General features: G+C 45.3%; 34 protein-coding genes and 2 tRNA genes (1 of these 36 running past the window's edge). 29 read left to right on the forward strand and 7 right to left on the reverse strand.

Features of this window, described 5'->3' with window-relative positions; all coding sequences use genetic code 11:
* From ftsH to rpsO, 13 genes are all read left to right on the forward strand, one after another.
* Positions 1–267, forward strand: partial view of an ATP-dependent zinc metalloprotease FtsH gene (gene ftsH, locus L5L97_RS18935; protein ID WP_173913187.1) — the 3' portion only. It extends 1,704 nt beyond the left edge of the window; only the last 267 of its 1,971 coding nucleotides appear in the window; its start codon lies off the left edge, out of view; it ends in the stop codon at positions 265–267.
* Between the two features lie 211 nt (positions 268–478).
* Positions 479–1,312, forward strand: coding sequence for a dihydropteroate synthase (gene folP, locus L5L97_RS18940; protein ID WP_131523241.1), 834 nt, complete (start codon positions 479–481; stop codon positions 1,310–1,312).
* Between the two features lie 80 nt (positions 1,313–1,392).
* Positions 1,393–2,730, forward strand: a complete 1,338-nt coding sequence (gene glmM / locus L5L97_RS18945) for a phosphoglucosamine mutase (protein ID WP_263183455.1) — start codon at positions 1,393–1,395, stop codon at positions 2,728–2,730.
* 194 nt (positions 2,731–2,924) lie between these two features.
* Positions 2,925–3,707 (forward strand): triose-phosphate isomerase, encoded by a 783-nt coding sequence (tpiA, locus tag L5L97_RS18950; protein WP_006082720.1) that lies wholly within the window; start codon positions 2,925–2,927, stop codon positions 3,705–3,707.
* Position 3,708: 1 nt separating this feature from the next.
* Positions 3,709–4,044: a preprotein translocase subunit SecG gene (gene secG, locus L5L97_RS18955; RefSeq protein WP_028761453.1), complete on the forward strand. Its 336-nt coding sequence runs from the start codon at positions 3,709–3,711 to the stop codon at positions 4,042–4,044.
* An 11-nt stretch (positions 4,045–4,055) separates the two neighbouring features.
* Positions 4,056–4,142, forward strand: a tRNA-Leu gene (locus tag L5L97_RS18960).
* 82 nt (positions 4,143–4,224) lie between these two features.
* A tRNA-Met gene (locus L5L97_RS18965) sits at positions 4,225–4,301 on the forward strand.
* Between the two features lie 173 nt (positions 4,302–4,474).
* Positions 4,475–4,930, forward strand: a complete 456-nt coding sequence (gene rimP / locus L5L97_RS18970) for a ribosome maturation factor RimP (protein WP_006082718.1) — start codon at positions 4,475–4,477, stop codon at positions 4,928–4,930.
* Positions 4,931–4,959: 29 nt separating this feature from the next.
* A complete protein-coding gene (gene nusA / locus L5L97_RS18975; protein ID WP_028761452.1) occupies positions 4,960–6,459 on the forward strand; it encodes a transcription termination factor NusA in 1,500 nt (499 codons plus the stop codon).
* A 25-nt stretch (positions 6,460–6,484) separates the two neighbouring features.
* Positions 6,485–9,127 (forward strand): translation initiation factor IF-2, encoded by a 2,643-nt coding sequence (gene infB / locus L5L97_RS18980; protein WP_105251699.1) that lies wholly within the window; start codon positions 6,485–6,487, stop codon positions 9,125–9,127.
* A 57-nt stretch (positions 9,128–9,184) separates the two neighbouring features.
* Positions 9,185–9,643, forward strand: a complete 459-nt coding sequence (rbfA, locus tag L5L97_RS18985) for a 30S ribosome-binding factor RbfA (RefSeq protein WP_105251700.1) — start codon at positions 9,185–9,187, stop codon at positions 9,641–9,643.
* Positions 9,643–10,608, forward strand: a complete 966-nt coding sequence (gene truB / locus L5L97_RS18990) for a tRNA pseudouridine(55) synthase TruB (RefSeq protein WP_028761448.1) — start codon at positions 9,643–9,645, stop codon at positions 10,606–10,608. The genes rbfA and truB overlap by 1 nt, the downstream gene beginning before the upstream one ends.
* A 148-nt stretch (positions 10,609–10,756) precedes the next feature.
* Positions 10,757–11,026 carry a 30S ribosomal protein S15 gene (gene rpsO, locus L5L97_RS18995; RefSeq protein WP_028761447.1) on the forward strand — a complete coding sequence of 90 codons (270 nt, stop codon included), beginning with the start codon at positions 10,757–10,759 and terminating at the stop codon, positions 11,024–11,026.
* Between the two features lie 191 nt (positions 11,027–11,217).
* Here rpsO and L5L97_RS19000 read toward each other — a convergent pair whose 3' ends face one another.
* Positions 11,218–13,272: a putative bifunctional diguanylate cyclase/phosphodiesterase gene (locus L5L97_RS19000; protein ID WP_105251701.1), complete on the reverse strand. Its 2,055-nt coding sequence runs from the start codon at positions 13,270–13,272 to the stop codon at positions 11,218–11,220.
* Between the two features lie 195 nt (positions 13,273–13,467).
* Here L5L97_RS19000 and pnp point away from each other — a divergent pair, with 195 nt between their 5' ends.
* The 11 genes from pnp (at position 13,468) to deoD (ending at position 26,799) form a co-directional block, all read left to right on the forward strand.
* Positions 13,468–15,567, forward strand: coding sequence for a polyribonucleotide nucleotidyltransferase (pnp, locus tag L5L97_RS19005; RefSeq protein ID WP_105251702.1), 2,100 nt, complete (start codon positions 13,468–13,470; stop codon positions 15,565–15,567).
* 192 nt (positions 15,568–15,759) lie between these two features.
* Positions 15,760–16,662 carry a lipoprotein NlpI gene (nlpI, locus tag L5L97_RS19010; RefSeq protein WP_168822816.1) on the forward strand — a complete coding sequence of 301 codons (903 nt, stop codon included), beginning with the start codon at positions 15,760–15,762 and terminating at the stop codon, positions 16,660–16,662.
* A gap of 99 nt (positions 16,663–16,761) precedes the next feature.
* Positions 16,762–18,342 (forward strand): peptide chain release factor 3, encoded by a 1,581-nt coding sequence (gene prfC, locus L5L97_RS19015; RefSeq protein ID WP_219234625.1) that lies wholly within the window; start codon positions 16,762–16,764, stop codon positions 18,340–18,342.
* A 91-nt stretch (positions 18,343–18,433) separates the two neighbouring features.
* A complete protein-coding gene (locus L5L97_RS19020) occupies positions 18,434–18,637 on the forward strand; it encodes a hypothetical protein (RefSeq protein ID WP_168822819.1) in 204 nt (67 codons plus the stop codon).
* Between the two features lie 10 nt (positions 18,638–18,647).
* Entirely contained in the window at positions 18,648–19,412 is a 765-nt protein-coding gene (locus L5L97_RS19025) for a TatD family hydrolase (RefSeq protein WP_263183459.1), read from the forward strand.
* A gap of 176 nt (positions 19,413–19,588) precedes the next feature.
* Positions 19,589–20,848, forward strand: coding sequence for a NupC/NupG family nucleoside CNT transporter (locus tag L5L97_RS19030; RefSeq protein WP_263176274.1), 1,260 nt, complete (start codon positions 19,589–19,591; stop codon positions 20,846–20,848).
* Between the two features lie 347 nt (positions 20,849–21,195).
* Positions 21,196–22,065, forward strand: coding sequence for an outer membrane protein OmpK (locus L5L97_RS19035; RefSeq protein WP_263140120.1), 870 nt, complete (start codon positions 21,196–21,198; stop codon positions 22,063–22,065).
* Between the two features lie 421 nt (positions 22,066–22,486).
* The gene (gene deoC / locus L5L97_RS19040; RefSeq protein ID WP_006086931.1) at positions 22,487–23,257 is read left to right on the forward strand and encodes a deoxyribose-phosphate aldolase; all 771 of its coding nucleotides are present in this window, start codon (positions 22,487–22,489) and stop codon (positions 23,255–23,257) included.
* A gap of 184 nt (positions 23,258–23,441) precedes the next feature.
* Positions 23,442–24,773, forward strand: a complete 1,332-nt coding sequence (gene deoA / locus L5L97_RS19045; protein ID WP_173243376.1) for a thymidine phosphorylase — start codon at positions 23,442–23,444, stop codon at positions 24,771–24,773.
* Positions 24,774–24,782: 9 nt separating this feature from the next.
* Complete coding sequence (locus L5L97_RS19050; RefSeq protein WP_219234629.1) at positions 24,783–25,997, forward strand: phosphopentomutase; 1,215 nt, start codon at positions 24,783–24,785, stop codon at positions 25,995–25,997.
* A 91-nt stretch (positions 25,998–26,088) separates the two neighbouring features.
* On the forward strand, positions 26,089–26,799 hold the full coding sequence (gene deoD / locus L5L97_RS19055; RefSeq protein WP_113939310.1) for a purine-nucleoside phosphorylase: 711 nt from the start codon (positions 26,089–26,091) through the stop codon (positions 26,797–26,799).
* Positions 26,800–26,990: 191 nt separating this feature from the next.
* Here deoD and L5L97_RS19060 read toward each other — a convergent pair whose 3' ends face one another.
* Positions 26,991–28,025 carry a YtjB family periplasmic protein gene (locus tag L5L97_RS19060; protein WP_263140127.1) on the reverse strand — a complete coding sequence of 345 codons (1,035 nt, stop codon included), beginning with the start codon at positions 28,023–28,025 and terminating at the stop codon, positions 26,991–26,993.
* Between the two features lie 79 nt (positions 28,026–28,104).
* On the opposite strand from L5L97_RS19060, the gene serB reads away from it, so the two are divergent.
* Together serB and L5L97_RS19070 are read left to right on the forward strand one after the other, a co-directional pair.
* Positions 28,105–29,085 (forward strand): phosphoserine phosphatase SerB, encoded by a 981-nt coding sequence (gene serB, locus L5L97_RS19065; protein ID WP_263161906.1) that lies wholly within the window; start codon positions 28,105–28,107, stop codon positions 29,083–29,085.
* Positions 29,086–29,200: 115 nt separating this feature from the next.
* Positions 29,201–30,187 (forward strand): alpha/beta fold hydrolase, encoded by a 987-nt coding sequence (locus L5L97_RS19070; RefSeq protein ID WP_263183462.1) that lies wholly within the window; start codon positions 29,201–29,203, stop codon positions 30,185–30,187.
* On the opposite strand, the gene L5L97_RS19075 is transcribed toward L5L97_RS19070, so the two are convergent.
* Positions 30,184–32,565 carry a PilZ domain-containing protein gene (locus L5L97_RS19075; protein ID WP_263183464.1) on the reverse strand — a complete coding sequence of 794 codons (2,382 nt, stop codon included), beginning with the start codon at positions 32,563–32,565 and terminating at the stop codon, positions 30,184–30,186. The two genes, L5L97_RS19070 and L5L97_RS19075, sit on opposite strands and share 4 nt — an antisense overlap.
* A 100-nt stretch (positions 32,566–32,665) precedes the next feature.
* On the opposite strand from L5L97_RS19075, the gene radA reads away from it, so the two are divergent.
* Complete coding sequence (gene radA / locus L5L97_RS19080; protein ID WP_261272491.1) at positions 32,666–34,030, forward strand: DNA repair protein RadA; 1,365 nt, start codon at positions 32,666–32,668, stop codon at positions 34,028–34,030.
* Between the two features lie 81 nt (positions 34,031–34,111).
* On the opposite strand, the gene L5L97_RS19085 is transcribed toward radA, so the two are convergent.
* Positions 34,112–34,483, reverse strand: coding sequence for a PilZ domain-containing protein (locus L5L97_RS19085; RefSeq protein ID WP_105251715.1), 372 nt, complete (start codon positions 34,481–34,483; stop codon positions 34,112–34,114).
* 691 nt (positions 34,484–35,174) lie between these two features.
* Here L5L97_RS19085 and L5L97_RS19090 point away from each other — a divergent pair.
* Entirely contained in the window at positions 35,175–36,527 is a 1,353-nt protein-coding gene (locus L5L97_RS19090; RefSeq protein WP_131523249.1) for an NCS2 family permease, read from the forward strand.
* A 62-nt stretch (positions 36,528–36,589) separates the two neighbouring features.
* Here L5L97_RS19090 and L5L97_RS19095 read toward each other — a convergent pair whose 3' ends face one another.
* The 3 genes from L5L97_RS19095 to L5L97_RS19105 form a co-directional block, all read right to left on the reverse strand.
* Positions 36,590–37,021 carry a CBS domain-containing protein gene (locus L5L97_RS19095; protein WP_028761428.1) on the reverse strand — a complete coding sequence of 144 codons (432 nt, stop codon included), beginning with the start codon at positions 37,019–37,021 and terminating at the stop codon, positions 36,590–36,592.
* Between the two features lie 115 nt (positions 37,022–37,136).
* Positions 37,137–39,023 carry a lysophospholipid acyltransferase family protein gene (locus L5L97_RS19100; protein WP_263183470.1) on the reverse strand — a complete coding sequence of 629 codons (1,887 nt, stop codon included), beginning with the start codon at positions 39,021–39,023 and terminating at the stop codon, positions 37,137–37,139.
* Positions 39,013–40,110 carry a UDP-2,3-diacylglucosamine diphosphatase gene (locus tag L5L97_RS19105; protein ID WP_263183473.1) on the reverse strand — a complete coding sequence of 366 codons (1,098 nt, stop codon included), beginning with the start codon at positions 40,108–40,110 and terminating at the stop codon, positions 39,013–39,015. The genes L5L97_RS19100 and L5L97_RS19105 overlap by 11 nt, the downstream gene beginning before the upstream one ends.
* A gap of 920 nt (positions 40,111–41,030) precedes the next feature.
* Between L5L97_RS19105 and L5L97_RS19110 the strand changes: the two genes are divergently transcribed.
* On the forward strand, positions 41,031–41,897 hold the full coding sequence (locus L5L97_RS19110) for an HNH endonuclease (RefSeq protein WP_263183475.1): 867 nt from the start codon (positions 41,031–41,033) through the stop codon (positions 41,895–41,897).
* Positions 41,898–42,286 lie beyond the last annotated feature (389 nt).

Genomic DNA, 42,286 nt, shown 5'->3' on the forward strand with positions numbered 1-42,286 from the left:
AGAGCGAGACAGATATTGACGGATAACCTCGATATTCTGCACTCAATGAAAGAAGCTTTAATGAAGTATGAAACCATTGATTCACTTCAAATTGACGATTTAATGAAACGTCGTGAAGTGCGTCAGCCTGCTGATTGGCAAGTGGATGACAGTGGTTCTAACGATAAAGGCAATGGTCATGGTGAACCAGCAGCGAAAGCTGAAGACAGTGTGACTGCCCCTGCTGAGCCAGAACTGAAAGATCCTGATGAATCTCCAGCTAAGTAATGTGTTGTGAAACTAAAGAAAACCCCGTAAAGGGGTTTTCTTGTTTTACCTTGTTAGCAATTTGACTGCGCTGTCATTGATACTCTCTGCCACCATTGATATTTATCTTCTGACATTGGTCTTTTCGGATAGAAAATGAAGGCTTGAAATTAATGACGCAAGTTATGCCAGTGAGTAAAATCGTAAGTGTTCGTATTACAGGAGTAAATGCGTGTTTGAACTGATTGCTGGCACTAAACGCCTCGCGTTATCTTCGCCCATTGTGATGGGTATACTTAATGTCACTCCCGATTCTTTTTCCGACGGTGGTCAATATTCTTCCTATGAGCTTGCTTGTGAGCATGCCGATGACATGGTGGCTCAAGGCGCTGGAATGATAGACATTGGCGGAGAGTCGACAAGACCTGGCGCCGCCGAGGTGAGCTTAGCCGATGAACTTGCGCGGGTGATCCCGTTGGTGAAATATGTTGCGGCGCACCATGATGTGTGGATTTCGGTCGATACCAGTAAACCTGAAGTCATGCGTCAAGCTGTTGCTGCGGGCGCACATTTGATTAACGATGTGCGCGCCCTGATGGAACCCGGTGCGCTTGAAGCTGCTGCAGAGTTGCAAGTCCCCATATGCTTAATGCATATGCAAGGTGAACCCAAAAGCATGCAATTTGCACCGACTTACCATAATGTTATTGAAGAAGTTTCTGCCTTTTTAACTGAGCGGATTGAAGCTTGCTTGCGAGCAGGGATCCCCCGTGAATTATTAATACTCGATCCGGGATTTGGTTTTGGTAAAAGCTTAGAGCATAACTATGAATTACTGGCGAAGCTCGACTGTTTTGCTCAGTTTGATTTACCGATATTGATAGGATTGTCTCGTAAGAGCATGATAGGAAACCTCTTAGCAAAACCGACCTCAGAACGTCTTGCTGGGAGCCTTGCTGGCGCTATGATAGCGGCCCAAAAGGGCGCTCATATCATTCGTGTGCATGATGTTACTGAAACTGTGGATATGCTCAAGGTGTTACAAGCGACACAAGCGTATTTTTAAGCATCGTTATGCTCTCGTTAAGCATTTAATTAATATTCTGATCCCAAATCATTGGGACACATTTGAGTTTGTGGAGCGATATGAAAGAACGTAAATTTTTTGGAACTGACGGTATTCGGGGAAAAGTCGGTTCAGGTCAAATGACGCCTGAGCTTGCGCTTAAGTTAGGTTGGGCGGCGGGGCGCGTGTTATCCCGCAGTGGTACCAAAAAGGTTATTATAGGGAAAGATACCCGTATTTCGGGCTATATGTTTGAGTCAGCATTAGAAGCTGGCCTCTCTGCTGCAGGCCTTAATGTGATGTTAATGGGACCTATGCCAACGCCAGCTGTAGCCTATTTGACGCGTACGTTTCGCGCCGAAGCTGGGGTGGTGATCAGCGCGTCACACAATCCGTATTACGATAACGGTATTAAGTTTTTTTCCACCGACGGCAGTAAGTTAGACGATAACCTAGAGTTAGAAATTGAAGCAGAGCTTGAAAAGCCCCTCGTTTGTGTTGAGTCGCATCTATTGGGGAAGGTATCGCGTATTGAAGATGCCCGTGGCCGTTATATTGAGTATTGCAAAGGTAATTTTCCTGCAGAACACACGTTAACTGGGCTAAAAATTGTGGTTGATTGTGCCCATGGCGCAACTTATCACATAGCGCCAGCTGTGTTTCGTGAGTTAGGCGCCGAGGTGATTGCCATTGGTGATAAACCCAACGGGATGAACATCAATGATAAAGTGGGCGCGACGTCCATGGGCAAAATTTGTGAAACCGTTCTAGTCGAAAGTGCCGATTTAGGTATTGCACTCGACGGTGACGGTGACCGTATTATGATGGTCAACAGCAAAGGCGAAGTGATCGACGGCGATCAAATTTTATATATTCTGGCCTGTGATGCGAAATCCCGTGGCGTATTACGCGGTGGTGTAGTTGGTACGTTAATGTCAAACCTTGGGCTTGATCTCGCCTTGCAAGCATTAGACATCCCCTTTGCGCGTTCGAAAGTGGGCGACCGTTATGTGATGGAACTACTTAAAGAACTCGATTGGCGCATCGGCGGTGAAAATTCAGGGCATATCCTCAATCTTGATCACGGCACAACTGGTGATGGCATAGTTGCGGGGATTTTAGTGTTAGCGGCCATGCGTCGTCAGAATGCTACGCTAGAAGAACTGACTTCTGCGATGGAAATGTTGCCGCAGGTGTTAGTCAATGTGCGCTTTGAAGGCGAGCACGACCCTCTTAAGTCAGATAAAGTTAAAGCGGCGCAGGCACAGGTTGAATCTCAACTGGGCGTGCGTGGCCGAGTATTATTACGTAAGTCAGGTACTGAACCTTTGATCCGTGTCATGGTTGAAGGTGACGATCATAGTGCAGTATTGGCGCACGCAAATTTGATTGCGGATGCGGTAAAATCGGCAAGCTAATATTTGCTAATTTTGTAATGAGTGCGGCTGATACCAATTTAAAATTAAGGTGTTAGCTGCACAAATGAACAGAAAACAGCTTTGGCGTGTAAAAAATAAGCATTCCAACCTGATATCTGAAAAAATTCGAATTTAGCTATTGTAACTTAATAAGTGGTTCGCTATTATTCACGCCGCTTTCAGAGGAGACAGTGATGGCACTCAGACGTCCTATGGTAGCTGGCAATTGGAAGATGAACGGCAGTGCGGCATTAGCCCAAGAGTTGTTCAAAAAATTTGCCTCTAAGCTCCAAAATGATTCAGCTGAAGTGGTTTTATGCCCGCCTTCTATCTATCTAGAGAGCGTTAGGCAACTGCTAGAAGCAAACAAGGAAGCGTTAGACGGTTCACTTGTTAGGATGGGCGCACAAAACCTAAGTCAACATGACTTTGGCGCTTATACCGGAGAAGTTTCAGGTCAGATGCTCAAAGATTCAGGATGTCGATATGTAATTATCGGGCATTCAGAACGTCGCCGTATGTACGGAGAGACGAGTAATATCGTAGCGGAGAAATTCGCCGCTGCACAAAAGCATGGCTTAACTCCAATTTTATGTGTGGGTGAGTCAGGTCCAGCACGTGAAGCAAGACGCACCTTTGAGGTGATTGCTGAAGAGTTGGATATAGTGATCCAGAAAAATGGCACTATGGCTTTTGATAACGCTATTATCGCCTACGAGCCGCTTTGGGCTGTAGGAACAGGTAAAAGTGCTACACCAGAGCAGGCACAAGAAGTTCATGCGTTTATTCGCAAACGCCTCTCTGAAGTGTCTCCGTTTATCGGAGAAAATATCAGGATTCTCTACGGTGGTAGTGTGACACCGAGTAATGCTGCAGATTTATTTGCCCAACCTGATGTTGATGGTGGACTGATTGGCGGTGCTAGCTTAAACTCTAGCGAGTTTTTAAGTCTGTGTACCATAGCGATGAGCGCATAATATGTATGAAGTTCTAGTAGTTATTTACTTGTTGGTTGCATTAGGTCTAATCGGCTTAGTATTAATTCAGCAAGGTAAGGGAGCTGACATGGGGGCCTCTTTTGGCGCCGGTGCATCAGGTACTCTTTTTGGTTCAAGCGGTTCAGGTAATTTCCTGACACGCAGTACGGCGATTCTTGCCATTGCGTTTTTCACTTTAAGTCTGCTTATTGGTAACTTAAGTGCAAACCACGCAAAAAATGAAGATTCATGGAAAGATTTAGGTTCAGACACTGAACAGGTTACCCAACCTGTTGAGCAAGGAACCCAAAAGTCAGAAACGAAAATTCCTGACTAGTAAAAGGTGTCGCCGAGGTGGCGAAATTGGTAGACGCGCAGCCTTGAGGTGGCTGTGACCTAACGGTCGTGCGGGTTCAAGTCCCGCTCTCGGCACCAAATATAACTAAGATAGACGAGATAAGTTCTCTCTTAGTTATTGCAAGAAATGACGATAGTCAATATACTTGCACACAGTTGACGCGGGGTGGAGCAGCATGGTAGCTCGTCGGGCTCATAACCCGAAGGTCGTCGGTTCAAATCCGGCCCCCGCAACCAGCTCCTAGTAACGAATAGTGTTTGAATTCGTTATGGTTTACAGGTTCTTGAAATTAATGACCTCGTGATTACGGGGTTTTTTGTTATCTGGGACTTTTAAATTTGTCGCATGCTTCGTATGTGGCGTTGTACTAGGGCTATTAAGCCCTTTTTTGTTTTTTCGGGGGTCAATCTTGGCAACGTTAGAATTCAGACTGGCAGAAATGCTCAAAGTACCTGTGGAAGCATTAGGCTTTCAGCTGTGGGGCATTGAATATGTTCAAGCGGGTAAGCATTCCACACTGCGAGTGTTCATTGATGGTGAGAATGGTATCAATATTGAAGATTGTGCCAATGCAAGTCGCCAAGTCAGTGCTGTACTCGATGTTGAAGATCCTATTTCTACAGAATATACCCTAGAGGTTTCTTCGCCAGGCGTAGATAGACCCTTATTTACTGCTGAGCAGTACGCGGGCTATGTAGGCGAGGATGTAAAGCTTCAATTGACTATGCCGGTTGACGGCAGTCGTAATTTAAAAGGCGCCATCACTGCGGTCGACGGGCAAATGCTCTCGCTGAAAGTGAATGGTAAAGAGTTAGTTGTCGCATTGGATAATATCCGCAAAGGCAACTTAATCGCTAAGTTTTGATGGTTTCAAGGTGAACGAGGCAAGACGAGATGAATAAAGAGATTCTGCTAGTCGCTGAGGCGGTTTCAAATGAAAAGGCCGTTCCACGCGAGAAAATTTTTGAAGCGCTAGAGATTGCTCTGGCCACAGCAACCAAGAAAAAGTACGAAGGTGATATTGACGTTCGTGTTGCTATCGACCGTAAAACCGGTGGTTATGATACTTTCCGTCGTTGGATGGTAGTTGATGATCACGGTGAAGCGTTAGAAAACCCTTATCGTGAAATCACGTTAGAAGCGGCACGTTACGAAAATCCGGACATCCAGCCTGGCGAGTTTATCGAAGACGATATCGAGTCAGTGGTGTTTGACCGTATTACCACTCAAACCGCTAAGCAAGTGATCGTACAGAAAGTACGTGAAGCTGAACGTGCGCAAGTGGTTGAGCAGTTCCAAGATCAAGAAGGTGAGTTAATCACTGGTGTGGTCAAAAAAGCGACTCGCGAGAGCGTAGTGGTTGACTTAGGTAATAACGCTGACGGCGTATTGTTCCGTGAAGACTTAATTTCACGCGAATCTTTCCGCCCTGGTGACCGTGTGCGTGCATTATTGTACTCAGTACGTCCAGAAGCTCGTGGTGCACAGTTATTCTTAAGCCGTACTAAGCCTGAAATGCTGATCGAGCTTTTCCGTGTTGAAGTGCCTGAAATCGCTGACGAACTGATTGAAATCATGGGCGCTGCTCGTGATCCAGGCGCTCGCGCTAAGATCGCCGTTAAGTCGAATGATCGCCGTATCGATCCTATCGGTGCGTGTGTGGGTATGCGTGGTGCGCGTGTACAAGCCGTTTCGAATGAACTGGGTGGCGAGCGTGTTGATATCGTGTTGTGGGATGATAATCCAGCACAATACGTGATCAATGCCATGGCGCCAGCCGATGTTGCCTCTATCATAGTCGACGAAGATAACCATTCTATGGATATCGCTGTTGAAGCCGATAGTTTGGCACAAGCCATTGGACGTAATGGCCAGAACGTACGTTTAGCAACACAACTGACTGGTTGGGTTCTGAACGTTATGACAGTGGAAGATATGAATAAGAAACATCAGGCAGAAAGTGCCAAGGTGGTTGATTTATTTGTTAACTCACTGGATGTCGATGAAGATTTTGCACAAGTACTGGCAGATGAGGGCTTTACGTCGCTCGAAGAAGTTGCCTATGTGCCTGTGTCTGAACTATTGGCGATTGACGGTTTTGACGAAGATCTCGTCGAAGCTTTACGTGAACGTGCAAAAGCGGCGATCTCAACTCGAGCTCTCGCTACTGAAGAAGCACTGGATGGTGTGGAGCCAAGTGAAGAGTTGCTAGCACTTGAAGGTGTTGAAAGACACTTAGCCTATGTTTTCGCTAGCAAAGGTATTGTGACTCTAGAAGACTTGGCTGAACAAGGCATTGATGATTTGATCGAAATTGAAGAATTGACAGAAGAAAAAGCAGGTGAGCTCATCATGGCAGCCCGCAATATCTGTTGGTTTGGCGAAGAAGCATAAGTCGATCAACAGGGGGATTTAACTGATGGCAGATACTACCGTAGAGAAATTGGCCACGGAAGTGGGTAAAAGTGTTGAACGTCTGATTGAGCAATTCTCTCAGGCTGGAATTAAGAAAGGCCAAGCTGATAAAGTGACTGAAGCTGAAAAGCAGCAGTTACTGGATTATCTGAAAAAGCAGCACGGTGGCGAAAATGCGCCAACGAAAATGACGCTGCAGCGTAAAACCGTATCGACCCTAAGTGTGGCCGGTAATGGTGGTCAATCTAAAGATGTTAAAGTTGAAGTTCGTAAAACACGAACTTTCGTTAAGCGTGATGCTAATGAGGCTACTCTGAAGGCTGAAGAAGAAGCGAAAGCCGAAGCAGAAGCTTTGGCAAAAGCAAAGGCCGAAGCAGAAGCTGCTGCGGCAGCAAAAGTGAAAGCTGAAGCAGATGCTAAGGCAAAAGTGGAAGCAGAAGCTAAGGCGAAAGCTAAAGCAGCAGCCGAAGTGAAAGTGGTTAAAGATATGTCACCAGAAGCAGAAGCGGCTCGTCTAGAAGCTGAACGTTTGAAAGCGGCGCAAGAAGCGGCAACCAAACGTAAGCAAGACGAAGAAGCGGCTAAAGCGGCAGAAACTGCTCGCTTACTCGCTGAAGAACATTCTAAGCGCTGGGCCGAAGAAGAGCGCCAACGTTTAGAAGCCGAGAAAAACGGTGATCATCACATCACGACATCTAAAGTAGCTCGTGCTGCTGAAGATACTTCTGATCTGGATGAAGAAAAACGCGGACGTCGTGCTCGTAACAAGAGCAACGCGAAAAAACGTGGCGGCAAAGATGCCCGTGACGGCCGTGAAAAGCACATGCGTAACCGCAGTACTGCACCTGAGTCTATGGCGCATGGCTTCAATAAGCCAGTGGCAGCAGTGAGCCGTGATGTGCGTATCGGTGAAACTGTTACTGTTTCTGAACTTGCGCATTTAATGGCAGTGAAAGCGACTGAAATCATCAAACAGATGATGAAAATGGGTTCTATGGTCACGATCAACCAAGTGTTAGATCAAGAGACTGCCCAGCTAGTTGCTGAAGAAATGGGTCACAAAGTTGTGCTTATCCGTGAAAACGAACTTGAGCACCAAGTGCTACAAGACCGTGATGATGAAGATGGCATCAAGCTAGAATCTCGTGCACCAGTTGTGACTATCATGGGTCACGTTGACCACGGTAAGACTTCGTTACTCGACTACATTCGCCGCGCTAAAGTGGCTGCTGGCGAAGCCGGTGGTATTACTCAGCATATCGGTGCATACCATGTTGAAACTGAAAATGGCATGATCACTTTCCTTGATACTCCTGGTCACGCCGCGTTTACCGCAATGCGTGCCCGTGGTGCCAAGGCAACGGATATTGTTGTGCTAGTTGTTGCTGCCGATGACGGTGTAATGCCGCAAACAATCGAAGCTATTCAACATGCTAAAGCTGGTAACGTGCCATTAATCGTGGCTGTGAACAAGATGGATAAACCGGAAGCGGATATCGATCGCGTTAAGAGCGAATTGTCACAACACGGTGTTATGTCTGAAGATTGGGGTGGAGACAACATGTTTGCCTTCGTTTCAGCTAAGACAGGTGAAGGTGTTGACGAACTGTTAGAAGGTATCTTACTGCAAGCTGAAGTTCTCGAACTGAAAGCGGTACGTGATGGTATGGCTGCCGGTGTGGTCATTGAATCACAATTGGACAAAGGTCGCGGCCCTGTGGCTACGATTCTGGTTCAAGAAGGTACGCTGCGCCAAGGTGATATCGTTCTGTGTGGTCTTGAGTACGGTAAAATTCGTGCAATGAAAGACGAAAACGGTCGTTCAATCACTGAAGCGGGTCCATCTATTCCTGTTGAAATTCTAGGTCTGTCAGGCGTTCCGTCTGCAGGTGATGAAGCAACAGTCGTTCGTGACGAACGTAAAGCTCGCGAAGTTGCCCTGTATCGTCAAGGTAAGTTCCGTGATGTGAAACTGGCACGTCAGCAAAAATCTAAGCTAGAAAACATGTTTGCGAACATGACAGACGGCGAAGTGAAAGAACTGAACATCGTTCTTAAAGCAGACGTACAAGGTTCACTCGAAGCGATTACTGATTCGTTAACAGGTTTGTCTACCGACGAAGTGAAAGTGAACATCATCGCTCGCGGTGTGGGTGCACTGACTGAAACGGATGCAACCTTAGCGGCAGCCTCTAACGCTATCATGGTTGGCTTTAACGTACGTGCCGATGCACAAGCCCGTAAGACTATCGAAAGTGAAAGTGTTGATTTACGTTACTACAGCGTTATCTATAATTTGATTGATGAAGTGCGTGCAGCGATGACAGGTATGCTGTCTCCTGTGTTCAAACAACAAATTATCGGTCTGGCTGAAGTTCGTGATGTGTTCAAGTCACCTAAGCTGGGTGCAATTGCTGGCTGTATGGTGACCGAAGGTACCATCAAGCGTAGCGCGCCAATTCGCGTACTACGTGATAACGTTGTTATCTACGAAGGTGAACTCGAATCGCTACGTCGCTTTAAAGACGACGTTGCTGAAGTTCGCAATGGTATGGAATGTGGTATTGGCGTTAAGAACTACAACGATGTTCGCGTAGGCGACCAAATCGAAGTATTCGAAACCGTCGAGATTGCTCGTACTCTGTAACGATATTAAGGGCGGCTTTAGCCGCCCTTATCAATTTAAGCTATGGTAAGAAATATTATGGCAAAAGAATTCAGTCGTACTCGTCGAATCGCTCAGCAGCTTCAGCAAGAACTTGCTCAAGTGCTACAGCGCGACATGAAAGATCCTCGTATTGGCTTTGTGACTGTGAATGACGTCGACGTCTCTCGCGATCTCAGCTATGCCAAAGTGTTTGTGACTTTTTTCGAAGAAGACAAAGCTGTCGTTCAAGAAAAGCTAAACGCTTTGATCAGCGCAGCTCCTTATATCCGCACTTTAGTGGCGGGTCGTATGAAGCTGCGTGTCATGCCTGAACTGCGTTTTATCTACGATAGCTCGCTAGTTGAAGGTATGCGCATGTCTAACTTAGTTAGCCAAGTGATCAACCAAGACAAAGCGAAGCAACAGCAATTTGGCAGCGAAGACGCATCGGTTGAAGATGAAGTCTTAGGTGATGATATTGCTGATGACGCAGATGAAACGGAAGGTAAAGATTAATGGCTCGTCGTCCAAAAGGTCGTTTTATCGATGGGATAGTGCTGCTGGATAAATCCACTGGCATGAGTTCTAACTTTGCATTGCAAAGGGTAAAGCGCTTTTTTAATGCGAATAAAGCTGGGCATACGGGCGCACTCGATCCGTTAGCGACAGGTATGTTACCTGTATGCTTAGGCGAAGGGACTAAGTTTTCTCAGCATCTATTGGATGCCGATAAACGCTATTTAGTCACTGCAAAGCTTGGCGAACGGACAGATACCAGTGATTCCGATGGTGAAGTGGTGCAAACCCGCGCCATTGATTTTACCGAGGCGCAGTTATTAACCGCGCTTGATTTCTTCCGTGGTGAAACTCAGCAAGTGCCTTCTATGTATTCCGCGCTGAAATATCAGGGTCAGCCCCTGTATAAATATGCCCGTGAAGGCATAGAAGTGCCGCGTGAATCTCGCCCTATTACGGTATTTGAGCTAAATTTCATCGGTCTTGAAGGCGATGAGCTGACCTTAGACATTCATTGTTCTAAGGGCACTTATATTCGCACTATCATAGACGATCTCGGTGAGATGCTCGGTTGTGGCGCCCATGTGATTATGCTGCGCCGCACCCAAGTTGCGCAGTATCCCTATGCCAGAATGGTCACTTTAGAACAACTTGAAGCGCTAGTTGCTCAAGCACATGAACAACAGATAGATCCGAGCGTATTACTCGACCCTCTGTTATTGCCTATGGACACGGCCGTGGCCGATTTCCCAGAGGTGAATGTGCCGGATGCGATAGCTCCTTACTTAATGCAAGGTCAAGCGGTTCGTGTACCGGTTAATGCAGAATTGAAAACCGATGAGTTGGTACGTATCACTTTAGGTGATATTCGCCGGTTTGTGGGGATTGGCACAATGAACGAAGATGGCTTATTAGCGCCGAAACGACTCATTGTTATCCATGACGAACCTGCAGAAACGCATTAGCCCGCTATCCATCGACAAATGATTAAATTAGTTGATGCATTAGTCCCTGCCTTTTATTGCGCTAGGGTGGGTTTATGGGTAAAATAGCGCGCCCTCTGGCTGAGTTAGTGATCGGCTAGAGATTCATATTATTTATTTGGAGATATACATGTCACTAAGTCCTGAAGCAAAAGCAAAAATTTTGGCTGATTTTGGCCGTTGTGAAAACGACACTGGTTCAACTGAAGTTCAAGTTGCTTTGTTAACTGCGCAAATCAACCATTTGCAAGATCACTTCAAAGAGCACATTCATGATCACCACTCACGTCGTGGTCTGTTACGTATGGTTAGCTCACGTCGTAAGTTAACTGCTTACCTGAAACGTACTGATTTAGCACGTTACACTGCTCTGATCCAAAAGTTAGGTCTACGTCGTTAATTTCGCGTCGACTAACGTGAAAAAGGAGGCTTAGCCTCCTTTTTTATTGCCTAAAATTTAACAGAATATTTATTGTGCAAACGAGAGATATACAGGAGTTACAGCCAAAATCAGTCTAATGTTTAGGTCTGTTACGCTGAGCTTGATGTGATTAAGCATCGAATCGAAACTTAAGTGCCAATGTAAGTATCCTAAGCCCCACGTAAACCATCAAGACTGCTTATTGTTGCTGTTTGTGTTGCTATATACAGCGCTTCAAATTCTGCTTGGGGTAGAGGCTGACTAAAATAGAAACCTTGGCCGACTTGGCACTGATTTTCTTTCAACCAATCCAATTGCTGCTCGTTTTCAATGCCTTCGGCCACAATGGTCAAATTAAGCTGCTTTCCCAACATTAAAATGGTTGATGCAATTGCGCTATCCCCTGGTAGATCGGAAACGAAACAACGATCGATTTTCATGGTAGTGATAGGCAAATGGCGCAGGTAAGAGAGTGAAGAATACCCTGTGCCAAAGTCATCGACTGCAATACCAAATCCGGCTGATTTCAATTGTTCAAGCTTAGCGATAGCGAGTTCAATGTCGTTCATCAACGAGGTTTCAGTGATTTCAATTTCCAGCAACTCAGGTTGGATTTGATAGCGTAATGCCATCTGTTTGATATCGGGAACTAAACTGGCATCGGCAAATTGCTGTGAGGCAACATTAATCGCAATTGGGATGGCATAGTTATATTTTTTCTGCCATTCCCTAAGGACTTTACAGCTTTGCTCTATCACCCAACGACCTATAGGAATGATGATACCGGTCTCTTCCGCGACGGGAATAAAGGAAATGGGGCTGATGAGTCGTCCGTCTTTTTGCCAACGGATCAAGGCTTCACAGGCGATGACTTTGCCCGTTTGCAGATCAAGTTTCGGTTGGAAATACAGTAAAAATTCATTGTTTTTTAACGCATCATGTAAAGATGCTTCAGTGCGTAAACGAACTGCTGCTCGCTCAGTCATCTGTTGTTTGAAGAAGGCCCATTGATTCGAGCCTGCAGCTTTCGCGCTGTACATGGCAATGTCAGCGTGACGGATCAAATCTTCAGCGCTGTTACCGTCTTCGGGATAAATAGAAATCCCAATCGATGCAGCTGGATGAATTGCATGTTCATTTAATTGAATCGGGACATTGAGCTGGATCAGTAGCTTATCTACAAAATCTGCCGCTTGGTCTGGGGTGTGAACCGTATCGGCCAGAATAACGAATTCATCGCCACCTAAGCGGGAAACTGTGCCTTTATCACCAACGAATCGTTCGAGAATTCGGGCGATACGAGCGAGGAATTGATCGCCTAATGCGTGGCCAAGGGAATCGTTGATATTCTTAAAACGGTCTAAGTCGATAAACATCAATGCAAAGCTGCGTTTGTGTACTCGCGAGCGTTGGATAGTGACTGCAATGGTTTCAAGCAATAGTGTGCGGTTCGGTAAGCCTGTTAGCGGATCTCGGGTCGCCATTTTGCGCAGTTTGGATTGGGTTTGGCTAAATTGGATAAGAATTTGGTTGAATTTCGAGGTCACTAGGCCGAGTTCATCATCCTTGTGTGCGTTGGACATAGGTAAGAGATTTTCGTCCGGAGAGTCGGGTTCGATCTTATCGATGGCCTCACTGATGCGTGCGATAGGCTGAGTCAGGAAGCGATGGAATACCACGGAAAGCACTAAGGTGAGTAAGAGTGCACGAGCGAGAGTGGCAAAAAAACTAAATCTTAACTGCGAGAAGAGGGTGTTTGTTAGTTCTTGGGTATCGTAGAAAACCGTTAATGTACCAATGAGTTGCTGTTGTTGGGTACCTTCAAAATAAAAAGGCCTATACAAAGGACGAGAAATTTCTTTGAGATCATCAAATAATTTATTACTTAAACTGATAAAAGTCTGTGAGTTATTCTGCTTATTATTACTGACAGAAACAAACATTGAGCCATCGTCCAGCTCAATCACCGCCGAGCCAACATGTTCGACTTTGATGGCACCCTCTAAAGTTTGACGGGCTAAATTATCATCTAATGCCCATACGGCATTTGCTGCAGGTTGTTCAACTGAATCAAGGAGTTCTTGCTGAGTGGTCGTGAGTTGTTGTTTGGTTGATACGACGACTAAAGCGATTTCAACAATAAAAATGGCAATGGCAAAAAATAGGGCAGTAAATACGACTAGGTTAGTTTGTTTCCACGTCAGTGACTTAAAACGGCCTGTCATCGGGCGCATCCTTCATGATAATTATTCACCATCGGCGAGATTTTCCGTATCAATATAAACCGCAACTCTTTGTTGATTTAACCACTTTAGTGAAAAGTTACGTATTTGTCATCATTATCTGCTCTTTATCTATTGATCCGAATTGCAGTATACTTACGCGCGTAATTCAAGGTCATTAATTAAGGAATGGGTCACGTGAATCCTATTGTAAAGAGTTTTGAGTATGGTCAACATACAGTCACCCTGGAAACAGGTGTTATAGCGCGTCAAGCTGATGCAGCCGTTTTAGCGAGTATGGGTGACACGACAGTGTTAGTCACTGTTGTCGGTAAAAAAGATGCAGATGCAGGCCGTGACTTTTTCCCTCTGACTGTTAACTATCAAGAAAAAACCTACGCAGCGGGTAAAATTCCTGGTGGTTTTTTTAAGCGTGAAGGCCGTCCTTCAGAAGATGAGACATTAATCGCTCGTCTGATCGACCGTCCAATTCGCCCTCTTTTCCCTAATGGTTTCAAAAACGAAGTTCAAGTTATCATTACCGTAGTATCTGTCGATCCACAAATCGAGCCAGATATCATCTCCATGATCGGTACTTCTGCGGCACTGGCTATTTCTGGTATTCCATTCAGCGGTCCTTTAGGTGCTGCACGTGTGGGTTACATTGATGGCGAATACGTGTTGAACCCAAGTGTTGCACAACTTGCAACCAGTCAACTGAACTTAGTGGTTGCTGGTACTGCCGGTGCAGTATTAATGGTGGAATCAGAAGCCCAAGCATTACCAGAAGAAGTGATGTTAGGTTCTGTAGTTTACGGTCACGATCAACAACAAGTGGTTATCAAGGCGATTGCTGAATTTAAAGCAGAAGCCGGTAAACCAACTTGGGATTGGACTGCACCAACGCAAGATGCCGATTTAGTCGCCCAAATCAAAGAGCTTGCTGAAGCTGGTTTAGGTGATGCGTATAAAATCCAAGTTAAACAAGATCGTTATGCTCAAGTTTCTGTTGTTAAAGCAGCAGCAAAAGAAGCCTTGTTAGCGAGCAATCCAAGCGTTGATTTACGTGAAGTTGACAACTTACTGGGTAGCTTAGAGAAGAAAGTGGTTCGTGGTCGTATCATCCGTGGCGAGCCACGTATTGATGGTCGTGAACCCGACATGATCCGTGCCTTAAGTGTGTTAGCGGGCGTATTGCCACGTACTCACGGTAGCGCATTGTTCACTCGTGGCGAAACTCAAGCGTTGGTAACTTGTACTTTAGGTACTGAACGTGATGCACAGAAGATCGACAGCATCATGGGCGAGCGCACTAACCGTTTTATGCTGCACTATAACTTCCCTCCATACTCTGTTGGTGAAACAGGCATGGTGGGATCACCTAAGCGCCGCGAAATCGGTCATGGTAAGTTAGCTTGGCGCGGTATTAACGCTGTTATGCCTTCAGCGGCTGAATTCCCATACAGCGTACGCGTTGTATCTGAAATCACTGAATCTAACGGTTCAAGCTCTATGGCGTCAGTATGTGGTACTTCTCTCGCGTTGATGGATGCCGGTGTACCTATCAAGACTTCTGTAGCGGGTATCGCTATGGGTCTAGTGAAAGAAGGCGATGATTTCGTTGTTCTTTCTGACATCTTAGGTGATGAAGATCATTTAGGTGACATGGACTTTAAAGTTGCTGGTACGCGTGATGGTATTACTGCACTGCAGATGGATATCAAGATCGAAGGTATCACTAAAGAAATCATGGATATCGCACTGCAACAAGCCTATGGTGCACGTGTACATATTCTAAACGTGATGGATCAAGCGATTGGTTCACACCGTGATGATATTTCTGATCACGCTCCACGTATCACAGTTATCAAGATCAACCCAGAAAAAATCCGTGACGTTATCGGTAAAGGTGGCGCAGTTATCCGTGCTCTGACCGAAGAAACGGGCACTACGATTGAACTGGAAGATGATGGTACTGTGAAGATCGCTTCTTCAAACGGCGAAGCAACTAAAGAAGCTATCCGTCGTATCGAAGAAATCACTTCAGAAGTTGAAGTGGGTCGTATCTACAATGGTAAGGTTATCCGTATCGTTGATTTCGGCGCGTTCGTGAACATTCTGCCGGGCAAAGACGGTTTAGTACACATTTCACAAATCAGTGATGAACGTGTTGCTAACGTGTCTGATCACCTTGAGCTGAACCAAGAAGTTGCCGTTAAGGTGATGGAAGTGGATCGTCAAGGCCGCGTACGTCTGTCAATTAAAGAAGCACAAACGAAAGAAGCTGCTGCTGAATAATGAGTCTTTGACTTATTTATAGGCACACACTTTTTAAGTGATTGCATCAAAAGGAGATCAAATGATCTCCTTTTTTGTTTTAGCATTAAGAAAGTCAGTATTAATCTTAATTCCCTAATAGCGGTCCTGTGGTGGGATTGCTATCATGAAGATTCTTCTGCGTATGTTGGGAATCTAAAAAGGTAGAAATGGATGAGTCTTAAAATTAGAACCGCTGTCGTTGCTGTGCTGGCGAGTGCCAGTCTGTTGTTAGCCGGATGCGCAACCACCCAGTCTCCTTTAGATAACCATAATGATGTTGAAGGTAAATTGGTTGTCGCGCCAGTTATGCCTGATTATAAAGTCGAAGTGACACTGGCAAAACTCAACGAGATTTTGGCTACGGTCGAACTGACGAATGAACAGAGAGCCAGATTTCATTACGATCGTGGTGTGATTTACGACAGTGTGGGCTTAAGACTGCTCGCACGGATTGATTTTATGCAAGCGTTAAAACTTCAGCCTGATCTTGCTGATGCCTATAATTTCCTTGGAATTTATTACACCCAAGAAGGTGAATACGACAGCGCCTATGAAGCCTTCGATGGCGTATTAGAGTTAGCACCTAATTATGATTATGCCTATTTGAATCGCGGTATTGCTTTGTACTATGGCGACCGTATTGATTTAGCGACTAAAGATATGCAGGCGTTTTATGCAGGCGATAATAAAGACGGTTATCGGGCATTATGGTTGTATTTGATTGATTTGAAAGCTGACTCCGTTGAAGCTAAAAAACAGTTAGCGCAGCATCGTCAGAATTTAGAAAATGATGCTTGGGCGACCGTTATCGTCGATTATTATTTAGGTAAAAAAAGCCGTGACGAGGTGTTTTCTGCGGCTAAAGTAGGCTTAACTTATCCGAAAGAATATGCTGAACGTTTATGCGAAGCTTATTTTTACCTTGCAAAAATGGCGATAGAAACTAAGCAATATCAAGATGCTGCAAACTATTTTCGCTTAGCATTGGCAACCAATATCTATGATTTTGTCGAACATAGATATGCGCGTATTGAACTCGCCAAAGTCAAAGGTTTGCTCGAAGCCACAAAATAACCTCTCTCAGCCCGAGTTCATCTCGGGCTTTGCCTAGCCAAGCTCGAACTGAGGCGCTATAATTTGCGCCTTTTTAGCGATACAAGTGCATAGGTTAACATGTCAGGCAATAAAGTAGAGGTCGATAAACGTCGCACCTTCGCGATCATATCGCACCCCGACGCGGGTAAAACAACCATTACCGAAAAAGTGCTGTTATTCGGAAACGCTTTGCAGAAAGCGGGTACGGTTAAAGGCAAAAAATCGGGTCAGCATGCTAAATCTGACTGGATGGAAATGGAGAAAGACCGTGGTATTTCTATTACTACGTCTGTCATGCAATTTCCCTATGGTGGCGCCCTTGTTAACTTACTCGATACGCCTGGTCACGAAGACTTCTCTGAAGATACTTATCGTACTCTGACGGCCGTTGACTCATGTTTGATGGTGATCGACTCTGCTAAGGGTGTTGAAGACCGTACTATCAAGTTGATGGAAGTGACACGTCTGCGTGATACGCCGATTGTGACCTTTATGAATAAACTCGACCGCGATATCCGTGATCCTATTGATCTAATGGATGAAGTCGAAAGCGTGCTGAATATTGCCTGTGCACCTATTACTTGGCCTATTGGCAGCGGTAAAGAATTTAAAGGTATTTACCACATACTGCGTGATGAAGTGGTGTTGTATCAAGGCGGTATGGGACACACGATCCAAGAGCGTCGCGTAATTAAAGGCATTAATAATCCTGATCTTGAGAAAGCGATTGGCAGTTATGCCGCTGATTTGCGCAATGAGATGGAATTAGTGCGCGGCGCGTCGCATGAATTTGACCATTCAGCTTTCTTGAAAGGCGAGTTGACCCCAGTATTTTTTGGTACTGCTTTGGGTAACTTTGGTGTGGACCATATTCTTGACGGCATCGTCGAGTGGGCACCTAAGCCATTACCGCGCGAAAGCGATACACGCGTTATCATGCCTGATGAAGAAAAATTCACCGGTTTCGTGTTCAAGATCCAAGCAAACATGGATCCAAAACACCGTGACCGTGTTGCCTTTATGCGTGTCTGTTCAGGTCGTTACGAGCAGGGCATGAAAATGCACCATGTGCGTATTGGTAAAGATGTTAACGTTAGCGATGCATTGACCTTTATGGCGGGCGATCGTGAGCGTGCTGAAGAAGCTTATCCCGGCGATATCATCGGCTTACATAACCATGGCACTATCCGTATTGGCGATACGTTTACCCAAGGTGAAAAATTCCGTTTCACTGGCGTACCTAACTTCGCCCCTGAAATGTTCCGCCGTATTCGTCTGCGTGATCCGCTTAAACAGAAACAGCTCTTAAAAGGCTTAGTACAGTTATCTGAAGAAGGTGCTGTACAAGTATTCCGCCCAATTGATACTAACGATTTGATTGTTGGCGCTGTGGGTGTACTGCAGTTTGAAGTGGTTGTTGGTCGTCTGAAGAGTGAATATAACGTCGAAGCTATTTACGAAGGTATTAGCGTGTCTACCGCTCGCTGGGTTTATTGTAAGGATGAGCGTAAGCTTGAAGAGTTCCGCCGTAAGTGTAGCCAAAACTTGGCTCTCGATGGTGGCGATAACTTAACCTATATAGCACCAACTATGGTTAACCTTAATCTTTCGATGGAAAGATATCCTGATATTGAGTTTGCGAAAACCCGCGAACACTAATAGGGTTCGGTCTAGAATAGTTGTTGAAATGGCGGTGAATTCACCGCCATTTTTGTATCTAATGAAAACTAAAAATCGGTTCTGGATGTGAATGATGGCGAATTGGATCACAAAAACATGGCAGGCTTATATTCATTGGTGCGACCGAATGGGGCTGACACCTGAAAATCGTCGCTGTTGCATGCCGCGCCTTGAAGATCCTCCATTAGCGGTAAAATGCGTCAAAGCTTTGGTGGTTGACGAAACGGTATCGCCACCTGAACCTCATTCAATTGGTAAATCGACCGCAGAGTGAGGCATTTACTGTGATTGATACCCACGCCCATTTGGATTTTGCCGAGTTTGATGTTGACCGCGACGATGTGGTGTTGCGAATGCACAGTGTTGGCGTAGATAATCTGATTATTCCCGGTGTGTCGCCGCAGCACTGGCACAAACAGCTCGCCGTTGCCGAACAATACCAAACTTATTTTGCCCTCGGTATTCATCCTTGGTTTTGTCCAGAGGATGTTGATGCTGGGATCTTAGCATTAACATCTCAAGTTTCGGCGTTACTAGAATGTCCTCGCTTTGTTGCTATTGGTGAATGTGGCTTAGATAAGCTCTATTCCTCAACGTGGCCTCAGCAGCTCGCATTTTTTGAGGCACAATTAGCTTTAGCTAAGTCCGTTAATCTGCCAGTTATTATTCATAGCGTAAAAGCACATTCAGAGGTTTTAGGGTGTTTGAAAAAGCATCAATTGCCTAGAGGCGGTGTGATACATGCTTTTTCTGGCAGTACTGAAATTGCACAGGAATATATCAAATTAGGTTTTAAGCTGGGAATTGGTGGTTTGATTATGAACCCTAATGCCAAAAAATTGCTCAAAACTGTCAGCGAATTACCACTTCAGCACTTCATACTTGAGACTGACTCTCCTGCAATGACGCCGATAAATGTTACTGAAAAACGTAACCAGCCCGCTAACCTTGTTCTTTTTATAGACAAAATTGCCAATTTGCAAAAAAAATCAAGTGTTCTAATATCAGAACACTTGGTGTCGAATGTAATGCAACTGTTTGACCTTTAGCTGTTTTTAAATAAACAGGTGTAGGTCGCACTAGCATTCTGCACTAAGCGATTGAAATTAAACTCCAAAAATATGATCAAAACGACGATTTTCGACTTTGCCTCGGGTATAATCTGACTCGGAAATAGGTTGATTAACAACATAATTAAAAAGTGTTAACAATAGGGTGATGGTTAATGGATATATTAATGAGTTTAGTAGGGGTGGTCACCCTACTTGCGATGGGTTTCCTCCTATCAAATAACAAAAAAGCAATTAATTTACGTACAGTGGGTGGCGCGTTAGCTATCCAAGCTGCCTTCGGTGGTTTTGTACTGTATGTTCCAGTTGGTAAAGACATTCTGAAAGGGATGTCTGATGCGGTTTCTAGCGTTATTGGTTACGCACAAAACGGTATTGGTTTCCTGTTTGGTGATTTAGCTAACTTCAAACTTGGCTTTATCTTCGCAGTTAACGTGTTACCCGTTATTGTGTTCTTCTCTTCTCTGATTGCGGTTCTATATTACTTAGGCGTTATGCAGTGGATCATCCGTATCATCGGTGGTGGTTTACAAAAAGCATTGGGCACAAGCCGTACTGAATCTATGTCAGCAACTGCTAACATCTTCGTTGGTCAAACTGAAGCCCCATTAGTGGTTCGCCCATTCATCCCAACTATGACGCAGTCTGAACTGTTTGCGATCATGGTGGGTGGTTTGGCATCAATCGCGGGTTCAGTATTGGCTGGTTACGCGCAGATGGGTGTACCTATCGAATACTTAGTTGCCGCGTCATTCATGGCAGCACCAGGTGGTCTATTAATGGCTAAACTGATGCACCCTGAAACTGAAGCTGTTAAAAATGACATGAGCGATTTGCCAGAAGATCCTGACAAACCAGCTAACGTGCTAGACGCAGCTGCTGCAGGTGCTTCATCTGGTATGCATTTAGCCTTAAACGTAGGCGCTATGTTGTTAGCCTTCGTTGGTTTGATCGCTATGGTCAACGGCATTATTGGTGGTGTGGGTGGTTGGTTTGGCGTTGAAGGTTTAACACTTGAACTGATCCTTGGCTATGTGTTCATGCCTTTAGCCTTCCTTATCGGCGTACCTTGGAATGAAGCTTTAGTGGCTGGTTCTTTCATTGGTCAAAAGATCATTGTTAACGAATTCGTTGCTTATTTGAACTTTGCTCCATACTTAAAAGATATTGCTGATGGCGGTATGGTAGTTGCTGAAACTGGTTTAGCTATGACAGACAGAACAAAGGCGATTATTTCGTTTGCTCTGTGTGGTTTCGCTAACTTGTCTTCAATCGCGATTTTGCTTGGTGGTTTAGGTGCTATGGCTCCTAACCGTCGTCATGATTTAGCTACAATGGGTATTCGTGCGGTTATCGCCGGCTCTTTAGCTAACTTAATGAGCGCAACACTTGCTGGTTTGTTCTTAGCTATCTAAGTAACTACAGCAGGGGGAAACCCCACTAACTGGGTCCTGACCATGCGGGGCAGGGCCTAAGTTAATTCAACCATTTTCCAGTAGTGATTCCTGTAGTGAATAGTTTCTCCAATTGAAAGACACAGAATGCAACTGAAGTGTAGCTGTCATTCTGTCTTAAATGTCGTGAATCTACGGTTACGTTAATTAATCGTAATGCAGAAGTCGCGACTTTGTTCACAATTAAGAATTTTGTGTTTGTGATTTTACGCTAGATTATTGAGATTTTTTTTAATCTAGGTAGAATGCGAACGCCACAAAAAGAACGCTACCCTCGATGGTAGCAAACAAGATAAATGGGGTTGATGATGAAAAACGTTAAAACTTTAGCTTTAGCCGCTACTGCAGTAGCAGCAATCTCTGGCAATGCATTTGCCGCTGATCGTACAGACCTTCACGGTTCTGATTACAAGTGGATGCAGTTCAACGCTATGTACTCTATCGGTGAAAAGCCAGAGAACCCAGCGGCTGGCGATCAACACAACTACTTAGAAATGGAATTCGGCGGTCGTTCTGGTGTATTCGATCTATACGGTTATGTTGACGTATTCAACTTGGCAAACGAAACATCAAGCAATGGTGACAAGAATCCAGGTACAGGTAAAAGTAAGCTGTTTATGAAGTTTGCTCCACGTGTATCTATTGATGCGCTGACTGGTAAAGACTTGTCTTTTGGACCAATCCAAGAAGTTTACTTCTCTACTCTGTTCAACTGGGATGGATTAGTTAACGATGGTGATGGTTCTGGCGTTAACTCTACATTTTGGGGTGTCGGTGCTGATGTAAACGTGCCTTGGTTAGGCAAAACAGGCATGAACCTGTACGGTTACTATGACATGAACGCTAAAGAGTGGAATGGATATCAGTTCTCTGCTAATTGGTTCAAACCTTTCTACTTCTTCGATAACAAAAGCTTCCTGTCATTCCAAGGTTACATCGATTATCAATTTGGTGCTGACGAAGCATATTGGCCTGCTGTTGAGAATGGTCCTTTAGTTAAGGGCAAATCAACTAACGGCGGTAACGTATTCTTCGGTCTATACTGGCATTCAGATCGTTATGCTCTGGGTTATGGCTTGAAAGGCTTCAAAGATGTTTACTTGCTAACTGATGATGGTGCTACTGGCCTAGAATCAACAGGTTGGTCACACTACCTGTCAGCAACTTACAAGTTCTAATCTCTTGTAATTATTGCTTGTTGGAGCCGCATTATGCGGCTCCATCTTTAGTTTTACCATGAGTCTTTATCTAAGCCTATTAGGCTAACAAGTGGGTTTATATAAAGGTTTGTGTTTTTCTCGCGCTAAAATGGATTTTTCGCGGAAAAGTAGGAGCAAGATTTTATTCGTATCCTCTCTTCCGGTCTTCAAGGATTCAAGTCGTGGTCACTTATAAGTTATTTTAAGTGTCAGGATGCCTATTGCTCTTTATGACTTAGGCAAGATTGAATACCTACAACAAGGTAGTTTGTACAAGCAAATTACTCGGCACCGCCTGAAGGCCCGGCCATATAAAAATAATCAAAATAATGCCACCTCTCAAGCGTTGCTTTTATGCGACTGATTTCTATTCATTTAATTTTTATTTTGGAGAGCTATTATGACTGATTTAAAAAAAGCAGCACAACGCGCCATTGAGTTAATGGACTTAACGACTTTGAATGATGACGACACAGATCAAAAAGTGATCGACCTGTGCCACAAAGCGAAAACGGCTGCGGGCAATACTGCCGCTATCTGCATTTACCCACGTTTCATCCCGATTGCACGCAAGACGTTAGATGAAATCGGTGCTGAAGATATCCAAATCGCCACTGTGACTAACTTTCCCCATGGCAATGATGACATTGCCATTGCTGTGCTAGAAACTCGCGCCGCTGTTGCCTATGGTGCTGACGAAGTTGACGTGGTATTTCCATACCGCGCACTGATGGAAGGCAATGAAACAATTGGTTTTGAATTAGTTAAAGCCTGTAAAGAAGCCTGTGGTGAAGTCTTGTTAAAAGTTATCATCGAATCTGGCGTGTTAGCTGATCCTGCGCTTATCCGCCGTGCATCTGAGCTTTCAATCGATGCAGGTGCTGACTTTATCAAAACCTCTACTGGTAAAGTGCCTGTAAACGCCACACTTGAAGCGGCTGAAATTATGTTAACTGTGATCAGCGAGAAGAATACCCAAGTAGGCTTCAAGCCTGCCGGTGGTGTGCGTGATGCTGCACAAGCAGCTGAATTCCTCGGTGTTGCTGAGCGTATTTTAGGTGCTGATTGGGTTTCACCACGTACCTTTAGATTTGGTGCTTCAAGTTTACTAAACAGTTTGTTACACACACTAGAATTAGCTGATGCGCCTAAGCCGACTCAAGGCTATTAATTGCAAACTATCGCTGATTAATACTATCAGCGTATAGCGAGCCTAATTAAGTGTGACCTAAATCTATTTGGCAAACTCAAAACTTCGATAGTATGAACTTGTAATATTGCTACAGTTTTGATGTTTCATTGCAAAGATAAGCACTAGCGACAGGGTTGTTAGTGTCTATCTTGGAGGCAGTATCATGTTTCTAGCTCAAGAGATTATTCGTAAAAAACGTAATGGTTTAGCGCTAAGTTCCGCAGAAATACAGTTTTTTGTTCAAGGTATCACTACTAACGCAGTGTCCGAAGGCCAGATTGCCGCATTAGGCATGGCTGTGTACTTTAATGACATGAACATGGATGAAAGAATCGCTTTAACAACAGCGATGCGTGATTCTGGCACTGTACTTAATTGGCAGTCATTGGGACTCAATGGCCCTGTTATCGACAAACACAGCACTGGCGGTGTGGGTGATGTGATTAGCCTTATGCTTGGCCCTATGGCTGCGGCTTGTGGTGGTTATGTGCCTATGATTTCTGGGCGTGGCCTAGGTCATACGGGCGGCACGCTCGATAAGTTTGATGCCATTCCGGGTTATCAAACTGAGCCATCAAGTGAATTGTTCCGTAAAGTGGTTAAAGAAGTCGGTGTGGCGATTATTGGCCAAACAGGCGATCTCGTTCCTGCCGACAAACGTTTCTATTCTATCCGCGATAATACCGCCACCGTTGAATCTATTTCCCTCATCACAGCGTCGATTCTGTCTAAGAAATTAGCCTGTAATTTAGATGCGCTAGCGATGGATGTGAAAGTCGGTAGCGGCGCCTTTATGCCAACCTATGAGGCATCGGAAGAATTAGCTCGCAGTATTGCAGCTGTTGCTAATGGCGCGGGCACTAAAACGACAGCTTTGCTTACCGATATGAATCAAGTGCTTGCATCTTGTGCCGGTAACGCGGTTGAAGTGAAAGAAGCCATCGACTTTTTAACGGGTGCTTACCGTAATCCGCGTTTATATGAAGTCACTATGGGTCTTTGCGCTGAGATGTTGCTTCTGGGCGGTCTTGCAAGCAATGAAGCCGACGCTCGCGCTAAACTGAATCGTGTGCTCGATAATGGTCGCGCTGCAGAACTCTTTGGCAAGATGGTGTCGGGTCTTGGTGGCCCAGTTGATTTTGTTGAAAACTACAGTAAATACCTACCGCAATCACAAATTATTCGTCCAGTTTTTGCCGATATGCAAGGTTATGCCTATAGCATGGATACCCGTGAATTAGGTTTAGCGGTTGTGACCTTAGGTGGCGGCCGCCGTAAGCCCGGTGATGCACTAGACTATAGTGTTGGCTTAACCCAAGTGTGTGCCCTAGGCGATAAAGTGGATTCATCTACGCCGATTGCCGTTATCCATGCACAGTCTGAAGCCGCCTTCGCGGAAGCTGAACTTGCGGTGAAAAAAGCGATTCACATTGGTGAAACCGCACCAGAAAAAACACCTGAGATCTATGCCTATATTCGTGCATCGGATCTTTAAGGAAGAATTATGAAACGTACCATTATTATGATGTTGGACTCCTTTGGAGTCGGTGCTTCTGCTGATGCAGCAAGCTTTGGTGATGTCGGTTCCGATACCTTTGGTCATATTGCTAAAGCATGCGCCGAAGGCAAAGCCGATATTGGCCGTGAAGGCCCGCTGAAATTACCTAACTTAGCGCGCTTAGGTTTAGGCCATGCAGCGATGGAAAGTACTGGTGCCTTTGCACCCGGTTTTGGCGATAATGTTGAGCTGATTGGTGCTTATGGTCATGCACAAGAGTTAAGTTCGGGTAAAGATACGCCGAGCGGTCACTGGGAGATGGCGGGCGTGCCCGTACTATTCGAGTGGGGTTATTTCAGCGAGCACCAAAATTCTTTCCCTAAAGAACTGACGGATAAGATCTTAGCCCGTGCAGGTCTGGATGGATTCTTAGGTAATTGCCATGCCTCAGGTACAACCATTTTAGAAGAGTTAGGCGAAGAGCACATGCGCTCTGGCAAGCCTATTTTCTACACCTCTGCTGATTCAGTATTCCAAATCGCTTGTCATGAAGAAACCTTCGGTTTAGAAAATCTCTATCGTCTTTGCGAAATAACCCGTGAAGAGTTAGAGCCTTACAACATAGGTCGCGTCATTGCCCGTCCATTTGATGGTACTGGTCCAAGTGATTTTGCCCGTACCGGCAATCGTAAGGATTATTCGCTCGCGCCACCTGCAAAAACTGTACTCGATAAGCTGAAAGAGGCTGGCGGTGAAGTTGTGAGTGTAGGCAAGATTGCCGACATTTATGCTTACTGTGGTATCACTAAAAAAGTGAAGGCGAACGGCTTAGAAGCACTTTTCGATGCGACCTTAGCCGAAGTGAAATCTGCGGGTGATAACACTATAGTGTTTACTAACTTCGTTGATTTCGACTCTCACTACGGTCATCGCCGTGATGTTGCTGGTTACGCCAAAGGGCTGGAATATTTTGATGCCCGTTTGCCTGAAATGCTCGCATTATTAGGTGAAGACGATCTGCTGATTTTAACGGCGGATCACGGTTGCGATCCAACATGGCAAGGCACGGATCATACCCGTGAATATGTGCCAGTATTAGCCTTTGGCGCTGGATTGAAAGCGGGATCGCTGGGTCGTCGTAATAGCTTTGCCGATATCGGCCAATCTATTGCGAGCCACTTTAAGCTTGAACCTATGGCCTATGGCGAATCGTTCCTTTAGGCAAATTAGCATTTATTTCGATTTGGCGGCTGACATTTGCCGCCAGTAAACAAAGACTTAAGTCTTAATAAAATAAACAGGGGTTATTTCGATGGCAACACCACACATTAATGCTGTAGAGGGCGCATTCGCTGAGACAATGCTGTTTCCAGGCGATCCATTACGTGCAAAATATATTGCTGAAACATTCTTAGAAAATGTTGAGCAAGTGACTGATGTTCGAAACATGCTAGGTTTTACTGGTACTTACAAAGGTAAGCGTATTTCAGTAATGGGTTCTGGCATGGGTATTCCTTCATGCTCTATCTATGCAACTGAATTAATTCGTGATTACGGCGTTAAGAACCTGATCCGTGTGGGTACTTGTGGTGCGATCAGCACTGACGTTAAAGTACGTGACGTGATCATCGGTATGGGTGCATGTACTGACTCAGCGGTTAACCGTTTACGTTTTAAAGGCCAAGATTTTGCCGCTATCGCTAACTATGAGCTGATGAATGCGGTTATCGAATCTGCGAAAGCTCGCGGGACTAAAGTTCGCGTAGGTAACATTTTCTCTGCGGACCTGTTCTACACTCCTGACCCACAAATGTTTGACGTGATGGAGAAAATGGGCGTGTTAGGCGTTGAAATGGAAGCGGCTGGCCTGTACGGTGTTGCCCATGAGTTTGGTGCGCGTGCCCTGTGCGTTGTGACTGTATCTGATCATATCCGCACCGGTGAAAAGACTTCTGCAGAAGAACGTCAAACCACATTCAATGATATGATCATCATGACATTAGAAGCGGCGATTACACTGTAACTGTTACGCTGTAAGAGTGTGCTACTGAAAAAAGGGTTCGCAATGCGAACCCTTTTTTTATGCTAATTTTTAGCGACTGTTCTATTCGACTTTGTTATTAATGGTTTGGTTATTAGAAATTGCTTGTTTATGGCTTATCTAGAGCTTAGCTATTAATAGATTAGTGATTTTCCTATCTATTGAGATCGAGATTAACCTGTTGAATCTGTGTCGAGATCGCTTGGCTCATTGAGCGTTTTTGGCGTCGAGGTCTCGGCCGCAGCGGCTGTTGTTTTAGTCGCGTGTTTTACTCGGCGGACACTTTTCACTTTAGGTTTAACCTTAACAGGTGCCGCTTGTTCCGCATTGTTTGTCGCGTTTTCAACTGTTGTATTATCCTGTAATTCCAATGATTTTTCTGACGTTTTTTCGGCCTTAGTTCGCACGCTGGTCTGAGTGAGCTTATCGGTATTTGCCTCTGTCACTGCTTTTGGTGCCTTAGTGGGCTTAGTCGCTTTCTCTTGTGGGTTATCAGTGGTAGCCACCGGTTTATCTTCGGTTGGCTCTTGCGCCAAACCATCATTAACACTTTCTGATGGCTCTTCAGTTGAGGATCGTTTCTCAGGTTTTTTCGGCGCTTGACGCAACTTAACCCGAAAGCGACGGCGGTCGAAGTCGGCACGTTTGAAAGACAAAGAGCGTGAAAGCAACATACCAATCAAGCCTGCAACCAGCAGCATGATTTGTTGTTGCTCCATGTTTAAATTATGGGCTTCTTTGATTTCGTTGAAAAATAACTTGGTATCAAGCCTGACTTCGACATAACCTAGATTTTTCCCTTCTTGGATCACGGGCTCTACATAGGGAGGATATTTGCTTAGCAGCAAATTCATTTCTTCCGAGTCAGGATCAACTACATCCTTAGTGATGCTTTGAGCGAAGGATAGCCGCATGCCTTGGTCACTGAAGATGGCGGCGGACATCACCTTAGGATCTTCCACTAAAGCGCTGGCGAGCCATTGCAACTGCTCGTCATTTTGCAGTTGTAGCGCTGGTGCGGCACCATAAGCGGTTTGCTGTACCAGTAATCTGGCCATCTTTTGAGTTTGGGACTTTAGAAGCAGCTGACCTTGTAGTAGGCTTGTTTGCCACAATTGCACTAAGCCGAATATTAAGGCGAATGCGGCGGCAATTTGGATCAGTCTACTGATTTTATGGCTTTTCTTTAGCCCTTTAAGATATAACACTTTGACCCTTAAAATGTAGAGCGCTTGCCTAATCATAATTGATTCTGAGTGAGCCCGATAGTTGGAGAATTTAAGTCCGATGGAAAGCTTGAACCAAGATGCGCTTTTTTTGTGGTTAGTCTCTGGCCATTCCCCAAGGTTTGAACGCCAAGGGCAAGTGTTTGAACGTTATCAAGAGTCAGCAAACCCCGCTGGTGTTTCACGTGTGCGAATTATTTATCAAGATGCCGTGGTAGAGGCGACAATATCGGCATGGATAGCGCAATTACCTCAGTCTAACGTTATCGGTATCGCCCATATCGAACGACAAGTTGGTTTACATTGTATCGAGTTGGCACTGGTAAATTTGCCTTCTCAGGCGCAGTTAGCGGCATTCCCGCAGTCTTTAGCTGAACTGCATGTCATTCATGCTGATTTGCCTTGCTTGAATCATCCCGGCTTATTAGTGATGGACATGGATTCCACAGCGATTCAGATTGAATGTATTGATGAATTAGCGGTCATGGCAGGCGTGGGTGAGCGCGTGGCGGCGATTACTGAACGTGCTATGCAAGGTGAGCTTGATTTTGAGCAGAGTCTGCGTCAGCGTGTGGCACAGCTTAAGGGCGCCGATGCCAGTATTATCACGACCTTGTGCGACAACTTGCCTTTGATGCCAGGGCTTGAGCCCATGCTTTTAGAACTTAAATCCCATGGCTGGCGTTTAGTGGTTGCATCTGGCGGCTTTACGCCTTTTGTTGGCCATTTAAGGCAGCTTCTAAACTTAGATGCGGCCTTTGCTAATGAATTAGTGATCACTGACGGTAAACTTGCGGGGGAAGTAACAGGTAAAGTTGTGGATGCGCAGTTTAAAGCAGATGTGGTTGAGCGTTGCAGTGAGCAGTGGCAAATTCCAAAAGGCCAAAGAGTCGCGATCGGCGATGGCGCGAATGATATTCCTATGGTGATGGCAGCGGATTTTGGTATCGCTTTCCATGCCAAACCTAAGCTGGCAGCGGCGGCGGATGCCAATATTCGCCATCTCGACCTGCGGGTTCTACCTTATCTGCTACAAATCTAGGTTATTCATTTATTTAAATATAAGTCTGGATAGAGACTGAGTTAGAGCAATGACTCTTGTCTTTTATTGATGAGCTGGTAGTTTAGGGATATTGATAAACTACCAGTGACTTATTTTGACTCAGCTCGCCCAAGGCTCAATTTCGACCATTTCACAGTCTTCAATCTACCTGCCGTACCGCGATGGTCAACTGCATCTACGCCAGTTATTACCAGCTGCGCCTGATTTTTCTAAAACGCCTATCCTCATGCTCCATGGTGCTATGTCTAACGGTCGGGTGTTTTATAGCCAGAGTGGCCGTGGTCTTGGTTGTTATTTAGCGGAGGCGGGATTTGTGGTGTATGTGCTGGATACTGCAGGAAGAGGGCTCAGCTTGCCTAAAATTGATCGTGATTTTACCTTAGGGCAGGGTGAAGTGATCCGCGAGCAGTTACCTTTAGTGCAGCAGGCGATTCTCGATTTACATCAAAAAGTCTGCCAAGAGCAGACGACTCGTAAAGCCGTGGCGCCTTTGCAGGTGCATTGGTGTGCCCATTCATGGGGCGGTGTGTTGATGGCGAGTAGTTTGGCCCGATATCCTGATTTGCAGCAAAGCGTTCGTTCACTGCTTACTTTCGGTAGCAAACGGACAATTCGGGTTAAATCCTTCAAAAAGTGGTTAATGGTTGATGTTTTTTGGAATCGTTTAGCGCCAGGTTTAGCGATGGGCCAAGGTTACCTCGCCGCCGATAAGCTGCGCATTGGTATGGACAATGAAAGCCGCGCCTCATTAGTTCAAAGTATCGATTGGGTGCGGGGTGATTGGATCGATCACGATGATGGGTTTGATTATGCGAAAGCGGCAAAGCGTGCTCATTGGCCACCGGCTTGGTTTATCTCAGGGCAAAACGATACTGTGTTGGGGCATCCAGAAGATGTGGCGGATATGGTCGTAGAGTGTGGTTTTAAACGGGTTAAATCGACGCTTCTCTCTAAGGATAATGGCTTTAAGCATGACTATGGCCATGCAGATATGCTGACGCATTTAGATGCCACCAGCGATCATTTTCCTAAGATAAAGGATTGGTATTTAAGTTTTGATCTGGCGGTATTGAACAATTAAGACTGCTTTTTATGCAGTACTGGGTATCTTAATTCGACTTCTTGGGTAATATCTAACAGTTCGCCGACACCAATCACACGCCATAACTGTTCTTCTAACTGCTTAGCTTTATGGTTTGCATGAATATTAATGTATTCCAATTCACGGCGTAGGTAGTTCATGTCAGGCTTCTCTGTCGCGCCGCGATAAATGCGTAGGGCGAGGAACCTGCCTAGTGCTTTGCTCTGATTGATAAAGGTTATCTGTGCTTCGACATCACCGATTTCAGTTGCAAGAGTGCACTTTAAAAAGATTTTTCCGCGAGATTGACGAATTAACTGAATAAACACTTCAATAAAATCCATGTCCTGTTGGGGTTTCATTTGACGGATAGGTTCGAGAATATCTCGCTTAAAAAAACCGTCTTTTAGCAGTGGCGCTAAATTATATTGCAGAGTATCTGAGGTGCCCGCGGCAAAAATATCGCTGATCTCATCCTGTTGTGTACCAACGCCTAAACAAGCGACTTGGGCAGATTTTGTCGTTTTTTCAACAAAATAGGGCACAGAATGTAAATCATGCATCAAAATATTTTTTAAACCATCGGCAAGTTCTTTGATTTCACTATTGTTTTCGGTGAGTTGCTCTAATTTTTCTTTGTTATGGGCAATAAGTTTATTTAAAAATTCCACTCCAACATGGGGTGTATGACCCATAACGGCGGTTAAATGCAAGGTTACACCATTCTTGCGGGTACGCACTAAGCGGTAGGGGAGGTTATCTAGCTGTGTTTTGCCTGCAATGGTTTGGAGCTTTGGGAAGCTTAACAGTAGTGGTTTATTTGATGAAAAATCTGCAGGATTATCCAAGGTTAATTGCATGCCTCGGCTTGAAATATCTAAAGTAATGCCCGTGGCTTTGTGCTTGTCTTGAGTCACATTGACTAAGGTTTTAAAGGCGAAACGCGCTTCTTGGCGTCGCTCGCTAAACTGCATGGAAACTAACTTAATTTGATTGGTGGTCAGTCTTTGTTGACCAAAGGTTTTTAGGGCGTTGGCATTGCTATCGTCTTGCCAAGCTTTGTAATGGCCTCTGGTATCTTCGTTGCTGATTTCGATGAGCTGAAGCAAATGACTAAATTGTGATAATTGTTGTTCGACCAATGGGCTAAATTTTGCTTCATCTCCTGGGAGGGTCGCACGTCGATAACCCTTATCATGATAAATTTTATCTTGGGTGACTTTGAAGATCCGCCAGCTGGGCTTGGTCGATGCAAAGCCTAAAAATAAAGGCATCATGCCCTTAGCTTTAAGCTCTGCTAAGGTGGCAGAGTAAAAATATAAGCAACCTTGGGCATTATAGGTAAAGCTAAAAAATAGCCCATGGTCGGGATTTTCAGGATGATTAAGTAGCTCAGATAAACGGCTTGGTGTCAGCATAGCTGGTAACTGGCTCACATCATTTTCATCTTGAAAATAATGCACTATCTGCTGGTTATCTCGGCTGAGTAGCATGTGGCTCAAACCTTGAGTTTGAGTATTGAAATATAAAGGTAAGTGCGGAAGATGGGGTAAATAATGACGCTCAAATCCAAGCCCTGTTGCTGTGACTATCACATCATTCACATCTACTTTGTAACGCAGTTTGTAGCCGCGGATTAAATTGCCAAGCATTTCACTTAAGGCTTCACTGCCCCCAATACGCTTGAGTCTTAACCAAATGTATTCGCCATTGGTTTGGCTATCGACAACCTCATAGTCAACACCGAGCTGGAGATCGGGATAGTAAAACTCTTCACTGAGTTCCAGTAGTTTTATTTTAAGGGGATGGTCGAGATCGAAGGGATGGTTAGCTGCAAGGCGAATACGGGCACCACCTACGGATAAATCTGCAGTTATCCCTTGTACTTCACCACGGCCGGTTTGCGATGCTGCGATGCGAATACTGTAATTCATCCGCTCTTCTGTGCGGTTGAAATAACTGCCTAATACCACGCCGGGCACCATAAAAGGCTCTGATTCTGCGGCCTCTACCTGCGTGACACTTTGGCGCAACTTTAACCGACGTTGTTGGTGAGCATTGAGCACATACTCGTATACTCCCAAGGTATATTGATTGCGAAACAGTGACATGGCCTCATGCATACTGTTTTTGGCGGGTTCATCTAAAAAATGTCGCTGTTGACCTAACATCACTTCAACACAAGGAAGCTCAGATTTATCCCTGAGATCGATAATTCGCGTGCATGGTGAAGCCAAACGACTGAGTTCCATTTTCACTAGAAAACGGGTCGAATTGGTTTCATCTATCGTCAGCTGCTGGAAAATCTCTTGGAAGTTAGGTTCCATGAGCAATGGCTTGAGCTGTTCGATGAGTGCACTATGGTTATCTAGACTCATGTAGGGTTCTTTTTAATGCTTATTTTGTATTGGGCTGTTAGTCTTATGTCGGCAGTATTCGCAGTTACTTAAATTGATTTTATACAGATTTTAATGAGTTATGGCAAAGAATAAAACGGCGTACGTATGTAATGAGTGTGGACAAGACTTTCCCCGTTGGCAAGGGCAGTGTAGCGCTTGTCAGGAATGGAATACGATCACTGAGGTGAGGCTCGGTACAGCTTCGCCTGGGCGCAGCACTAAGTTTGTCGGTTATGCCGGAGCAAGCAGCAATGAAGTGAAGACATTAGATCAAATCGATCTCAATGCCTTACCGCGGATCTTGAGTCATTTTGGCGAATTAGACCGAGTACTCGGTGGTGGGATTGTACCAGGTTCTGCCATTTTGATAGGCGGACATCCAGGCGCAGGTAAGAGTACGCTTTTATTGCAAACTCTGTGTCATCTGGCCGAGCAAATGCCTGCACTGTATGTCACGGGTGAAGAATCGTTGCAGCAGGTAGCGATGCGCGCCCATCGCCTTGGTTTACCAACCAATAAATTGCGGATGTTGTCTGAAACCAGCGTCGAGCAAATTTGCGAAGTTGCCCTTAAAGAATTGCCTAAAGTCATCGTTGTTGACTCGATTCAAGTGATGCACATGAGTGATGTGGCATCGAGCCCTGGCAGTGTGTCGCAGGTGCGTGAATCCGCTTCTTACTTAACCCGTTTTGCGAAAGAAAATGGCATTGCCGTGATCATGGTCGGCCATGTGACCAAAGATGGCAGTTTGGCTGGGCCCAAGGTATTGGAACATTGTATCGACTGCTCTGTGATGTTCGAAGGGGATAGCGATAGTCGTTACCGCACCTTGCGCTCCCATAAAAATCGTTTTGGCGCGATCAATGAATTAGGCGTATTTGCCATGACCGAGCGCGGCTTAAAGGAAGTCGCCAATCCTTCGGCAATCTTCCTTTCTCGTGGTGAAGAAGAATCATCTGGCTCGCTTGTTATGGTGGTTTGGGAAGGAACGCGGCCCTTGTTGGTGGAGCTGCAAGTGCTGGTGGATAACTCGGCCATGTCTAACCCGCGCCGCGTGGCTGTGGGTATGGATGCAAACCGTTTGGCGATGTTGCTTGCCGTAATGCACCGCCATGGTGGTTTGCAGATGTCGGATCAGGATGTGTTTGTTAACGTGGTGGGCGGCGTGAAAGTAACGGAAACCAGTGCCGACTTAACCTTGCTGCTTGCAATGGTATCGAGTTTTCGCGGTGATATTTTGCCTAGCGATTTAGTTGCCTTTGGTGAGGTCGGGCTGTCCGGCGAAATTCGGCCTGTGCCTAATGGGCAAGAGCGATTAATCGAAGCCGCTAAGCATGGTTTTAAACGAGCAATAGTGCCCAAGGCCAATGTGCCGAAAAAGCCTCCAGCTGGTATGGAAGTGGTGGGTGTTTCTAAGTTATCCGAAGCGCTAGAAGCGATTTAGCATCAAATGCTCGCGAGTGAGATTAACACCAGTAAGTAAAACAGCGCCATTAGGCGCTGTTTGTATTTGTGAGCTGGTGTTTTAAGCTGTGATATTGTGTTTTTCGATAAACAACATAAGTTCACGATTCAGCAAAGAAGCATCACCTAGGTTCAGTTCCACCATACGTTTTAGGTGGCTGATACTATCAACATCGATAAAGTTACACTTCAAACCTAATTGGGCATTTTTTTGATGGACCAACTCAGTTTCCATACGGATCTCAATGTCAGATTCTGGTAAGGCAAAACTGAGGGTAATAGCATCACCCGAATTAATAAAATTTTGCGGTTCTTCAACCAAAGCGCCATTTAGACTCAAATCGAGAATGGTCGTCTCCCACTGCGCACCACCTTGTTGTAGATGTGCGCTCGTGGCAAATAGAATCCGCGAAAACTTACGCCTTTCGTCCATACCCAATCCTTTTTCTTTCATAGTCAGCTAAGTGTAGTCCCATCAGTGCCTCTAAGCATAAGTCATATTGATGTGACTGTAAAAGCAGAGTAATTTTTTGTTCAATAAAGCTACCAAGATCGCATATTCACGCAGGCGGTGTGAATGACGAGGTGTTCGTTACATAAAGCGTAAGTGTGGCTCCTTGTACAACAACCCCTGAAACGTTAATACGCCAAGTATCAATGCACAGTATCAAGGTTTGGTTGACTTGCCATATTCTAATATTGGGAGATGAAGGAGAGGGAAGTTAGCGAACGTTTACGCAGCACTGGCAGACTCTTATCGTGATTAATGTGATATTAAGTAGCAGTTATTACATAGGTTTAGGCGTTTTTTTAAACAACAGATTTCAGTTTTTGCCGCTAATTTTTTATCGAAGTGTAGGCGATGTCTTAGCTATCTTTGGGAGATTCCAGTATCATCCGCGGCCAACAACGGCTGCGTCTACATGGTTAATGGCTTTTTAATCATCGCGAGGCATCACTGCTTGCAGATCATGGATTTTTCCCACAGTAGGAAAATGATGTGGATCTCTCACCCAAGTCTGATGGATTTGGGGCTCTAATCTGCCGCAGCCAGCGTCGCCAATTGCGTTTTAGGGTAATTGGTACCGACCCCATTTTAAGAGATCACAAGGTATAACAACATTATGTCTGAGCAATTGAGTTCAACAGCCGTACCCTCTGGTTCGTTTCTGGACCGTTATTTTTCTATTCAACAACGTGGCAGCACAGTTCGCCAAGAAGTGATTGCGGGATTTACAACCTTCCTCGCTATGGTCTACTCAGTAATTGTGGTGCCAAACATGTTAGGCCAAGCGGGGTTTGATCCCGGCGCCGTGTTTATAGCTACCTGTTTAATTGCTTCATTTGGTTCTTTGCTCATGGGTTTATGGGCTAACTTACCTATGGCGATTGGCTGCGCGATTTCGCTCACGGCCTTTACTGCGTTTAGCTTAGTGCTCGGTCAGGGAATGTCGATTCCAGTCACCTTAGGTGCTATTTTCCTGATGGGCGTGACGTTCACACTTGTGAGTGTGACAGGTATTCGCCAGTGGGTACTGGCGAATTTACCAAAGGGCATAGCCCACGGTACAGGCATAGGTATCGGCTTGTTTTTACTTTTGATTGCGACTAACAGTGTGCAGTTGATTGTGGCCAATAGCGCAGGCTTACCTGTGAAGTTAGGCGACATTAACAGCTTACCTGTTATCGCTACCGTTATAGGTTTAGCGGCGACAATTGGTTTAGAGCGCCGCGGTGTACCTGGCGGTATTTTGTTGGTGATTATCGCGCTATCGGTATTTGGTTTAGTGTTCGATCCGAGCGTTAAATACCAAGGTTTGTTCGCCTTGCCTGATTTTACCTCAGAGCATTCACTGATTGGTCAGCTCGATATTATGGGTGCCTTTAATCCTGTGGTCTTGCCTATCGTATTAGCGTTAGTGATGACGGCGATTTTTGATGCGACTGGCACTATCCGTGCTGTGGCTGGCCAAGCTAATTTACTCGATAAAGACGACAATATTGTCGGCGGTGGTAAAGCCTTAACCTCAGACTCAGTCAGCAGTATGGTGGCAGGTTTAGTCGGCGGTGCACCAGCGGCTGTGTATATCGAGTCGGCGGCTGGTACTGCAGCGGGCGGAAAGACAGGTTTAACGGCTACCATAGTTGGCGTACTGTTTTTATTGATGATGTTTTTAGCACCATTAAGCTATTTAGTGCCTGCCTATGCGACAGCGCCTGCTTTGATGTATGTGGGTTTGTTGATGCTGAGTAATGTGGCGAAACTCGATTTTGACGATAAAGTTGATGCCATGTCGGGCTTAACCTGCGCTGTGTTTATCATCTTAAGCTGTAATATCGTTACCGGTATTATGCTGGGTTTTGTGACACTGGTGGTAGGCCGTATTTGCAGTGGCGAATGGCGCAAACTGAAGTTAGGCGTGCTTGCCATCACCTTAGGTTTAGTGGTGTTTTATATGGGTGGCTGGGCGATTTAAGTTAGGCAAACTGAGTGATTTGAACTTAGTTATTGAGAACAGAAGCGAGTGCAGTCTTAGGATTAGCACTCGCTTTGATTTTGTGTCCTGTATTCACAATAGGCACGTAATAAGTCTTTCCAAGTAACAATCCCAACCAATTTACCGTCCTCTAACACGGGTAAGCAGCCGATATCGTTATCTAATAACATGCGGGTGGCCGTGTCTAAATTGATGTGAGGTGCGACGGTAACCGGATTACGCGTCATCACTTGATGGACACGTTTTTGTAGGGTTTCTAAGTCTCTTGCGGTTTCCGCGCTACTGCCCAAGTTCGGGCTAATCGCGCGCAATAGATCCCGCTCCGATAACACGCCTTCAAGTTGGTACTCATCGACGACCAATAAGTGATGAAAGCTCGCTTGGTCGAAGATTTCCTTCGCCACAGTTAATCGATCGTCCATTTCAACCGTGACGACTCGGGTACTCATAATATCGGCGATAATGATCGGCATGATGATCCCCTGTTAAGCTTGCGCATCCTAGGATGCGCTCTGTTAATGCGCTGCATTACAGTTACTTATAACAGAGTGGTGCAAGTTTAGCCAACACCCATTACAAAGTTTTAACTCAAAGATCTTGGACCTCTAGCTCATCATCCGCTGTGATTGGCATCCGCTCCGATTCGGGCAAGTGTGCGCCTATGTAGCGTTGATACTTTTTACCTTTCAGTTTGTGGGTGTCCACCAGCACTAAGCCATCGATACAATCGCCAAAGTCGGCGTCGATACCAAAGGCGAGAAACTTAACCCCATCCGCTTTACACAGTTCACCATATTGTTTGTAGAGCGTAGGTACTGCCGCCCCCATACTCGCGAGCACTTGTTTGAGTTGCTTAAAGTTACTCTGATAATCCTCGGAGAAATACAAGTCATCTAACTTAGCTTTTTGGGATTTAGATAAGCCAAAGGGTGACATGGAAACTGCCATCTGCTGCGCAGGTGCAAATTCCCGCGCATAGAAGTGCACTAGCATTTCCCTAGCACTTCCAGGCAGTTGATTACTGATGGACACTGGGCCAAATAGATAACGATATTTAGGATGCTTGGCAAGATAAGCTCCAATGCCAAACCACAGATAATCTAAACTGCGTTTACCCCAATATTTAGGCTGCACAAAACTGCGACCGAGTTCTAACCCTTGCTTCACAAAGGGCATAAAGCTGTCGGCGTATTGGAATAGGGATTGGCTGTAGAGTGCGTGGTCGCCATATTTTGCTAAGACTTGCTCACCACTGGCAAAACGATAGGCGCCGATAATTTCAAACTGCTCTTTATCCCACAGCACTAAGTGCTGGTAGTAGGAGTCGTATTTATCGATATCGCGGCGCTTGCCCGAACCTTCGCCTACGGCGCGAAAGGCGATTTCCCTCAGGCGGCCGATTTCCCGCATGATGGGATTACTGTCGTGGTGTTGGTACAGATAAATCAACTTGTTATCTTGCGTTTCCCCTAGAAGTTCACATTGTTGCAGTGCCGCTTGCAGTTCACGGCGCGATTCGGGGTGGGCGATAGCGCTCTGGGTGATAAACAGTGGATCTTTATCTTTGCCGATACGATACAAGTGATTTTTAAGCAGTTTTATCTTGGTCTTGAGTGGAAAGTCCATTGAGCGTACGGCTTCATTGGGAATGAGCTCGCCAATGCGGATCGGCATATTACGTTTAGCCTGCTTGAACATTTCCTTCACTAGCAGCAGTGTCGCGAGTGGCTTGTAAATCATAGATGCGCCGTAGAAAGTGGCAGAGTTTTTAGCATCTAAAAATATTGGCAGTAGTGGCGCATTGCAGGAAATCGCCATTTTTAAAAAGCCTGAGTGCCATTGGGTATCACGCACGCCGTTAGGACGCAGACGCGAGACTTCGCCCGACGGAAAAATCAGCACTGCGCCTTCGTTACGCAGGTGCTGGTGGATTTTTTCTAAATGCTGTTTCGGTGTGCCGCCGGTCATATTGCGCACCGGCAGTAGGATTGAGTGCAGCGGTTCCAGCGCCATCAAGAGCTCATTCGCGACGACTTTAATATCAGGGCGAACTTCACTGATGAGTTTGATGAGCGCTAATGCATCGAGTGAACCTATTGGGTGGTTCGCGAATATGACCACTCGGCCTTCACAGGGAATGTTTTCTATCTCGTTGGCGGGCACGGTAAAACTAAAGTCAAAACTCGCCAGCATTTGTTCGACAAAGTCTACGCCCTGTAAATAGGTATATTGATTGGCGATATCGTTGCACTGTTTTTCATTGAGTAGGTAACGCAGCATGGCCTTGGCAGGTTTAGCGAGCCAAGGTTTGTCATTGATCGCTGGCAGATTTTGTTCAACCACATTATCAACAGTAAAAATCATGTTATTCGCCTTGAACGGCACAGTATGCTTGTTATGGCTAAGGCTGCTGTTTAGCATTTTTTCATTGTATTCCATAGTGTTATGTAATTTATTCATAGTGTTAGGCAACATCCCTTGGGCGAGTTTCGCCGGTGTTTATGTCTGGCATTTGCTGCGCTGCCGTTTTTTGTTGCTTGTCTTTGTGCGTCTCAGGCGGCTGTTGTACCAGCGCTATACTGTTGAGAATATCGAGCTTGAGCGTTTGCTCGTTCCAGCGGCAAAGTTGTAATTCGCCGCTTAAGGTTTCGGTGATTAAACTGCAGTTTTCGACCCAGTCACCGTCGTTGGCGTAGATGATCTGCCTCTTTTCAAGGGGACTGAGTGGTGAGTAATATTGGGCTGCTCTGGGGTGAGTCGAGAGTTCGGGCTGATGGATATGACCGCAGATCACACCGTCAACATCAAAGTGCTGGGCATAGTTGAGTACCGCTTGACGGTAATGTCCAATAGCCGCTTGAGCCTTGCCCACTTTGGACTTGATATAACTTGCCAGTGACCAATAGGGATAACCTAAGCGTTCCCGCAAGCTATGGAGATTGCGATTGAGGAACAACAATAGGTCATATAAATGGTCACCCAATATGGCGTAGAAACGGCCGACACACACATCGGCATCAAACTGATCCCCGTGGAGCATCAAGAGTTTATGGCCGCCGATTCCGTGGTGAATATGTTGGCGGGCAATTTTGATATTCCACAGGCTTAGCTCGGCGTAGGGTTTAATCAATTCGTCGTGGTTGCCCGGCAGATAAATCACTTGGGTGCCGTTTTGTGCCAGTTCAATGAATTTTTGCAGCACCTTATTGTGGCTATCGGGCCAGTGCAGCTTACGTTTCAACGCCCATAAATCGACTATGTCACCGACCAGATACAAGTGCTGACAACGCACGGTTTCAAGCAAGCTGAGCAGGTAGTCAGCCTTGCAATCCTTACAGCCTAAATGGATATCTGACAACCAGAGGGCGTTAATTGTGATGCTTGCTGTATGGGCTGAAGTTAATGCGGATGGGGTAATAGCGGCACAATTGAATTGATTTGAGGATGTTGGTGCTAATGTTGGCGTTTGTGTTGAGCGATTAAAGATGGGAGGGGAAAGGCTGGGGTCATTTATCTCTTCCCGCGTAGACCTCTCAAGTTTCCTGAAATTAAATCCTGTCATCTCGTATTCACCCCATTAGGCTGTTAACGAATATGAGCTTAGTGGGGGGCTTTGACCGAATGATGAAGTTTAGATGACATGCAGATGACAAAAGGTTGATTAGCCTAGACTGAACCTGTCAAGATTCACATCAGGATGCAATTAGAACCGACAGGTTGATTTAACTTACTTCTGCCCCAAAGCAAGATAACTTTGTTGTCAGTTTGCAGCATGAATTGTCATTGTTTCCCCTGTGACTCGCCGCCCTTGCATTTAACAAGAAGCGTCCCTGAGGGCTCGACGACGGCATCCATGCCGCCAACGGTCACTGTTGCAACAATGCCAATCTTAATTAACACTTCTGCTGTTCGTTTAGCTAAAAAGCTATTGCCCCATTCCGTGTTTCGTAGTTTGAATGCTTTAATCAAAATCAAAGTCGTGGGGCTTCACCCCACACCCGACCAAGGAGGACTGCTCGTCCTATCCTCCTTGGATGCTCCAAGACGCCCCCAACGGAGTTGAAAGCCCCTTGTGCTCATTGACAAATTTGCTATCGCTTCCGAAGGATGCGTCCCTGCACCTGCGAAAGCTAGTCGGTCATCCATGACCGAACTCACGCAATTTGTCTATTCGCCCTGCGGCCACTCCGAGGGGAGATGTATTCCTTGGAGTTTTGAGTCGTTAGATCGCGATTCATCAGCAAAAAATAAGCGCGAAAAATGAGAAAGCTAAAACGATATCAAGTGATTAGCCATCAAACTGTATAAAAAACCGCTACCGCAAAAAAGCAAATTCCTATAGCATCATTTTTACCAAGTGACATGGATGTGGCTGTGGCCATATTTAAGATTTAGTCAACAAGCGATTTATGCCCTGCAAACAGCGCAGCGCATAAATACTAAGACGTTATAAAAACTAGTAAATTCCGGAGTTTGGAAACAATGTCAGAAAGAAAACCTATTCCTAAAAGCGTGAAAAAGGTACTTCGTTCTGAAGTCGGATTTGGCTGTCCTGTCAAAGGGTGTGGTAACCCTTACCTCGAGTACCACCATTTTGATCCTCCGGTTAGTGTCAAACCTCATAACGAACCAGAAGGTATGATTGCACTATGTGCTCAACACCATAAAAAAGCAGATGGTGGCGCATATACCATAGAACAGCTACATACTCTTAAGAAAGACAAAGCAAATGCAAAGTTAGTTCGAGGTAATCTAGATTGGTTGCGTAAAGACTTGTTGGCCGTAGTAGGAGGTAATTTCTACTATGAGACACCGAGAATAATAACAATTGATAATATCGATTTAGTTTCTTTGGTCCGTGATGAAGATGGGTATCTTCGATTAAACGTCAATATGCTAAGTTTAGAGCCAGATGAACGTATAATTATTGAGGAAAACTCGTGGGAAAACATTGGGTCTCCTCTCGATTTACGGAGTCCACCTCAAGGTAAAGAGCTTGAGATTAGTTATCATAATGGCGACTATCTATATTTACGATTTATAGAGCTTCAATCATTTGAGCAAGCGCAACAGCGATATGAGACTGATGTATTCAAGGATATAACTTTTCCGATCACAGCTGTTGAAGTCAATATGACTATTGTCGGCACTCGCATAGAGCTCACACCAATAAGTTCTCAATTAGGTGGAATTAAGATGACAGGCTGCTTGTCGTCACACTGTGGTGGAGGTGTAGTAATTCAAAATAGTGGAATACAGTGGAAACAAAATCCTGTATGGAAACGCAAAACACTAGTAGAAGAGACAGAGCATCCGAATGTTGTAAAAGTAAACTTTGGTAGACGATAAATGTTTTTATAACAAACGCTTCAATAGGGACTGCCAACGCGCGGCATTTTTATTATGCGTTGGTTTGGGTGATTACAGTATTATGCGGAAAGTCAGTGATAGCGTTGGCGGCCCCTTAAGCGGGCGTTATCTCCATAGAAATTTTAATCCGAAATTCACGAATTAGAGTTAGGAATCTAACACGCTTTTGTCCGTGCGACCTGAGGTCGTATGAAGCGCTGTTCACAGCGATAAGAGTGAACCATCTGTATCACCAGATGACCCTAAGACTCTGAATAAAGCAGCGAGTCTGACAATGTAACGATATTTGGCTTTATGCCGAATGGGAACAGAATCGTGAGAGGACGTTCTTCCTGATAACCACAATCGGGTAAGTGCTAGGGTGTCAG

The sequence above is a fragment of the Shewanella sp. SM71 genome (assembly GCF_025653905.1).
Lineage (GTDB): Bacteria > Pseudomonadota > Gammaproteobacteria > Enterobacterales > Shewanellaceae > Shewanella > Shewanella oncorhynchi.

Excerpts from the sequence above, each read along its gene's own strand:
- glmM (WP_263183455.1), top strand. The coding sequence starts at position 1,393 with ATGAAAGAACGTAAATTTTTTGGAACTGACGGTATTCGGGGAAAAGTC.
- tpiA (WP_006082720.1), top strand. The coding sequence starts at position 2,925 with ATGGCACTCAGACGTCCTATGGTAGCTGGCAATTGGAAGATGAACGGC.
- secG (WP_028761453.1), top strand. The coding sequence starts at position 3,709 with ATGTATGAAGTTCTAGTAGTTATTTACTTGTTGGTTGCATTAGGTCTA.
- nusA (WP_028761452.1), top strand. The coding sequence starts at position 4,960 with ATGAATAAAGAGATTCTGCTAGTCGCTGAGGCGGTTTCAAATGAAAAG.
- infB (WP_105251699.1), top strand. The coding sequence starts at position 6,485 with ATGGCAGATACTACCGTAGAGAAATTGGCCACGGAAGTGGGTAAAAGT.
- rbfA (WP_105251700.1), top strand. The coding sequence starts at position 9,185 with ATGGCAAAAGAATTCAGTCGTACTCGTCGAATCGCTCAGCAGCTTCAG.
- truB (WP_028761448.1), top strand. The coding sequence starts at position 9,643 with ATGGCTCGTCGTCCAAAAGGTCGTTTTATCGATGGGATAGTGCTGCTG.
- rpsO (WP_028761447.1), top strand. The coding sequence starts at position 10,757 with ATGTCACTAAGTCCTGAAGCAAAAGCAAAAATTTTGGCTGATTTTGGC.
- L5L97_RS19000 (WP_105251701.1), bottom strand. The coding sequence starts at position 13,272 with ATGACAGGCCGTTTTAAGTCACTGACGTGGAAACAAACTAACCTAGTC.
- nlpI (WP_168822816.1), top strand. The coding sequence starts at position 15,760 with ATGAGTCTTAAAATTAGAACCGCTGTCGTTGCTGTGCTGGCGAGTGCC.
- prfC (WP_219234625.1), top strand. The coding sequence starts at position 16,762 with ATGTCAGGCAATAAAGTAGAGGTCGATAAACGTCGCACCTTCGCGATC.
- L5L97_RS19020 (WP_168822819.1), top strand. The coding sequence starts at position 18,434 with ATGATGGCGAATTGGATCACAAAAACATGGCAGGCTTATATTCATTGG.
- L5L97_RS19030 (WP_263176274.1), top strand. The coding sequence starts at position 19,589 with ATGGATATATTAATGAGTTTAGTAGGGGTGGTCACCCTACTTGCGATG.
- L5L97_RS19035 (WP_263140120.1), top strand. The coding sequence starts at position 21,196 with ATGAAAAACGTTAAAACTTTAGCTTTAGCCGCTACTGCAGTAGCAGCA.
- deoC (WP_006086931.1), top strand. The coding sequence starts at position 22,487 with ATGACTGATTTAAAAAAAGCAGCACAACGCGCCATTGAGTTAATGGAC.
- deoA (WP_173243376.1), top strand. The coding sequence starts at position 23,442 with ATGTTTCTAGCTCAAGAGATTATTCGTAAAAAACGTAATGGTTTAGCG.
- L5L97_RS19050 (WP_219234629.1), top strand. The coding sequence starts at position 24,783 with ATGAAACGTACCATTATTATGATGTTGGACTCCTTTGGAGTCGGTGCT.
- deoD (WP_113939310.1), top strand. The coding sequence starts at position 26,089 with ATGGCAACACCACACATTAATGCTGTAGAGGGCGCATTCGCTGAGACA.
- serB (WP_263161906.1), top strand. The coding sequence starts at position 28,105 with ATGGAAAGCTTGAACCAAGATGCGCTTTTTTTGTGGTTAGTCTCTGGC.
- L5L97_RS19075 (WP_263183464.1), bottom strand. The coding sequence starts at position 32,565 with ATGAGTCTAGATAACCATAGTGCACTCATCGAACAGCTCAAGCCATTG.
- radA (WP_261272491.1), top strand. The coding sequence starts at position 32,666 with ATGGCAAAGAATAAAACGGCGTACGTATGTAATGAGTGTGGACAAGAC.
- L5L97_RS19085 (WP_105251715.1), bottom strand. The coding sequence starts at position 34,483 with ATGGACGAAAGGCGTAAGTTTTCGCGGATTCTATTTGCCACGAGCGCA.
- L5L97_RS19090 (WP_131523249.1), top strand. The coding sequence starts at position 35,175 with ATGTCTGAGCAATTGAGTTCAACAGCCGTACCCTCTGGTTCGTTTCTG.
- L5L97_RS19095 (WP_028761428.1), bottom strand. The coding sequence starts at position 37,021 with ATGCCGATCATTATCGCCGATATTATGAGTACCCGAGTCGTCACGGTT.
- L5L97_RS19100 (WP_263183470.1), bottom strand. The coding sequence starts at position 39,023 with ATGTTGCCTAACACTATGAATAAATTACATAACACTATGGAATACAAT.
- L5L97_RS19105 (WP_263183473.1), bottom strand. The coding sequence starts at position 40,110 with ATGACAGGATTTAATTTCAGGAAACTTGAGAGGTCTACGCGGGAAGAG.
- L5L97_RS19110 (WP_263183475.1), top strand. The coding sequence starts at position 41,031 with ATGTCAGAAAGAAAACCTATTCCTAAAAGCGTGAAAAAGGTACTTCGT.